The organism is Holophagaceae bacterium, from assembly GCA_016720465.1.
In the GTDB taxonomy this organism is placed as follows: Bacteria; Acidobacteriota; Holophagae; order Holophagales; family Holophagaceae; genus JANXPB01.
Map to the genome: position 1 here is coordinate 1201478 of JADKKO010000004.1, position 57671 is coordinate 1259148.

Here is a 57671-nt window from a genome sequence, read left to right on the forward strand (position 1 = left end):
CCAGAAAATGATGCGCTGGGTGCGGACCCTGCGAAGGTGGACTTTCATGGGGACAGTATGGGCCATGGGCTGCGGGTCCAGAGGCATGAGTCGAAGGCCGGGAGCGGCGCCCCCGAGGCCGGGTTGGCCACCTCGCGCCCTGCCGCCTCGCGCCTTGGCAGTTCCAGCGGGTAGCGTCATGCTGATAGGCCATGGACCCCAACCCGATCCCGAGCCCGAAGACGGGAACTCCGCCGAGCGCAGCGCCCAAGGGCGAGGGCGGGCTCGTGGCCAGCGGCGGCCAGAAGGCGGGACCGGCGGCTTCAGAAGCCAAAGTGGAGGCCTCGGGCAAGGTGCTCGCGGAGCTGGTCCAGGCCCAGCGCCAGTTGAGCCAGGTGACCCTGGAACTGAGCGATCTGAAGAGCAGCCTCGGCCGGCGCGGCCACCAGATGTCCGTCCTGCAGCACGTGGCGGAGATCCTGGCGGCCACCACCAAGGTGACCCAGGTGGCGGATGTGGTGCTGGACGTCATGGTCCAGGAATTCGGCTCCAAGCGCTGCCTGGTCTGGGTTCTGGAAGACGGCGGCACCGCCTTCCAGCCCCGTAGCGGATTCGGGATATCCAAGGCGGAATGGACGGAATTCCGCCTGCCTGCGCCCAACCCCTTTCCCGATTCGCCCATCGTCCTCTACCAGTGCCAGTGGCTGGAAAACCAACTGGACGGCCCAGTGGTGGAACAGCTCAAGGTGGATTCCAACACCCGGATCTTCTTCGTGCCCTTCGAGAACCAGCTGCTGGTCATGGGGTTCGCTCTCCTGGCCCTGCCCGCGGGGCATGACTGGGAGGAGGAGGACCTCGACGCCCTGTCCATCCTCCAGCAGCTGGCGGCGGTGAGCATCTACAACGCCTGGCTGTTCAGGGACTTGTCGGAGCAACGCGACGCCTTGCAGAGCCAGACCCTTGCGCTGGAAAAGGCCAATACCGCGCTCAGGGACTCAGACCGCATCAAGAGCGAATTCCTGGCCCTCACCAGCCATGAACTGCGGACCCCGCTGACGGGAATCCTGGGCTTCACCCGCCTCGTGATGGACGGCCTCTACACCTCCGAAGCCGACATGAAGCAGATGCTGCAATCGAGCTATTCCAGCGGGAAACACCTGCTTGAGCTGCTGAACGACATCCTGGACCTGGCCAAGATCGAGAGCGGCAAGCTGGAGGTCCGGTCCGAGCCCGTCAGCCTTTATGTGGTCGTGGAGGAAGTCCGTCCCATCGTGGAAGCCTATCCCCGCCACAAGGGCGTGGAGCTGATCTTCCCGGCCAACCTTAAGGAAATTCCCGAGGTGATGGTGGATCCCGGCCGTCTGCAGCAGGTGCTGCTCAACTTGCTCTCCAATGCTTTGAAATTCACGAAGGATGGGAGCGTGGAAATCCGCGTGGAGCGCGGGCCCGGCGTGGCCATGCTGCATGTGGTGGACACGGGCATCGGCGTCAGCCCGGATGCCCAGGAGCGATTGTTCCAGAAATTCGTCCAGGCCGATGGCGGCCATGCGCGGGAATACGGCGGCACAGGCCTGGGGCTCGTCATTTGCCGGCGCCTCATGGAAATGATGGGCGGGAGCATTTCGCTTTCTAGCGAAGGCCAGGGCAAAGGCACTACCATGACCTTGACCATGCAGATAGCCTAGGGTCCGCCGCAGATTCACCAGAGGTCTTCCAGCTCTCCTGTTGCGGCCCCGCCCGTCGGACTAAGGACGACACAGGGCTACGAGCCAGGCCGCCGAAAGCACCCAGTTCCGATGTCCACCACCCAGCCCATGCCCTTGCAGCAGGATCCCGACAAAGGACGGGCCCGTTCGTCCGGGGATTTCGATTCGGCGGTGGAAGCCTGGCGCGTGGTGCTGCAGGCGGACAACAAGCTGGACCAGATGACCGAGACCGTGAATGGCCTCATGAGCCAGCTCTGGCAGCGCAGCCGGCAGATGATGCGGATCCGCGCCTTGGCGGAGCACCTCTCCATCTCCGGCCGGCCGAAGGATCTCGGAGACCACCTCCTGGGGGCCCTTTACGGCGAGCTGGGCTGCGTGCATGGCGTGATCTGGCGGCTGGCTGCGACCGGCTTCGATGCCGTGGCCTCCCTGCGCCTGGACGACCTGAATCTGGAAAACCACATACTGCCCGCACCCAATCCGCTCCCGGATTCGGCCGTCCTACCTTTCCAGGCCCAGTGGCTCGACCTGAAATCGCTCCCCAAGGCGATCCAGATGCTGCGTGTGGACCCCCGTTCCGAGCTCTACTACCTCCCCTTCGAATTCCAGCTCAACCTGACCGGTTTCGCCATCCTGGCCTTGCCGAGGGACCGCGTCTTTTCCGAATCCGAGCAGGAATTCCTGAGCGTCATCCAGCGGATGACGGCGCTGGTCCTGGACAATACCTGGCTCTACCGCAAGCTGGTGGACCGGGAGGAGAAGCTGGAGACCCTGGCCCTCCACCTCCACTCGCAGAGGGAGGAACTGGCCCAGTCCAACCGGGCGCTGCGGGATGTGGACGCCAGCCGCCTGGCCTTCATCTCCTTCGCGGGGGAGGCCCTGAGAAAGCAGCTCGCCAGCCAGCTCGGCTACCTCCGCCTGCTGATGAGCGGCGCCGGAGAGGAAGACGAGCGCGCGGCCTTCCTGAAGGGCAGCAGCACCCTCGGCTCCCAGATGCTGGAGGTGCTGAACGATCTGGTGGAATGGACCAAACTGGCGGGCGGCGTGCCCATGGAAGAGCCGTATGCCCTGGCGCTGGGCCCCGTGATCGACGAGTTGAAGATGGTGTTCGGCACCTTCCCGCCGAAAAAACACGTCCTCATCGATTGGCCCTTCACGGAAGGCGTGCCCGACATCGTGACCGATCCGGAAAGGCTGAAACAGGTGCTCCTGAACCTGCTGCTGCGGGCCCAGCACGATCTGGACCACGGCTTCATCCCCTTCTGGATCGAACGGGCACCCCTGAGCCTGAATCTGAGCCTCCGGTTGCGCATGGCCAACCTCGACCCGGCCCTGGCCCGGGCGGCCCTCGCGCCCCACAGTTTCGACGGCGATTCGAATTTCGCGCAAGGGCAGGTGGGCGCCGGCCTCGGGCTTGTGATGGGCCAGCGCCTGATGAAAGCTGTCGGGGGCAACCTGCGGGTGGAACCCTCGGATGAAGGCGGCAGCATCATCAGCGTGGATGTGCCGTTGGCCTGAAGCCGGTTGCGGGCAGCGAGCTGCGGGCCATGGGCCCGGCAGCCCACTCAAAGCTGGTTGGCGCCTCCAACGGCGCCCGGTAGCCTGGAGCCTGGAGCCCGCCATGCCCTATGCCCGCCGCGAGACATTCCTGCCCTTCACCCGGCCCATGATTGGACAGGCCGAGATCGACGAGCTGATCGATTCCATCCACAGCGGCTGGATCACCACGGGGCCGAAAAGCGCGAAATTCGAAGAAGAACTTGAACGCTACAACGGCGTCCCCTATTGCCGGGTCATGAACAGCGCCACCACCGCCCAGGAAATCACGATGCAGGTGCTCGGCCTGCAACCGGGCGACGAGGTCATCACCACGTCCCTGACGTGGGTGAGCACGCTTTCGACCGTGGTGCTGCAAGGCGGCGTTCCGGTGCTGGTGGATATCGATCCGGTGACGCTCAACATGGATCCATCGAAGCTCGAGGCGGCCATCACGCCCCGCACCAAGGGCATCATCCCCGTGCACCTCACGGGGCTGCCCTGCAGCATGGATGAAATCTGGACCATCGCCGAAAAGCATGGCCTCTGGGTGGTGGAGGACGCGGCGCAGGCCATGGGGGCGACCTACAGGGGCGCCAAGATCGGCGGTGATCCCCGCTCGGTGATGAGCGTCTACAGCTTCCACCCGAACAAGAACATGACCACCGGCGAAGGCGGCGCCATCGCCTTCTTCGATGAGGCCTACCTGCCGCGGATCCAGCGCCTGCGGTTCCATGGCATCGAGCGGGACGCGTGGAAGCGCCAGAGCAAGGAGGGCAGCGTCCACATCGACGTGGTGGAGCCCGCCCGCAAGGCCAACTTCATGGATCTGCAAGCGGCCCTGGGGCTCCATCAATTGGCGCAATTGGATGGCTTCAACACCCGCCGGGCCACGCTCTTCCATCGCTACCTGGAACTGCTGGGGGACATGGACGAGGTGAGGCTGCCGACGGCTGGCGACGCGGTCCATGGCCACTGCCACCACCTCTTCGTGCTCCGCATCCTGCCTGAAAAAGCGGGGCTCAGCCGGGATGGATTCGTCCAGGCCCTGAAAGAAGAAAACATCGGCACCGGCATCCACTACCGCCCCGCCCACGTCCATTCCTTCTACCGGGACTACTACGCGGAGCATGCCCACGCCATGCCCAAGGACGGCCTGCCCCACGCGGAATGGAGCGGTGAGCGGCTCCTGAGCCTGCCGCTATGGCCGGGGCTCACCGAAGCCGATCAGGACCAGGTGGTGGCCACCATCAAGCAGGTGATCGCCGGGGCAAAGGCGAGGATCGCGGTGTAGAGGAGCTGCCGAGCTTCATCCCCACGGCTCCGCCTTCGGACCCATTTATTTTTTCGGGGCCCGTCCCTGGCACCAATCCGTCCACATGGTTCTGAAGGCGCTTTCCAGGTCGCGGGTGAAGGTGGCTTCATTCCGCAACGGCGAAGCCGCCATCCGTGCCCGCAGGCCTGCGCGGAGCGCAGCGAGGCCGTCCAGGTCCGAGGCCAGCGCGATGGCCTTGGCGATGCAGGCGTCCGGATCCGCCGTGGCGAATTCTCTCAATCCGACAGCGTTCAGCAGGCTTCCGCTGACCCGGCTGGCATGGCGGTCCCCGGTCACGCTCAGCACCGGGACGCCCATCCACAGGGCTTCACAAGTCGTGGTGGTGCCCGCATAGGGGAAGGGATCCAGCGCGATGTCGATCTGGTTGTAGTGCCCGAGGTGGGCGGCGGTGTCAGGCATGAAGGGCAGCAACTGGATGCGTTCCTTTTCAATGCCATGGGCCGCGAAACGGCCGTGGCAATGTTCAGCCACGCCCGGATCCACCAGGCTTTGGGACTTGAGCATGAGCCGGCTGCCGGGTATCTGCCGCAGGATCGAAGACCAGGCGGCCACCGCGGGAAGCGTCAGTTTCGCCAGGTTGTTGAAACAGCCGAAGGTGATGTGGCCATTGGCGGCCGCAGGCAGCGGCCCCACTTCGGGCGATTCCGCTGGCGGCCGCCAGCAGTGGAAGGACCTGGGCAGGCGGAACGGAATTTCGGTGCCGCGCGATTTCCCATCTTCGGGATCATTCCAAACATCCGTGATGCGGTAGTCCATCTCCGGCAGCCCGGTGGTGGTGGGGTAGCCCAGCCAGGCCACCTGGACAGGCGCGGGGCGGCGGCCGAAAACGCCCAGACGGGCCGTGCGCGTGTGCCCGCCCAGGTCCACAAGCACATCAACCGCATCATGTTCAATGCGGGCGGCCGCATCGGCGTCTGAAAGCGCATCGATGGGCACCCATTTCGCGAGACCTTTGAACCGGGTGGAGACCTCATCCATTTGGGCCTGGTTCGCATAGAGGATGGGTTCGAAGGCTTCCCGGTCATGGGCCGCCAGAACCGGCTCGAAAAAGGCCGCCACCGCGTGCGCGCGGAAATCGCCGCCCACATAGCCGACCCGCAGGCGGCGGTCGGGTTTGCGCAGGTTGGGCCAGGCCTGCCGGGCTCCGGAGGATCGGCCCGGCATGGCGGTTCCCCAGACGCTGTGCGCTTTCAGGATCGAGTCCTCGCTGAGGCCCGCATCGTAGCTGAGCGTGCCCAGCAGGCTGGATTGCAGCGCCAGGTAGTTCGGTTCGAAGGACAAGGCCTTCTGATAGGCGTTCCGGGCTTCCCCGGCTTCGCCGAAGCCGATGAAGGCGTCGCCGATGGCTCCCCAGGCATCGGCATTGCCGGGCTCCTCCGCGACGGCCCGCTGCAAGGCATTCACGGCCTGGGCCGGAAGCCCTTTTCCGATGAGCGCGATGCCTTCCCGCATGGCCGGGCTGAAGCTCAAGGGGCGGGGCGGGGCATCGCGGTAGAGGCTCAAGCGCCAAAGCGCCTGCCGGCTTTCCTGGTGGGTGGGATCGGAAATCAGCGTGTCGATGTACCCATGCAGAGCATCGATCAAGCGTCCGGTGGCCTCCAGCGTGCGGGCCCGGTTGAAATGGATGGAGGTCGCCGTGGGGATCAGCGCCAGGGCCCTGTCGAAGTAGGGGACGGCCTCGGCCGGGCGGCCGTCCTGGGCGATGGCGATGCCCAGGAGATGCAGGGCGTTCGGCTCCTCGGGGGCATCGGCCAGGACCATCCGGAAGGCCAGGGCCGCATCAAGGTACTCGCCCTTCTCCAGGAGGTCGAGGCCGTGTTGGAGGGAAGGATGCAGTTCGTTCATTCCTCCATTGAACCGGACCGCGGTGGAATGGACAACTGAGCGGGCGCCTGGCTACTTCCAGACCACCACCGTGATGCTCATGGGCGGCAGGGTCAGGGTGAAGGCATTCACCTTGGTGATGGGAATGTCGCTCAGGTGGCTGGGCACCACGGAATTCCCCTGGACCGGAGAATTGGCCGTGATCTGGTAGACCTGCGCGGTGCCGAAGGCCTGGGTATGCGTCAGGGCCAGGCCGGCGCTGTGTCCCGCCGTGTCCTTGTTGAGCAGCACCGTCACCACGCGGTTGGGGAGGCCCGCATCCAGGCTGGAATAGACCGAAGCCTTGGCGATATCCGACCCCGTGGCTTCGAAACTGGTGTCGCCGAACGCGGCGCCGGCGCCGTCATAATTCCTGAAAATCCGGAAGGCGCCGTAGAGGAAGGTCTGGGTGCTCTGCATGGGCCAGAAATTGGCCGCGAAGACGCCATCCCGCCCGAAGATGCCCAGGCAGTCGGCTTCCGCGATGGCGCCGGAAATATGGTTCTCCCCGCCGTGGTTGTACTCGCTGAAGGCGAGCTTGGTGCCCGGATATTGGGCGGTGATCTTGGCGGCCATGCGGGGGATGAGCTGGATCGGCCCATTGGTGGAGTACTGCGTGATCCAGCTGGTTTCGGTGTAGGCCGCATCCCAGAGCGAGCGGGGCGCCTGGACCCGCGCGGCGGCCACGGCCGCTGAATTGTCCTGGTTGACGACGCGCACGCCGCCGCCCTGGGCCTCGGAATACCAGTGCAGGTCGAGGACGTCCAGCAGGCGCCGGCCCTGGTTCTGGCCGGCGGTCCGCATCTGGGACAGGTAGTAGTCCAGGAAGTCGCCGTGGGCCCCGGCGTCCGGCGCGTTCTGCAGATTCACGAAACCGTTCCAGCCATAGCTCACGGGTCCGAAGACGAGGGCCTGCGGGATCTGGTCCTTCACGGACCCGGCGGAAGCGATGCTCAGGGGCAGGAACTGGTCGTAGCGCAGGGCGGCGCGCTGGATTTCAAGGTGCGTGCTGTTCCACAGGTCCGGCTCGTTGTCGAGCATGTAGAAGATGGGTTTGTCGGGATCGGTCTTGGCGGTGGGGAATTTCGTGTCGAGCCAGTGGACAAATTCATCCTGGTAGACCTTTCCATCCGTGGTGTCGGGGGTGGTGGCAAGGGCGGCGGGCTTTTTCGGCAGGTTCGGGAAGAACCTCGAACTCACCGGCGCATTCACGTCCACATTGCCGTTCTTGTCCGCGGCCACCCAACCCTGGATGGGGACCGTGACGATGATCGCCGCGTTGGCCCCCTGCGCATTGGCCACGGAAGGCCGCACGGCTTCGCCAGGGACCGAGCTGGAGCTGAGGTAGCCGTCGCTGCTGTAGGGGCCCCAATCCGAGCCTGCGTTGCTGGCATTGGTCTCCCAGTTGTAGGCGGTCCACCGGTTGCCGCCGAGGCGGCCCAGGGTCGTGCCATTGGGCATGGTGGACCAGTCGCCGCCGTTGAAGCCATAGATCCATTTCGATATGGGGCGGACATTGTGGCCCGAGTGCAGCACGAACTGGAGGTCCGCGGGGCCGGGATTGTCAGGGGTGATGAAGCCCCCGCTGCTGACCGTGACGGTCGCCACTGCGGTGGTGTTGCCGGCCGGGTTGGCGGCGGTCAGCGTGTAGGTCGTGGTGGCGGTGGGGCTCACGTTCACGTAAGTGCCTGTGACCGAGCCGATGGCCGGCGCGATGGTCAGGCTATCCGCGCCGCTCACGGTCCAGGCGAGCGTGCTGGACTGCCCGGATTGGATGGTCGATGGCGAGGCGGAAAAGGCGCTGATGACCGGCGGCTGGGGCACCGTGACCGTGACGGTCACGGTCTTCGTGGCGCGGCCGAAGGGACCGGTGGCGGTGAGTGTATAGATGGTGGTGACGGTGGGATTCACCACGAGGGTGGTGCCCCGCACCAGGCCGATGGGTGGGCCTGTATCCGGCGTGAGGATCACGGTGCTGGCGTCGGTGGCGGCCCAGCTCAGTGTGCTGCTTTGACCCGATGAGATCGTCGCAGGGGAGGCGCCGAAGGTGATGGTTGGCGCTGGCCCCGTGGGATCGGCGGTATGGATCGTGCCCATCTGGACGACTTCCAGATCCGAGCCCTTGATGCCGTTCAGGGATTGCAGATCATTGTTGTCCCAGCCTGCGTTGGGCGCCCCGCTCATGAACCAGGTGCTGCCGTTATCCGCCAGGATCATGCCGTAGGTCTTCAATGCCTGGAGGATCACTCTTGATTGAGCTGGATACCCGTTGATGTTTACGCTGGCCTTCAACCGCACCCGCATCCCCATGGGCGGCGCCGAGGCGCTGGTGTTGCTGGACGCCCAATGGCTGGCGGGCGCCACGTAGGCCCGGCGGGACGTGGGCACCGTGAAGCGCAGCGCATGGGTGATGGCGCCCGCGGCGACTTCGTCATAGCGCGCCAGGCCGGGGAAGACCGGCAGGCCAGCCGCATCTGCGCTGGTCCAGCCGTAAGGCCGCACGGTGTTGGCTCTCAGGTCCCAGATGGCTCCGCTGTCCGCGTTCCAGCTTCCATTGGCCTGGAGCTGGGAACCGTAAAGCTCGTAGAGGATGCAATTGTCGCGGTCCAACAACAGCACGTGGCGGTCGCCGCCGGTGGCAGTCGGATTGTCTCCTTCGATGGGCGCGGGGTTGGGCACGGGCATGGGACCCGGGTCGCTCTCATCGCCGTAGGCCTGGTAATTGATGGCCACCTTGGCCTGGCTTCCGCTCACCACGCCGTAGGGGATGCCGATGTTGGAACCTTGCCACAGGCCTGATCCGAAATCGGCCTTCAGGCCGCTGGCGGCGCCGATGAAATTGATGATCGCCGCGCTGTTGGGATCCACCGGCAGCGCTGAGACATCCTGGTTCCAGGCGCTGGTTCCAGGGAAGGCGCGGTAGCCGTGGAGATTGGAATTGATGCCCAGGTCGAGGGTGCCGCAGCCCGATCCGGACGGTGGCGCCACGGTCACGGTGGCGCTGGCCGTGGCACTCCCTGCGGAGTTGGTGGCGGTGAGCGTGTAGGTCGTGGTGGCGCTGGGGCTCACGACCCTGCTGGCGCCCGTGACCGTGCCGACCCCGCTGTCGATGCTCAGCGATGTGGCCCCGCTGACAGTCCAGCTCAGGGTGCTGCTGTCTCCCGCAGTAATGGCCGAGGGCGTGGCGATGAAGCTGGAAATCGTGGGCGGCTGCGGCGCGGGGTTCACGGTGACCGTGGCCGTGGCCGTGACGCTGCCCGCAGCATTGGTGGCCGTGAGCGTGTAGGTGGTAGTGGCGCCGGGGCTCACGACTTGGCTGGCGCCCGTGACCGCGCCCACGCCGTGGTCGATGCTGAGCGACGCGGCCCCACTGACGCTCCAGTTGAGGGTGCTGCTCTGGCCCGCGGTGATGGTGGCGGGTGTGGCAGTGAAACTGGCGATGGAAGGCAGCTGAGTCCCGCCCGCATCCGTGAAGGTGAGCAGGCCCGTCCCGTCGGCGGTGTGGGCGCTGCCCGCCCGGAGGGTGAGGGTCGTTGCGGAGGCGCTCCGCACGATGTCCACATCGAAGCTGCCCGAAAGATTGGCGAGGATGTGCGTGTGGGTCGCGGTGTCCGGCAGGGTGTAGGTCAACGGCAGGCTGGGGGCCGTACCTTGGGGCAGGTCGCTGAACAGCACCACGGTGCCGTTCCAGAGCAGGCCTCTCATGGAACCTGCATTGACGAGCTGGGCGGCCGATGTGGGGGCGCTGACCGAAGCCACCTGGACCATGTGGAGGAAACGCGAGGCCGCGCCGGTGGCGTTCACCGCCACGCGGCTGGACGTGGTGCCGGCCTCCAGGTCCGTGTCCGGGACCACGGCGGCGCTGCCTCCCACCAAGGTCTGAAGCGCGATGCCGGCGCCATTCCGGGTGAGCAGGTAGCGGGAGCCGCTCGCGGTGGGCGCCTCGGGGAAATGCATCAGCCACTGGTAGCCGACCCCGGCGGGTTTCGCATCCACCCGGTCGAAGACCACCAGGGTGTCCGGGCGCAGGTAGATGAACTCACGGGTGTGTTCATTGAGCAGCGTTTCATATTGGTTGTTGGAATCCAGCCGCTTATAGAGGTTGGTGGCATCCACCTGGGCATAAAAGAAGGCACCCTTGTCGGCCTTGCGCCGAAGCCCTGGCGTCGGGCTTTCGTCGAAATGCATCACCACGCCGGGCACCTTCAGGAGGTTCTGGCCCTGGGGCTCCCAGAGCAGCCCGCTGTGGCTGTAGGTGCTAGCGTCCGCGGCCAGCCAATCCTGCTTCCACATGACGAAGTGACCCGTATCCTGGTGCTGGTGGCTCTGCAGGATCCGGGGCGCGCCGCTGATGCTCAAGGAGGTGGCGCCGGCATCCCATCCGGACCGGGCGTTCAGCCATTCCGTGCCAACGGCGTGGTAGGACAAGGGCTCGGAATCCGGCGACGTTTCCGCGAGGTCGAGGCGGAAGGCCACATCCAACCACAGGCCAGTCCGGTAGCCGAATGAACGGGAGCTGTCCAAGTAAGTGGGCACCGCGTGGGTGAGATACCACTGGCCCAGCCGGCGATCGGGGCCGTCCGCCAACCAGAACACCGTGGGCTGGAGGTAGGCGCGGGTGTAGGGCGAGACGCCCATGGAGGACTCCCGGGCCAAGTCTCCGCCGGGGTAGAGGAAATTCCATCCGGGCTGGGTGGCGTACACCGCGTAGCGCACCGAACCCGCAAAGAAGGCGCGGCCGAAATGGTTGGTCCCAGAACCTGCCAGCACACTGAGGCAGATGGACAGATGGGCCTTGGAACCTTCCCCGTAGTTGGCGCCCTCTTCCCAATCTCCCCCCGGAATCCGGTCGAGGTAGGCGAAGACGCCATTGGGCCGGGTGAGCTTGTCATTGACCAGATCCAGCCAGGCCTGGCCCCGGGCATCCCCGGAAGCCTTGAGCGCGGTGCCTGCGAAGGCGGTCCCGGCCAGGAAAGAGAGATGGTAGTTGTTGGCGGGATCATCAAGGCCCCAGCCACTGCCCTGGTTGTGGTACCAGAGCTCATCGCAGCTGGCATGAAGGTAGTTTTTCAGCGTCTGGATCTGGGCGGCGCTCAGGGCCGGCTGGCAGTAGTTCAGCGTCATGGCCACCGGCCGGACCATGGACTGGAAGTAGTAGTAGCTATCCGCCCGCAGGGTTCCGGCCATGGCCTGCTGCGCCCACCAGTAGGCGCGCGCGGCGTAGCGGACATCTCCGTTCACCAGGTAGGCCATGGCCATGTTCTCGGCGCCCGTGTCGTACTGATCGGTGCTGGATAGGCTGGCTTCCACGTTGGCGTGGAGGTTGGTCCAGGCCACTTTGTTGGCCACGGCGTCGGCCCGGATCTGGTCGAGCCGGCTGGCGGTCAACAATAGGTATCCGCTCGGGGGCGGGGGCGCCGAGTTCACGGTGACTGTCGTGGTGGCCGAGCTGCTCCCGGCGGCGTTGGTGGCGGTGAGCTTGTAGGTCGTGGTGGCTCCGGGGCTCACGACCTTGCTGGTGCCTGTGACCGCGCCGACGCCGTTGTCGATGCTGAGCGAGGTGGCCCCGCTGACGGCCCAGCTGAGCGTGCTGCTCTGGCCCGCGGTGATGGTTGGTGGCGTGGCGGCGAAGTTGGAGATGGTGGGCGGCTGCGGCGCGGGGTTGACCGTGACCGTGGTGGTGGCGGTGACGCTTCCGGCGGCGTTGGTGGCGGTGAGCTTGTAGGTCGTGGTGGAGCCTGGGTTCACGGCCTTGCTGGTGCCCGTGACCGCGCCGATGCCGTGGTCGATGCTGAGCGAGGTGGCTCCGCTGACGGCCCAGCTGAGGGTGCTGCTCTGGCCCGCGGTGATGGTCGAAGGCGCGGCTGTGAAGCTGGAGATGGACGGCGGCTGCGACGCGGGAGTGACCGTGACCGTGGCGGTGGCGGTGACGCTGCCAGCGGCATTGGAGGCGGTGAGGGTGTAGGTCGTGGTGGCGCCGGGGCTCACGACCTTGCTGGTGCCGGTGACCGCGCCCACGCCGTTGTCGATGCTGAGGGAGGTGGCTCCGCTGACGGCCCATCCCAAAGTGCTGTTCTGGCCCGCGGTGATGGTCGGTGGCGTGGCGGTGAAGCTGGAGATTGTGGGCGGCTGCGGCGCGGGATTGACCGTGATCGTGGCGGTGGCGGTGGCGCTGCCGGCGGCATTGGTGGCGGTGAGGGTGTAGGTCGTGGTGGCGCCGGGATTCACGACCTTGCTGGTGCCCGTGACGGCGCCCACACCGTGATCGATGCTGAGTGAGGTGGCACCGTTGACGGTCCAGCTCAAGGTGCTGCTCTGGCCCGCAGTGATGGTGGGCGGAACCGCCATGAAGCTGCTGATGGCCGGAGGCGCCGGCTGCCCGGTGATGGTGACGGCGGCTTCGCCGAAGCGGGTGGAATCAGCGACGCTCGTGGCCCGCACGGTGGCGGCGCCCGGTGCTGAGGGCGCGGTATACACGCCCGAGGACGTGATGCTGCCTGCGGTGGCGCTCCAGGTCACGGCGCGGTTGGCCGTGCCCGTCACCTGGGCATGGAAGGATCTGCTTCCGTTCGCCTGCAGCGTCGCGCTGGAGGGCAGCACGGCCACGGAGACCTGTCCTCGGCGGCGCACGGTGATCTTGGCGCGGGCGTGCAGGGTGGAATCCAGGGCGCTGGTGAGGGACGCGTGGAAGACGCCGGCCTCGGCCGGGGCCTGGTATCTAGCGAGCGCGAATCCGGCGAGGGAGCCTTGAGGCGTGAGGCTCCCGGCCATGGAACCTTCGTCGAGGGCCCAGCGCAGGTCCGCGGGATCCCCGCCGAACCCGAGCAGCATCGCCGACTGACCGGTCTGGAGCGTCATGGAGCTGGGCCAGATGCCCGAGGACGAGGTCGCCGGGCCGGCCTGGCCGGAGGCGGCCCCGTCGTCATCCACCAGGACCTGGATCTCGGCCGTCGAAGCGGGATTCGCCACGCTAGAGGCCTGGATGGTCAGGGGGCCCTTGGCGGCGGGTGCCGTGAACATGCCCGCCTGCGTCACCTGGCCTGCCGTGCTGGACCAGGTCACGGCCTGATTCGGGCTGCCTTCCACCGAGGAAAGCAGACTCGCCTGGCCGCCGGAGGGGAGCACGAAAGCTTCGGGGCTCGCCTGCACGGCAATGGCAACGGGAGGTGGGGGTGGCGTTGGGTTCCCGGTGCTTCCGGCGGAGCCGCCCCCGCATCCAAGAAGGACCGGAATCATGGCGCAGAAGAGGAGTCGGACGGGTGAATTCATGGCGTGCCCCGGGTGGATGGATGACGTGTCCACAACGCAAAGGTCGCCCCGGGCTGGCATCCGGGCGGCTCCCAGGCCCCCCGGCGGGGGGAACACCTGTCCGAACCGCCCGATCAACTTGATGAACGGGCCTTTGATTCCCTCCCCGCCCGCTGGGGCCCGTTCCCATCCACCCGGGTGATTGGAGGCCGTTAATCACCCATGGATTTCCCGCGGCGGGGGGGAGGAAGGACATCTTGTTTCCCCGGAGGAGGATCCTCGAATGTCCCATCACCATGATTGGTCAAGGCACCGGGTAAAGGCTGCCCGCCTGGCAAGGGCACCTGCGGGAGGGCTGTTCTCCTGGGCGAGCGGGCGCTGCGGATGGGCGAAGGAGAATCTGCCTTGAGCCATGAGCTTTGAACGCATGGCTCACAGCCTTCTACAATCCCAGTTTTTCCTTCAGGTGGTGCGCGGCGTTACGGCTGGCTTCCAGTTCGACGCCATCCGGCAACAGCACGGCTTTCCGCCCTGTGGGGAGGGTGCGCAGGCCGAGCACGGCCTCGGGGCGCAGCATGATGTTCCGTTGGATGCGCAGGAAGGCCACGCCGGGGAATACGGATTCCACATCGCTGAGGCTGGTCCAGGCGCAGCGGAATTTCTTCCCTCCGGCCCAGGCCCAGACCACCTGGTCGATCACTTCGAAGTAGGCCACGCGCTTCAATTCCAGGAGCAGCTTGCCGTCGCCAGCCTTCACGGGAAAACGCGTGGACCCTGCGGCGGCCGCAGGCTGAGGGGTGTCGGCCTTGCGGGCGTCGAAGCCTTCCAGGCGGGCCAGGGTGTTGGCCAGGCGGTCCGCGGTGACGGGCTTCACCAGATAATCCGAGGCCCGGTGCTCGAAAGCGGCCACGGCGTGTTCCGCGTTGGAGGTCACAAAGATCACCGGCGGGCCATCGCGCAATTCCGCGAGCAACTCCATGCCCGAAGGTCCCGGCAGGGCGATGTCGAGAAAGAGGGCATCGGGCTTGTGGCCGTCCCGCAGCCAGGCCAGCAGTTGGCGCCCATCTTCAAATTCCGCAAGCACCTCACAGCCCGCTTCCCGCAGAAGCCGGCCCAGCCGCATGCGGGCCACGGGTTCATCGTCAACCAGCGCGATTCGGAGAGCCATGCACCTAGAATGCTTGGTTCGGGCAGCGTACTCAACCCCTCGGGCTGCGGGGAAGGGTAGAATCGCTCCGGCCAGACTTCTTGGGTTTGTGTTATCCATGTTCATGTCCATGCGGGAAAGTGGGTCGTGGTTCCGCGGTCTGGCCGCCGCCGCGGCGCTTTGCCTGGGCGCGGCCGCTCCGGCGCAAGGCCCCGGCACTGTGGCTTTCCATGCCTACGGGGCGGAGCAGGGCCTTACGAATTTCGCGGTGTCCGCCCTGGAGCAGGACGACCGCGGTTTCCTGTGGGTGGGCACTGAGGATGGCGCCTTCCGGTTCGGCGGCGCCCGCTTCGAGCGGTTCGGCATCGAGCAGGGCCTGGAGCGCCCCTGGGTCACCCATCTCGTGAAGGACGGCGCCGGGGGGCTGTGCGCGGGCACAGATCGCGGCCTGTTCTATTTCGATGGCGATGCCAATACGAATGCCTTCCGCCGCATCCAGCTCCCGGGCTCTCCGGGCGCGCCCGTCCGGGCCATCACCGCAGCCGGTGGCAGCGTATGGGTAGCCACGTCCGATGGCTTTTTCGCCGGATCCCCAGCCAAGGGATTCCAGGCTGCGCACGGCTGGTCGGCCTCGCCCCCCACGGTGCTGTCGGTGGGCGCTGCGGGTCTTTTGGCCGTGGCGGATGGCGCATTGTGGATCCAGGATGGGGATCGCTGGCGGGCCGCCGCGGCCCTGCCGGAGCTGCGCGGCGAACGGGCTTTTTCGGTCCTGAAGGATGCAGAGGGCCGCATCTGGGTCCGCAGCCGGGGCCACCTGCTGAGGGGCCGCGAAGGCCAGGCCTTCGAAGATCTGGCGCCCCGGATCGCAGGCACCGCCTCCAGCGAAGGCCACCTGCGCATGGATTCCAAGGGCCGGGTCTGGATTCCCACGGTCGCGGGACTGGTCATGGCGGAGCGGGATGCGCTGGTTCCGCTGCACCTGGATCCGGGCCTGAGTTTCGGATATTGCCGGCAGGTCTTCGTGGACCGCGAGGACAGCCTGTGGGTGGCGGGCGAACAACTCTTCCGCGCCCTGGGCCAGGGCGCCTGGAGTTCCTACCGGAGCCGCGAAGGACTGCCTTCCAACCAGGTCTGGTCCCTGCTCCGGGACCGCCAGGGGACCCTCTGGGCCGCCACCAACCGCGGCGTGGCCCAGGGCGTCGAAAACGGCTTCAAATCGCTCCAGGCCCGCCTCCCCGTAGGGCCCTTCACCCTGGCGATCGGACCCGACGGCCGCATCTGGGCCGGAGGACGGGATGGCGCCTCGCTCTATGCGTGGGATGCTTCGGGCAACGGGTTCACGGCCATGCGCATCAAGGATCTCGGCGATGATGACACCATCGTGCGGGATCTCCTGTTCGACCGGTCCGGCAACCTGTGGGCGGCCACCAGCAACGGCGGTCTGCGCCTGATCCGATCCGGCGCTTCGGGGCTGGTGGAAGCGGAACCCGTGGCCTTGCCTGGCGGTTCCCCCAAGGAAAACATCTGGGCCGTCGCCGAGGACGCGCAGGGGCGAATCTGGGTCGGCGGATCCGAGGGCCTCGCGGTCCTGGAGGATGGCCGCTGGCGGCGCTTCACCGCCGCTAATGGATTGGCGGACACCGAGGTGCGCTGCATCGCGCCCACGCCTGGTGGCGCCGTCTGGATCGCCTACGGCCGGTCCTTAGGCGCCGCGAAAGTATCCCTCAGCGACGCATCCCTGAAGATCATGGAGCGCGTGAGCGAAGGCCGGGGCCTGGGCAAAGTCCAGATCAATGCCCTAGCCTGCGACGCGCGCGGCGTGCTGTGGCTCGGCACGGCCATGGGCCTGGCCCGCTGGGACGGCAAGCTGCTGGACACCTTCGGGAAACTCGAAGGGCTGCCCGGCGACGATTGCATTTTCGGCGCGCTGTTTTGCGACGGGAATGATGTCTGGGTCGGCACCACCGCCGGGCTGGGGCATTTCCATGCGGAAGGCGAAGGCAATGTTCTCCCGAGCCCCGTGACGATCCTCACCTCGGCCCGGTTCGGCCCCACGGATGCCAACACCGCCACGCGCTTTGATCAGGTGCTGAAGATCCCCCATGATCTGCGCTCCTTGGAGATCCGCTTTTCGGCGATGTCATTCCTGAATCCCGCCAAGGTGCGCCACCAGGTCCGCCTCCTGGATTTCCAGAACGATTGGAGGGACATCGCATCGCCCCAGGTGAACTATGCGGGCCTCCCGCCAGGGGTCTACCGCTTCGAGGTGCGCAGCCGCGCAGGCGCCTCGCCCTGGGGGCCATCGGCCAAGATGTACTTCCGCATGGTGGGGCCCTGGTGGAGCCGCGGCTGGGCTCTGGCGCTTTACGCGGCGGCGGCCCTGGCCCTCATCTACATCGCCTTCCGGTTGAGAACCCGCGTGCTGCGGTTCAAGAACCAGGCCCTGGGCGACCTCGTCCACGCGCAGACCGAAGAAATCCAGACCGCGCTCGACCAGGCCGAGCGCGCCAACACCGCCAAAAGCGAGTTCCTGGCGGTGATGAGCCACGAATTGCGAACGCCCATGCACTCCATCCTGGGCATGACGGACCTGCTGCTGGATTCCTCCCTCAGCCGGGAGCAGCGGGACAGCGCCCAGACCATCCGCCGCGCCGGCCAAGCCCTGCTGTCGATCCTCAACGACATCCTGGACTTCTCGAAGATCGAGGCTGAAAAGGTCGCCCTGCGCGAAGTCCCCGTGGACCTGCGGAGCCTCTGCGAGGACCTGATGGACCTCCTCAGCGTCAGCGCCCAGGAGAAGGGGCTGGAGCTGGTGCTGCGCTTCGAGCCGGAAGGCAGCCCCGAGTACCTGGGCGATCCCGAGCGCATCCGCCAGGTGCTGTTGAACCTGCTGGGCAACGCCATCAAGTTCACCGAGACAGGCTTCGTGCAGCTCTCGGTGCGGGTCACGGACCAGCAGGAGGACCGCCACGCGCTGATGCTCTCCGTGGTGGACAGCGGCCCCAGCATTCCGCTCGACAAGCAGGCCAAGCTCTTTGAAAAATTCAGCCAGGCCGACACCAGCATCACGAGGCGCTTCGGCGGCACGGGGCTCGGCCTCGCCATCAGCAAGCGGCTGGTGGAGGCCATGGGCGGCGTCATCGGCCTGGACAGCGAGCAGGGGCGCGGCACCACCTTCTGGTTCACCCTGAGCCTGAAACCCGTCGAAAAAGCGGAAAGCGGAGAAACCGCCGCCGCGAAGTTCCCTGGCGACTTCCGCGTCCTGGTGGCGGACGATTTGCCGGAAAGCGCCAACGCATTGTTCGACCAGCTCTGGCGCTGGGGCCTGGAGGCGAGCCTTTCATCCACCGGTCCCGAGGCCCTGGAAGACATCCTGGTGTCCGCGAAGAACGGCAAGCCCTACCACCTGGTGGTGTTGGACGAGGACCTTCCGGGCATGGGCGGCTGGGAGCTGGCCAAGACCTTGCGCGCCGAACATCCCGAGGTTTCACCGATGCTGGTGCTGCTCTGCCCCATGCACCAGCCCCGCGAAGTGTGGGCGCTGAAAGCCGCCGGGTTCAATGCGATGCTCCGGAAGCCGGTCTTTGCTTTCGAATTGAGGGAACTGCTGGAGGAAGCCTCCAAGCGGCCGGATGGCGGCGCCGCCGGATGGTTCGGTTCCGACGCGGAATCCACCAGCGACGAGGCGCCCGTGGGCGCAGCCGCCCAGGCCTTGGCGGGGCGCCGGATCCTCATCGCCGAGGACAACCCGCTCAACCAGCACGTGGCCCTGCGCCTGCTGAAGTCCATGGGGGCCGTGGTGACCCTGTGTTCCACGGGCCTCGAAGCCGTGGAGCAGGCCGGACGGGGCGGATTCGACCTCATCCTCATGGACGGCCAGATGCCCGGCATGGACGGCCTGGAGGCTGCGCGGGCCATCCGCGCCTCAGGCGGCAGGCTGCCCATCCTGGCCATGACCGCCCATGCGCTCCAGGGGGACCGCGAACGCTTCCTCAAATCCGGCATGAACGATCTGCTCACCAAGCCCTTCAGCCGGGATGAGCTGAGGGATGCCATCCTGCGGCAGCTGGAACCAGCCTCGAACCTGGCCTCCGAGGCCACCTTGATCATTCCCATGCCCGGCTTCGCGCCGGAGGAAGAAGCCCCTGAAGCGGCTCTCGCGCCCGATGGCGGACTGCTGGAAGAAGATGCCGGCGACACCATGCAGATGCCTATCCAGATCCCGGCCACGGATTTCCGGCACCCCATCGATACAGTGTCCCTGCTGCACTCCATCCACGCCGAGGACCGCGACGAGCTGCGGGAACTGCTGGTGATGTTCCGCGCCCATGCGCCCGACCGCATGGCGGACATCAGGACGGCGCTGCAGGAGAAGGATTCAAAGGCCCTGAAGGCCGCCGCCCACGCGCTCTGCGGCAGCGCCGCCTACGTCTACGCTCGCCCGGTCACGGACATCGCGAAGCGCATGGAGGAACTGGCGGCCGAAAACCGCATCCTCGAAGCCGCAGTCTACCTGCCGGAACTGGAATCAGCCTTCGCCGCCGCCGAAACCGCCCTGAAGGAACTGGAGACGCGGCTGGCGCGGTGAAGCAGCCGCATCCGATCGAAGAAAAGAATTCGCCGCAAAACAAACACAGGCAAGGGATAGTGCGCAAATTCCGTTGGACGGGAAATTGATTTTGATCTTGTGGCAGATGGCCTGGCCCGCAATAGCTGGCCTCACACCCGCTCATGCGGCAGCGCCAGGGCGGGGGCGTAGACGGTGCTGTTGGGATCGACCATGTATAGGTTGCTGATCTTGCCGGTGTAGGCGCCGGCGTACTGCTGGATCTGGTCGCCCAGGCGGGTCTGCTCGTCGCCCTCCCGGAAGAGCGGTCCCCACACGGGGTTGAAGGAATGCTCCACCTGGCGGTTCAGCTCATGCACCCTTTCCCTCTGGGCCTCGGTGCGCTGCCGGACTTCCGCCAATTCAGCGTGCAACTGGGCAGCCTCGTGGTCCATGGCGTGGAGGGCTTCGGACGAGATGCGCGGCGCCAGGACCCGGCGATGCTCATGATTGCGGGCTAGCTGGTCGCTGAGTATGTTCACCCGCCGCTGGCCGCGCCGCCGCTGGGTTTCCACCCGCACCAGCTCGCGCATGTCATCGGCGTGCAGTTCCAGGTGCTCCAGCTCGGCTTCCAGTTCCGGGATGAGCATGAGGGTGTGCCAGGACAGGCTTTTCTTGGACTTCAGGATGTCGCCGTAGATGTGGTCGCCCACATAGAGCACCTGTTCGCCGTTGGCGTCGAGCCTTGCCTCCAGCCAGTCCGCGTTGCCGCCGGTGAACACGTTCGCATGGTCCGGCATGGGCACCGCCTCATGGCCCTCGGCGAAAAAGGCGGGTTTCCCGGAGCTCACGACGACCGTATGGAAATAGTCCGTCCAATGGGGCCGCGCCGCGCCCTTGTCATCCAGCAGGTGGCCCAGCACGCCGTTCGTGAAGGTCCACTCGCTGTTGGTGAGCAGGAAGAGTTTTTTCCCGGCGCGGATCCAGCGGTCGAAGGTGGCGGGCAGTGCAGGGTCCTTGGGAATGAAGAAATCCTTGTGGGCCAGGATTTCGGCCTTCATGTCGCCGTACCGGTGGACGGTGTCGATGGCCCACCGCACGTCCTTGAACAGGCGGATGTAGTCCTTGCCGGGAAGCTTTCCCTGATCCAGGCGATCCACGAGCAGGGCGTACAGGTGGCTTTCCGGGATCTCGAACATGGTGTCGATGCTGCGGAATCCCTTGGCCGTAGTGGACAGGCGGCGGTGGCCGTAGCAGGCTTCGATCGCCCCGCGGTCCATGGGCTGGGTGCCGTGGGTCGCGCGCACCACCCCGCGCTCGCGGCTCACCTTCAGCAGGTTGCCCCGCACGCCATCGAGCACCAGGCCCCGGATGGAAAATTCGGGATCGAATTCCGAATCCAGAAGGGAGGCCGGATAGCCTTTCTCGCGCACCAGCAGGCGGAGCGATTTGGTGAAGGCCAGCTCGTCGATTTCCGGCGAGCGGTAGCGCGCAAGCGTGTAATCCATGTCGAAGCCCACGGCCTTGATGGTGGGCAGAGGAAGGGTCTGCAAAACGTAGAGCTTCTGCGCCGGCGGGAGCCGGGCTTCATCTTCCTGGTCCCAGGTCGGGGGCACCGGCAGAAGGCTTGGGTTCCATGGGATCGGGGCCATGGCATGAGGATACAGTCCGTTCGAACCCGTGGGCGAGCCCGTTATCCTTCGGTACCGGCTTGGTCCGGGGGTGGAGGGGAGGACCGGGAATGGAGGAGCCTGTTGATGGCATGGGCCGAAGCCGCGCGCCCAAAGCCTCCCGGGTCACGCTGCCGAAGCTGAACCCGGCGCCAGCGGGCGTGCTGGCCTTCCTGCGGGACCGGTTTCCCTTTATTTCGGATTGGGAATCCCGCCTGGTGCGGGGCCTGGTGGAAGAGGACGGGGCTGGGGCCGCTGGCCGTGGACGCGCCCTACCGCGCGGGCATGAGGATCCTGTACTTTCGGGAGGTGGATTCGGAGCCGGAAATTCCCTTTGAAGCCAAAATCCTGTTCCGGGATGCGCACCTGCTGGTGGCGGACAAGCCGCATTTCCTGCCGGTGACGCCGGCGGGACCGTATGTCCGGGCTTCGCTGCTGGCGCGGCTTCAGGAGCAGACCGGCCTTGCTGATTTGGCGCCGCTGCACCGGCTCGATCGCGAAACCGCGGGCCTGGTGCTTTTCTCGGTCGATCCGGAAAACCGTGCGGCCTACAGCGGGCTTTTCCAGAAGGGCCGCCTCACCAAGATCTATCACGCGGTCGCTCCCGTGGAGGCCGGCCGGTCTCCGCACGAATGGCGCGTAGAGAACCGCATCCAGAAGGGCGATCCCTTCTTCCGCATGACCTGCGTAGAAGGCCCGGTGAACGCCCGGAGCAGCATCCGGCTGCTCGCGGAAAGCCATGGCTACGGCCTCTTCGAGATCCGTCCGGAGACGGGCAAGAAACACCAGGTCCGCCTCCACATGGCCGCCATCGGCTGCCCGATCCTCTACGACCGGCTCTATCCGGAACTCCAGCCCGAAAGCGAACCGGCATTCGACCGGCCTTTGCAACTGCTGGCCAGGCGGTTGGAATTCATGGATTCCCTCACTGGGGATTTGCGGATTTTCGAATCGGAGCTGGAGCTCGCCTGGAATCCGCTTCTTGCGGAACCGCGCTGATCCCAGCTCAGCCCTCCTCCACCCCGATCCCGTGCGTGACGCTCTGGTGTCCGAACCGCTCCCAGGCGGTGATGCGGAAGGCTTCGGTGTGGCCCCAGTCCTTGGCGCCGTCCTTCCACAGCTTGTAGTGGATCAGCTCGTGTTCCAGGATGCGCTGGAGGATGCTCTCCGGATCGCGGCAGTTGACGCCGCAGGCCACCTGGGGCCAGGGCCAGTCCCGCCGCCGCAGCAGCGGGATGGACAGGCGGATCTCCGGACGCCAGATGTCCCGGGCGTCCTTTTCGATGACGAACAGCCCTGCGCAGCGGGTCATGCGGGAGGACCAAACCACCGGAAGCGGGGGGAGTTCCCAGCCCGCCGAACGCAGGATGGATTCAGCGCGGTGCCGCAGCGTGATCATTCAAAATCGAAGCTCGGCCCGCCCAGGTTGCTGGTTTCCACGCGCACGATTTCGCCGTCCAGGGTGAGGGTGCTGGCGCTGTGGGGTTTGGCGCTATGGCTGAGGGTCTGCAGGGCGTGGAAGGGGGCCTGCAGTTCCGCGGGGACGCTCTCGAAGAACATCACGCCGGCGCGGTAGGTCTGGGGCGCAGCGTGCGCGGTGGTGGCGATGTGCAGCTCTTTCAACTGGCGCGCATCCACTTCGCTGGGGGCATCGGTCATCAGGCAGCGGGCCTGGGCGGTCTTGGGGAAGGCGATGACCTCCCGGATGCTGGTCTCGCCCACCAGCAGCATCACCAGGCGGTCCAGACCCAGCGCCAATCCGCCCATGGGCGGGGCGCCGAAGGCCAGGGCGTCCAGCAGGAAGCCGAACTTCGAGCGGGCTTCTTCCTCGTCGATGCCCAGGGCACGGAACATCCGGCTTTGTGTTTCAGCGTCATGGATGCGGATGGAACCGCCGCCGATCTCATACCCGTTGAGCACCAGATCGTAGGCCACGGCGCGGCAGGCGCCGGGATCGGATTCCAACAGATCCATGTCATCGGGATGGGGGCTTGTGAAGGGATGGTGGCAGGCCACGAACCGGGCATTCTCCTCGCTCCACTCCAGGAGCGGAAAATCCACCACCCACAGGAAAGCGAACCGCGATTCGTCCAGCTGGCCGAAGCTCCGCGCCAGCCGGAGGCGCAATTCGCCGAGGACTTTGGAAGTCTGCGCATCGGTGCCTACGGCGAAGACCGCCAGCCCCTCGCCCTCGACCTTCAACGCAGCCTTGAGCGCGGCTTCCAGCTCCGGATTGATGAATTTCTTGAAGCTCGAAGCGAGGCCATCCTTGCCCCACTTCGCGTAGGGCAGGCCCCCGGCGCCGAGATGCTTGGCGGTCTCCTGCAGTTCATCCAGCTGTTTGCGGGACATGGCCCCGGCCTGTTCGCCCGCGAAATAAAGGGCGCGGACCCGGCGCTGGCCCTGGCTTTCGGCGGCGGCGCGGAACAGGTTGAAATCGCTCGTTGCGAACACGCCGGTCGCATCCTGGATCTTCACATCGCAGCGCACATCGGGCTTGTCGGAGCCATACCATTCCATGGCGTCCGCATAGGCCAGGCTCTGGAAGGGAGCCTGCGCCTCCTTGCCCACGAGCTTGGCGAGCTTCACCATCAACGGCTCCAGGACGTCTTGGACATCCTTCTCCCGGACAAAGCTCATTTCCACGTCCACTTGCGTGAATTCCGGCTGCCGATCCGCGCGCAGGTCCTCGTCCCGGAAGCAGCGGCAGATCTGGATGTAGCGCTCGAAGCCCGACACCTGGAGCAGTTGCTTGAAGAGCTGCGGCGACTGGGGCAGCGCGAAGAATTCGCCGGGGTGGACTCGTGATGGGACTAGGTAATCCCTGGCGCCTTCGGGCGTGGATTTCGTGAGGATGGGCGTTTCGAACTCGATGAAATCCAGTTCCCGGAAATGGTTGCGGATGATGGAGGAAACCTCGCTGCGCAGGATCATGCTGCGCTGCAGGCTGGGGCGCCGCAGATCCAGGAAGCGGTATTTCAGCCGCAGGTCCTCGCCGGCGTCCGCGCCGCCTTCCACCACGTCCTCCACCGGAATGGGCGGGGTGTTGGCGGTATTGAAGATCTTCAGGCCCGTGAGCTTCACCTCCACGTCGCCCGTGGGAAGGTTCGGATTCTTGGACTGCCGCTCGATGACGATGCCTTCGACACCCAGCACGAATTCGCTGCGTACCGCCTTCAGCTTGGCGAGCAGCTCTGGATCGATCTCCGTCTCATCGGCCTTGATCTGCACCACGCCCCAGCGGTCCCGCAGATCCAGGAAGACCAGCGAGCCCATGTTGCGGGAGCGCTTGCACCAGCCCAGCAGCCGCACAGTCTGCCCCACATGGTCCATGCGCAGCTCGCCGTTGCGGTGGCTGCGGGAAAAATTGCCCAAGGGATCCAGACGCATTCATAACTCCAGGACCTTTTAGAATACGGGCTCTGGGCTTTGGGCTCCAGGGAGAAGGCAGGGTTTCGGCATCCGGCAGCACGAGAAAAGCGACTACGCAGAGGGTAGCGGAGGAGCGCAGGGAAGCTGAGGATTACCGGTGCTCTTGGACCCGTTCAAGGTCAGTACCACCAAGTCTGCAGCTCAAAAAAGCGTGAGGACAAGGCCATCTTGACCACGTTTTTTTTCTCCGCTTCCCTCCGCTCCTCCGCTCCCGCCTATCGCGCGTGTACGCGCTCCTGCTCGCTTCACTCGCAGAGGCGGGAACCCTCCTCCGCGTGGTTTATTTTTTCGCTCCCCGCCCCGCTGCGATGTCGAAGAATTTGTCCCAGGTCAGGAAGGGCGCCAGGTCGTGGATGTCGCTCCAGGCCTTATGGTCAAAGCTCGCGTCCAGTTCCTTGCCGGTCTTGGCGGGGTTGGCCTCGATGTGCTTCTGCACGGCCTTCAGGAAATCCCGGGACCGCGCCACGTCCTTTTTTCCACCCACGGGACCATGGCCCGGGATGACCTTCGAATCCTCGGGAAGGAAGGACAGGACCGCGTCCAGGTTGGCGATCATGCCGGCCAGGCTGCCGCCGCCGGTCTGGTCGATGAAGGGCGTGCTTCCGTTGAAGAAAATGTCCCCCATGTGCATCACATGGACGCCGGGAATGCCGATGATCACGTCGCCGTCGGTGTGGCCGGGCCCGAAATGGGCCAGGTGGATTTCGACGCCGTCGAGGTTGATGGCGAGAACGGACCGCACCTTCGGGTCCGCATCGCCGAAGGTGATCTCCGGCAGCCCGCCCCGCTTGGCGGCTTCCAGTTTGGCCTGCGCCACCTCCATCCGTTGGCGCACGTTGGTGTGGGCCACGATGACCTGCACCTGTTTTTCCAGGGCGATGTTTCCGCCCACATGATCGCCGTGGTGGTGGGTGTTGATCAGGTACTTGATGGGCTTGTCCGTGACGGACTTCACGGCCTTGAGCAAGCCCGGCACGAGTCGCTCGAACTGGTCGTCGATGAGGATCGCATTTTTCCCGGTGACGATGAGGCCGATGTTCCCGCCCTCGCCGAAGATGCAATAGACGTTGTCAGCGACCTTTTCGATCCTGTGGGGATCGGGTTTGGGCGCGGCCTCTTGGTGCACATGCCCTGGCGCTGCGGCCAGCAGCGGCGGTCCCGAGAGGGAAACCAGCACCAACGGGAAAGCGGCGAAGGGAAGGGCGCGCATGGAACCTCCGGGATTGGAAGGCGATCCTATCGCGCTTCCATCCCGGGTTCCATCAGGAAAGATGTTTGAACACTCTTAATCGTTGGGGCGTCCGATTCCGCTAGAGGCCTGTGAAAGCCAAGGGCAGGCTTACTTACCGCGAGTGCTGGGACGGTTGTGATGGGCACCGTCGTGACGTCCCGAGGATGCGGGACGGCCAGCGCCGCCGGGGCGTCCGCCGCCGGACCTTCCACCGCCACCACCACCGCCGGTGCGACGGCCGGTCTCAATGGGTTCGGCCCGGATGGCCGGATCCGGCGCGAAGCCGGGGATCACGACCTTCGGGATGTCGAGCTTGAGGAGTTTCTCGATGTCCCGCAACAGCCGCGATTCATCCACGCAGACCAGGCTCAGGGCCTGGCCCTCCACGCCCGCGCGGCCGGTGCGGCCGATGCGGTGGATGTAGTCTTCGGGCACCTGGGGCAGTTCGTAGTTCACCACGTGCGGCAAGTGGTCGATGTCGAGCCCGCGGGCGGCGATATCGGTGGCCACCAGCACGCGCACCTTGCCGCCCTTGAAGTCCTGGAGGGCGCGGATGCGCTGGGGTTGGCTCTTGTTGCCGTGGATGGCGGCGGAGGTGATGCCGTCCTTCTCCAATTGGTCGCTCAAGCGGTTGGCGCCGTGCTTGGTGCGGGTGAACACCAGCACCTGTTCCAGGCGGCCTTCGCGGATGATGTCGCTGAGCAGCTCGCGTTTGCGCTCGCGGTCCACGGGATGGACGATCTGCTCCACGAGCTCGATGGCGGAATTCCGCGGGGCCACGTCCACGCTGACGGGATCCTTCAGGAATCCGGACGCGAGGCCCCGGATCTCGTCGCTGAAAGTCGCGCTGAAGAGCAGGCTCTGCCGTTTGGTGGGCAGCAGCGCGAGGATCTTCTTGATGTCGCGGATGAAACCCATGTCCAGCATGCGGTCGGCTTCATCCAGCACCAGGAATTCCACATGGCGGAGGTTCACGGTGCCCTGGCCCTGGTGGTCCAGCAGGCGTCCCGGCGTCGCCACCAGGATGTCCACGCCGCCCTGGAGGATGCGGATTTGGGGATTGATGTTCACGCCGCCAAACACGGTGGTGGAGCGCACGGGAAGATGCTTGCCGTAGGTGCGCACGCTTTCCTCGACCTGCATGGCGAGTTCGCGGGTGGGGGTGAGGACCAAGACCCGGATCGGGTGGCGGGCTGGGCTGGTGCTGCTGGAAAGCTCGGGCGTGAGCATCTGCAGGATGGGCAGCACGAAGCCGGCGGTCTTGCCGGTTCCGGTCTGCGCGGCGGCCAGCAGATCACGGCCCGACAGCACGACGGGGATGGCTTTGGATTGGATGGGCGTGGGGGTTTCGTAACCCTGGTCTTTGACCGCACGCAACAGCTCGGCGCTGAGGCCGAGGGTATCGAAGGAAGACATGTATAGCTCCTGGAAGGCCCGCCAGCGCTTGGTTCGCGCAGGCCCGGTCAGGGCTGGAAAAAGTGGTTCGGGTTGAGAAAGGAGCGCAGACCGGCAGGGCTCCATCAAGCACGATTGATCAGAATAGCCTGGAATGGCTGGAATAGCGAGGGGAAGTGGTGAAGAGGCCCCCGCCGGGGACGGGATCCCCCCTCCGCGAAGAGATCAGGTCTTCCAGTGCTTCGAATAGACAGCGAGCACGGCGGTTTTCACCACACCCGCGCCCGTGGCCGCATCCTGGATGACGACGGCGTGCTCGTTCGGACTGGGCGCGTTCTGCCGCCACAGCCATCCAGCGCAGCCGACGCCTGCGGCTCACCCTTCGAACAATCCGGCATACTGGCGGTCCTCTTTGAGGATGTGGCCGATCACCAGATCGTTGGCGAGGAATTGCAGCCAGTCCCCAAGGCCCACCTCGCCGGTGCCGATCTTCTGCCGCAATGCCTCCGCGCGCGCCACCAACTTCCGATGAAGGTCGGCGTGGTCCTGGAGGCGGGAATAGCCTTTGGCCGCGAGCACGGATTCCTCGCTGGAGAAGTGTTGGCGCACGTGCTGTATCAATTCATCGGCCGAGGCCAGGAATGCCTGCGGCTGCGTGTCCGTGGCCAAGCCCGTGCGGAGCAGGTTGTTGACGAGGTTGAAGAGCTCGTGGTGCTCCGCATCGATGGTGGGGTTGCCGATCTGGTAAGCGCGCCGCCAATGGAAAATGATGAGGCCCAGGCTCGAAGGGACCTGGGCTGCGCTGGAAATCCGTTCAGCCAGGTTCAGCTCGGCGACGACGACCCTGTTGCGGCCTCTTGCCTTGGCGAGGTACATCGCGTCGTCGCAGGCTTTCAACAGTTCACGCTGGCTGGTTCCATGATCGGGATATGAGCACACGCCGATGCTCGACGTGATGCTCAGCCACTTGCCCGGCTTCAAATGGAAAGGTTCCGCGAGGGCGCTGCGGATTTTCTCCCCGACCAGCGTGGCCTGTTCGATGTCCTCGACGGAGGACAACAGGACCACGAATTCATCTCCGCCGACCCGCGCGACCGTATCGGAGGCCCGGACGCATCCGAGCATCCGTTTGGCGGCCTCGCACAACAGCCAGTCGCCGGCCTCGTGTCCGAACTTGTCGTTGATCGGCTTGAACTCATCGAGGTCCACGAACATCAGCGAAAAATCGAATTCCCTGCGTCTGGCCAAGGCGATGGTCTGCTCAAGCCGGTCCGTCAAAGCGCGGCGATTGAGGAGCGTGGTCAACGGGTCGTGCATCGCAAGATCCTTGGCCAGCAGATAGGCCTGCTTGTGGCCGCGAACGTACTGGGCGATCGCCAGCGCGAGGATGACCGCCTCCGCGAGCACGCCAAGCTCCACGCTGTGGTAGGTGATCCTGTTGAACGGAACCCAACCCCAGACGGCCAGGGTGGTTGTCAGCCCGCCCAGGATCCCGAACAGCGCGGCCAAAAGAAAAATGGCCCCGGATGGCTGTTTAGACCGCACCGCCAGGATCCCGAGCAGGACCATTCCAATAGTGAAAATGGTTTCAAAGCTGAATGCCGCCAAGGCTGCGGCGCGCTGATCGCCCAGCGCCACGGATGCCGTGATCAGGGCCGCCCCCGCCCACATGAAAAGGCGGACCCCGCGGGCCACCCGGGGCGCAATTTCCCGGAGGGTCAGGAACCGGTTGGCGAACATCAACCCGCAGCAGCCGTAGACCACCATCAGGACCAGGATCACGTAGCGCTGGAACAGCGGATGGCCTGGCCAGACCCAAGCTAGGCCGTGTCCCGTGTAGGCCAAGCTGAGCAGGATAAAGGAAAACAGGTACAGCGAATACAACAGGTTCTGGCTTTCGCGCAGCCCAGCGTACAGCAGCAGGTTGTAGGCGAGGAGCATCAGCAGCCCGCCATAGAGGAAGCCATAGCCGTAATGGGACAATTGCTCCCGCTCGACTGCCTGTCCAGCCGGCCGGAGCTCGATCGGCAGGACCATCGGGTCCATCGTTTCAGCCCGCAGGAACAGCTCGCTCTTTCCCGTCGGGAAAACCAGGTCGAAGTCGTACCCGATCCCAGGCACCACCCCCGGCGATGTCGGCACGGCGTCGCCGGTCCGCCAGTCGGCAAGCACCTGGCCACCCTGCACCAGGTAGACATCCACATGGTCGATCCAGGTTGTTCCGGCCGAGAGGCGGAAAGGCAGGGAATGGCCGGTAGGATTGGTCAGGTCAAGCCGCAGCCAAACGGGCCTGGACCCGATGCCGAAGGTTGGCACCGGGCGCATACCCGGCTGGAAGGCCCCTTCACGCTGCCGGGAACGCGCTTCATTGAGGCTCAGGCGCGGCCCCGTTTCCACCATCACCCAGGCATGGGTTCCCAAGGACTCGGCAGGAATCTCCGTCAGAGGCAATTCCCCGGCCAACACCAAGCCAGCCGTCAGGGATAAAATAGAAATGATCAGAGTCCTTAACATTCAACGATTATCCAAGGTCGGGGAAACCCTTCGCAAATCAATCGTCAAAGAAGCCATCGGGTCCGCGCCTGCGGAGCGACCCGGGCGGAGCGGATCCAGTATCAGGCCTGAAGGAGATGGTGAATCCCTGCGAAGACGGAAATATCGTCGACTACGTCGATCTGCATTTCCGCTAGAGGCGCGTTCCCTCGCTCCGCAGCTTCAAGGAGACGCCCTCCAGGGGCCACTCCTCCTGTTCGCCCGTGTCCAGGTGCTTGACGGCCACGGTGCCTTTTTCAAGTTCGCCATCGCCTAGAATCAGCGCGAGCTTCACGCCCATGCGGTTGGCGGACTGGAGCGACTTCTTCAGGGGGCAGCCGCGGGTTTCCAGTTGCACATGGAGGCCTGCGGCCCACCATTGGCGGGCCAGCCGAAGCGCTTTGGCCGAGGCGGCCTCGCCCAGCGGGATGAGTAGGGGGGCGGGCTCGAAAGGCGCTTCGCCCTGAAGCTGTTTCAGCACCATGGCCAGGCGGTCCAGGCCGATGGCCCAGCCGAAGGCGGGCGTGTCGGGGCCGCCGAGCATCTTCACCAGGCCGTCGTAGCGGCCGCCCCCCAGCAGCGCCGATTGCGCGCCGAGATCAGAACTGAGCACCTCGAAGGCGGTGCGCGTGTAGTAGTCCAGGCCCCGCACCAGGCGCGGATTTTCGATGAATGGAATATCGAGGGCCGTCAGCAGTTCCTTGAGCCGCGCGTGGTGGGCCTTGGATGCGTCATCCAGGAATTCCACGAGGGTGGGATGGCCTTCCAGGGCCGCCTGACAGCCGGGATTCTTGCAGTCCAGGATGCGCATGGGATTGGTCTCGATGCGGCGGTGGCAGTCCCCGCAGAAACGGTCTGCGCGGGCATCAAAGAAGGCTCGGAAGGCTGCGTTGAAGGCGGGGCGCGATTCCGGCGTGCCCACGGAATTCAGGGAGAGCGACAGGGATTTAAGGCCCAGGCCTTGAAGGAAATCGAAGAGCATCGCCAGGGATTCCGCTTCGGATTCCGGGGTGGCCACGCCGAAACTCTCCGCGCCTATTTGCCAGAACTGGCGGTAGCGGCCAGCCTGCATGCGCTCATAGCGGAACATGGGCCCTGTGTAATAGAAAAGCTGCGGGTCATTGTTCACCAGGAGCTTGTGGTCCACCATGGCGCGGACCACGCCGGCGGTATTCTCCGGGCGCATGGTCACCGAACGGCCGCCCTTGTCCAGGAATTCGTACATTTCCTTGTTCACGATGTCAGAGCTGTCTCCGACGCTGCGCTTGAAGACTTCGGTGTATTCCAGGATGGGCGTGCGGATCTCGCGGTAGCCGTGGGCGCCGAACACCCGGTGCACGGCTTCCTCGATGCGCTGGAACCAGCGCAGCTCGTCCCCCCAAAGATCCCGCATTCCCTTTACACTGGACGACATCCCATGCTCCCGCGAATCCTGCTCATTCCTTTTCTTAGCCTACTGGCTTGGGGACAAAGTCCCCAAACGCCGCCGCCTGCGCCGCGCCTGAAAATCGCCCTGGATGCGGGCCACGGCGGCGAGGACACCGGGGCCAAGGGCTCCAAAGGGCTGCTCGAAAAGGATGCAGCCCTGGCCATCGTGAAGGAACTGAAGGCCAGCCTGGGCGAGGCGGGCTTCGATGTGGTCCTGGTGCGCGGCGACGATACATTCATCCCCCTGTGGGACCGCGCAAGGCTCGCCAACGAGGCCGGGGCCGACCTCTTCATCAGCATCCACCTGAATGCCGCCCGGGCCCGGGCCGCCAAGGGCTCGGAGGTCTACTTCCTGTCGCTGGACCGCGGGGACGAGGACGCGGCGGCCGTGGCGGCCCTGGAAAACGCTGGCGCCGAGGCCAGGCCGGCCGCGGACGCCAATGCGGTGGTGGCGGGCATCCTGGAGGACATGGCGCAGAAGGCCTACCTGCAGGACTCCGAGCGGCTGGCGGTGGCCGTGCAGCTCCAGCTCAACCGGCTCGGCGGCATCAAGGAACGCGGCGTCAAGCAGGCGCCCTTCGTGGTGCTGCGGGGCGCGGCCATGCCTGCCGTGCTGGTGGAAAGCGCCTTCATCTCCAACGGGAAAGAAGAAGCTCGGCTGAAGGATAAAATCTTCCTCAAGAAGCTAGCCGCCACGCTCACCAGCGGCATCCGCCGCTACTTCGCCGGCGCAGCGGGAACCGCCAGGCGCAGGGCCATCGCCACATCGAAGTGAACCCTTGTTGCATCCTCCCAGGGAAAAGCGTCATCATGAATCCCTTGAGCACCCGTAGCTCAGTTGGATAGAGCGCTGCCCTCCGAAGGCAGAGGTCGCTGGTTCGACCCCAGTCGGGTGTACCAATCAACACAGGAGCGCGACCCAAGGGTGGTGCTTCTGTGCTTGCTGGTACCGGGGTCGAACCAGCGAGCCCGTCGTCCGAGACAGGACTAGATGTCCTGTCGAATCGGCGGGGTTGGGCGAAGCCCAACGGTTCGACCCCAGTCGGGTGTACCAATCAACACAGGAGCGCGACCCAAGGGTGGTGCTTCTGTGCTTGCTGGTACCGGGGTCGAACCAGCGAGCCCGTCGTCCGAGACAGGACTAGATGTCCTGTCGAATCGGCGGGGTTGGGCGAAGCTCAACGGTTCGACCCCAGTCGGGTGTACCAATCAACACAGGAGCGCGACCCAAGGGTGGTGCTTCTGTGCTTGCTGGTACCGGGGTCGAACCAGCGAGCCCGTCGTCCGAGACAGGACTAGATGTCCTGTCGAATCGGCGGGGAGGGGCCCATCTCCGTGAGCCAGAGGCGAGCGGGAGAACAGCGCCCAAAGCGCTGTCCGATAGATGGGGGCGAAGCTCAACGGTTCGACCCCAGTCGGGTGTACCAATCAACACAGGAGCGCGACCCAAGGGTGGTGCTTCTGTGTTTGCTGGTTCAGGGGTCGAACCAGCGAGCCCGTCGTCCGAGACAGGACTAGATGTCCTGTCGAATCGGCGGGGAGGGGCCCATCTCCGTGAGCCAGAGGCGAGCGGGAGGACAGCGCCCAAAGCGCTGTTCGATAGATGGGGGCGAAGCCCAACGGTTCGACCCCAGTCGGGTGTACCAATCAACACCGGAGCACGACCCAAGGGTGGTGCTTCTGTGTTTGCTGGTTCAGGGGTCGAACCAGCGAGCCCGTCGTCCGAGACGGAATTCTGCCAATCGGGCCTTCCCGCTGCCTGCCCGCCTTTGGCAATTCGAGCGCTGTCCTTTCGTGTTCGCATGGTTAACTGGAGGGCCAGGGAAGGCCCATGAAGCAGAAGATCCCCCTCACGGTCGTCAGTGTTTCCTTTGTGCTGCTGCACCTTGCCTGCCTGGCGGTGTTCTTCGTGGCCTTCAGCTGGTGGGCGGTGCTCATCGGCGTGGCGCTCTACCTGGTGCGCATGTTCGCGGTGACGGCGGGCTACCACCGCTATTTCGCGCACCGCACCTACCGGTTGAACCGGTTCAACCAGTTCGCCATGGCCTTTGTGGCCCAGACCTCGGCCCAGAAGGGCGTGCTGTGGTGGGCGGCCCACCACCGGGACCACCACCGGTTCTCGGACACAGAACAAGACATCCATTCCCCCATCGCGCGAAGCTTCTGGTGGTCCCATGTGGGTTGGGTCCTCTCGGATAAATTCGACGACTACAACCAGCACAACATCCGCGATTTCGGGAAATATCCCGAGCTCCGGTTCATCAGCGCCTACCACTGGATCTGCCCCTGGCTCCTGGGCACCGCGGTCTTCGCATTGGGCCACTTCACAGGCATCGGCGGGTGGAGCGCGTTGGTCTGGGGCTTCGTGCTGAGCACGGTGCTGCTCTTCCACGGGACCTTCAGCATCAACAGCTTGAGCCACCTCTGGGGCACGCGCCGCTTCAACACTGGCGACCACAGCCGCAACAATTTCATGCTGGCCCTGATCACCCTCGGCGAGGGCTGGCACAACAACCACCACCACTTCATGAACGCCTGCCGCCAGGGCATCAAGTGGTGGGAGATCGATCTGACCTTCTACTTCCTGAAGATGATGAGCTGGGTGCGGATCGTCCAGGACATCCGCCCGTATCCCGAATCCGCCCAGGTGGCGACGGAGCTGTAGTTGCCAGAGCTGTTGTCAAGAAGCGGCATCGCAAAGGTCGCGGTCATCGGCGGGGGCATTTCCGGCCTTTCTGCGGCCTACCTCCTGAGCAGGCGCTTCCGCGTGGCGCTCTTCGAAAAAAGGGACCGGCTGGGCGGCCATACGCTCACGGTGCCGGTTGAAGTGGCCGATGCGCCGGGCGGCGTTTCGGTGGACATGGGGTTCGCCGTCCACAACCGGGCGACCTATCCTAATTTCTGCCGCCTGATGGCGGAGCTGAAAGTGGAGAGCTGCGATAGCGAATTGTCCTTCGCGCTGCATGGCGGTCCGAAGGGACTCACCTGGAGCTCCCGGGGATGGAATGGCCTTTTCGCCCAGCGGAGCACTATCTGGAACCCGCGCTGCTACCGCCTTTGGCGCGAAATCAGGCGCTTCAACAGGCTCGGGAACCAATTGATCGAAGATGGCGCCAGCCAGGATGTGTCGTTGGGTGAATTCCTGGACGAGCACCGTTTCAGCTTGGCTTTCCGGGAGAACTACCTCTACCCCGTGGCCGGCGCCGTGTGGTCAGCGAGCCTCGAGCAGATGGACGGCTTTCCAGCCTTCATGCTGCTCATCTTCTTCCGCAACCAGGGATTCCTGGGTCTCACGACCCACCAGCGCTGGCGCGCCATCCAGGGCGGCGCCTCACGCTACCTCGAACCGTTGACGAAGCCCTACGCGGACGGCATCGTGCTGGGCGCCAAGATCTCAGAAATCAGGCGCAATCTCGAGGGGGCGGACCTGCGCATGGAGGGAGGCGAAACCTTGCGTTTCGATCACGTGGTCTTCGCCTGCCCTGGCGACCAGGCGCTGCCCCTGCTGGGGGATGCCACCAAGGCCGAACGCGAAGTCCTATCCGGTTTCCGCACCAATCGGAACCCCGCGGTCCTGCACACGGATCCCACCCTCCTCGACAAGCGTCGGCGGGCCTGGGCCGCGTGGAACGTGCGCGCCATGGCCGATCGCAGCCGCCTGTTCCTGAACTGCCATTTGAACCGGCTGCAACCGCTCGAAACGAAGACGGATCTTTTTATGAGCCTCAATGCCGAAGAGCTCCTGGATTCCAAGCGCATCCTGCGCCGGGAGGTGTTCCACCACCCGCGCTATGATCTGGCCACCCTCCAGGCCCAGGGACGGTGGGAGGAGATCAGCGGACGCTACAGCGCCTTCGGCCGCACCCATTACTGCGGCGCCCACTGGGGCTTCGGCTTTCATGAAGACGGACTTAACTCGGCGATCAAGGTTGCAGAGAGCCTGGGTATCCCCTGGTGAACGACTGAACCAACAGAGGAGGCCTCGCGTATCCGCGAAGCGGATACCGAGAAGACGGACTTAACTCGGCGATCAAGGTTGCAGAGAGCCTGGGTATCCCCTGGTGAACGACTGAACCAACGGAGGAGGCCTCGCGTATCCGCGAGGCACACATAAAACAGCTTTGCCCGGCTCGGCGAGCGCACTTCTGACCGGATCCTCAGAGGTGCCGTGTCGGCTCGCCCCTGGAACCTGCGCCTTCGCCGATGGGTTCCCGTGCTTCACCTAGACATGCATTGAATTCAAGGACCCAGCCGTTAATCTGTTGGTTTGACATTTTTTGGAGGGCCCATGGCCGATGCCCAGGCGAACAAGAAATCCGTCATCCGCCGCCGCTTCCCCTGGGGATGGCTGGTTTTGGGTCTTATCGGCGTCCTGGCGGCGGTCGGGTTCATGGCCCAGAAGAACGCGCCGGTTTCCGTGAGCACGGTGCCCCCGACGGTGTTCAAGGCCGGCGAGCGCAACCCATTGGTGACGGCGTCGGGCTACATCGTGGCCAGGACCCGCGCGACCCTCTCCAGCAAAGTGCTGGGGCGCATCTCCTGGCTGGGCGTGCAGGAAGGCAGCCATGTCCAGGCCGGGCAGGTGATCGCCAAGCTGGAAGCGCCGGACCTCATGGCTTCGCGCAACGCGGTGGCCTCGCAGTTGGCGCAGACCGAATTGGACCTGGGGCGCTCCCAGAAACTGGTGAAGGACGGCATCCTGGACCAGGCCAGCCTGGACCGCCTGGTGAATCTGGCGAAGCAGCAGGCCGAACAGCTCAAGTACCAGGACGCCCTGCTGGAAAGCATGTCGCTTCGGGCGCCCTTCAGCGGCGTGGTGACCCAGAAGCTTTCGGAAGTCGGCGAGACGGTCGCGCCGGGCAGCGCCGGCGGCGCAAATGCCATCAACGCCATCGCGGTGCTGGTGGATTTCAATTCGCTCGAAGTGGAAGTCGAAGTCAACGAGGGATCCATCGCCAAGCTGAAAAAAGGCATGCCCGCGGAAATCCGCGTGGATGCGCTGGAAGGGCGGAAGCAAGGCGCCAAGATGCTGAAGGGCCAGCTCCGGGAGATCTATCCCAGCTCCAACCGCCAGAAAGCCGTGATCATCGTGCGGGTGGCCTTCGTGGAAAAGGATCCATTGCTGGTTCCGGACATGGGCGCCAAGGTGACCTTTCTGGGCGACACCTACGCGCAGGATGTGGTCGTGCTGGGCCGGGAGCAGGTGGTCAAGCGGAACGGCCAAAGCTTCACCTGGGCCGCTGAGAAAGGAGCTGCCGTCCTGAAACCCGTCCTGGTGACCGCTGAAAACCCCGTCGGAATGGAAGTCACCGGCATCAGCGCCGACACGCAGCTCATCGTCGCGCCACCGGAGAACCTAAAGGCCGGCGCGAAGGTTTCCGTGAAGGCGAAATGAAGTGGACGGCACCCTGAACGGCCTAGGAAACGGCGACGCCATCATCAAGCTGCGCGACATCGCGAAGAGCTACTGGCGGGAGACCCTTGAGATCCCGGTGCTGCAGGGCATCGACTTCGACCTCCCCAAAGGCGGCTACTACGCGCTGATGGGGCCTTCGGGGTCCGGAAAGACCACGCTGCTGAACCTCATCGCGGGCATCGACCGGCCCACGGCCGGCAGCCTGGAAGTCTGCGGCTACGAGCTGAACGATCTCGATGACGATGAACTGGCGGCTTGGCGGAACTACCATGTGGGCTTCATCTTCCAGAATTACAACCTGATCCCGGTGCTCACCGCCTTCGAGAACGTGGAATTGCCCCTGCTGCTCACGCCGATGTCGCGGCGGGAGCGGCGGGAGCGGGTGGAGGAGGTCCTCTCGCTGGTGAACCTGCAGGACCGGATGCTCAACTATCCGCGCCAGCTCAGCGGCGGACAGGAACAGCGGGTGGCCATCGCCCGGGCCATCGTGGGCGATCCGACTTGCTGGTGGCGGACGAGCCCACCGGCGCCCTGGACCACCAGAACGCCGAAGAGATCCTGAACCTCATGGAGCGGCTCAATTCGGACATGGGCAAGACCATCCTGATCGTGACCCACGATCCCAAGGCGGCGCACCACGCCAAGGTCCAGATCCATCTGGACAAGGGCGTCTTCGACCGGACCGTCGAGGTGAACCGGTGAAGTACATCCGCTTCATCCTCAAGTCCCTGATGCGCTCCAAGCGGCGCACGCTGCTGATCCTTTCCACCATCACGCTGTCGGTGTTCCTGGTGACGGTGCTGCAGTCGCTGCTCACCACGCTGGATGCGGTTTCCAATAATCCGACCTCCAGCAACCGCATCGTGGTCCGGCACAAAAGCGGCCTCGCCCAGGTGCTGCCCATGAGCTACCTGGCTTACCTGAAGGCCCAGCCGGAGGTTGAATCCGCCACCTACCTGCAATGGTTCGGCGGGCAGTACAAGGACCCGAGCAATTTCTTCGCGAATTTCGCATCGGACGAAACCACGCTGTTCCAGGTGTTCAAGGAGGAATTCGGCGCTTCGGGGGTGACCGAGGACCAGATCCAGGACTTCATGCGGGATGGCAGCGGCTGCATCGTGGGCCGGGCCTTGGCGGATAAATTCGGCTGGAAGGTGGGCGATGTGATCCCGCTCCAGGGCACGATCTTCCCCATCAGCCCGCGGCTCACGGTCCGGGTGATCTTCAAGGGCACGAAACCCAGCCAGGAAAATGTACTGCATTTCCACTACAAGCTGCTGGAGGAAAGCGTGCCCCGCATGAAAGGCAGGGTGGGGACTTTCTTCCTGCGGGTCCACAACGCCGATGAGATTCCCCGGCTGAGCGCGCGCATCGACAATCACTACGCCAATTCCGCGTTTGAAACGCTATCCGAGACCGAGAACGCCTTCAATCTGAGCTTCGTGAAGATGCTCGGCAATATTTCCGCCATGATCCAGGGCATCACAGCCGCGGTGCTTGTGGCCATCCTCATCGTCACGGCCGGCACCATGAGCATCGCCATCCGCGAGCGCACCACCGAGATCGCGGTGCTCAGGGCCATGGGCTTCCGCACGGGATTGGTCCTGAGCCTGCTGCTGGGCGAGGGCATGCTGCTGGTGGGCGCGGGCGGGCTCTTCGGGGTGGGCCTCGCGGGCCTCGCAGCAGGCGGAATCCGAAAAGGATTGGGGGCTTCGGTGCCCTTCCTGGAGGACTTCAGCCTCTTGCCTTCCACCATGCTGCTCTGCCTGGGCATTACCTTCGTGGTCGGCCTGCTCTCGACCTTCATTCCGGCCTACCAGGCCATGCGGCGCCCCATCACTGAGGGGTTGAGGTCCATCGGATGATCATCCTGGGGTTCATGGGCGCGGTCTTCCTGGGCTACCTGGCCTGGCTCACATGGGCGGCCCTCGCCTATCCGATCCCCCTCAGCTACAACCTCCGGAGCTTGTGGCAGCGCAAGGTGGCGACCATCAGCACCGCTGGCGCCATCGCCTTGGTGGTGGGCATCTTCGTGGTGGTGCTGTCCCTGGCCCAGGGCCTCTCGAAGGCCTTCGTGAGCTCAGGCCGCGCGGACCAGGCCATCGTCATGCGCAGCAATGCCCAGTTCGAACTGAACTCCAGCATCGATCGGGGGCAGGCGCGCATCCTGGAGGTGCACCCCCTGGTGGCCAGGGATGCCGCCGGCCCCTTGGTGAGCGCCGAAGTGGTGGTGATCAAGATTTTCCAGAAATCCGACGGGGCCGATACCAATGTGACCGTGCGGGGCCTTGAGCCCACGGGCATCCGCCTGAGGTCCCAGGTGAAGTTGGTGGAGGGTCGGTGGTTCCGGCCGGGCCTTTCCGAAGTCGTGGTGCCCCGCAAGATGCAGGGGCGTTTCACGGGAATGGAGCTGGGCCGGATCCTGAAAATGGGCGGCCGCGATTGGGAGGTGGTGGGCGTCTTCGATGGCGGCGGGTCCTCCTTCGACTCCGAAATCTGGTCCGATGTGGTGGATGTCCAGCAGGCCTACAAGCGGGAGAGCTTCAGCTCCGTCCTGGCGCGCCTGGACACGCCGGAGCGGTTCAAGGCCTTCAAGGAGAGCGTGGAGGAAGACAAGCGCCTGAAGCTCGACACCATCAGCGAGAAGGCCTATTTCACCGAACTCACCAAATCCGGAGACCCCATCCGGATCCTGGGCAACCTCATCACCCTGATCCTCACCGCGGGCGCGATTTTCGCGGCCATGAACACCATGTACGCCTCGGTCTCGGGCCGCGCCAAGGAAATCGGGACCCTCCGGGCCATCGGCTTCCGGCGCCGGGAGATCCTGGCCAGCTTTCAATGGGAAAGCATCCTGCTGTGCGGACTGGGGGGCGTCGTCGGAGCTTTTCTGGCGCTGTTCGCCAATGGAATCCAGACCGGCACGACCAGTTTCCAGACCTTCAGCGATGTGACCTTCGCCTTTACCATCACGCCGGTGCTGATGCTGGAAGGCGTCGCTTTCAGCCTGGTGATGGGGCTGCTGGGGGGATTCTTCCCGGCCTGGAAAGCTTCCCGGATTCCCGTGGCCGAAGCCATGAAGGGTTGATGGAAGCCCTTGAACAACGCCAAATCCCGCCGTGCTTCCCTCTTGCCCCCATCGCCTTGCGAGGTAGACTGAAGACTAAACCGGGAGATCTCATGGACCGTGAACTGCTCAAGGGAAGCACACCCATTCTATTGCTCTCGCTTTTGACCGAAGGGCCCATGTACGGCTATCAGATCATCGAGACAGTCCTGGAACGCACCGACGGCGCCTATACGCTGAAGGAAGGCGCGCTCTATCCGGCGCTCCATAAGCTCGAAGCCGCCGAATTCATTTCGTCCTACTGGCAGACCCAGGCGAACGGCCGGGACCGGCGCTATTATGCGATTCTTCCCGCAGGGGCCACCTTTCTTGAAGCCAAGAAGAAGCAGTGGAGCCTGTTCGTGAACATGGTGGAGGGTTTTGTGACGCCTGGCGGGTCGGCGGGTCCGAAGGGATGAACAGGGCACTGGCCGCCTACCTCGACGAGGTGGAGCGCGGCCTCCAGGCCATGCCGGTGCGCCGGCGCCGGCTGGTGCTGCGGGAACTGAAGGCGCATCTCCTGGACGAGGCCGAAGCCCATGGCATCACCGAGGATGGGCCCATGTCGCGGCTGTTGGATGCCAAGGAAAGTCCGCGGGAGCTGGCCCTGGAACTCTCCGATGGAGAGGTGAAGAATCTCAGCCACCGGCACGTGACCTCTTTGCTGGCCGGGGCTCTCATCGGCGCCGCCACCGGTGGCCATCTTTTCGCCCAGGGCTGGCTTTGGTACATCAGCCTGGCGTTCGGCGTGGTCCACGGCCTGGCGGTGGGCGCGGGATTCTTCTGGGTGCGCCGACATTGGCAGCGGCTGGGGGACGGCTGGCGCCTCGTGATGGCCGTCAGCTTCACGGCCCTGCTTTCCATTCCCTTGGGGTTCACCAGCACCCGGGGCTTCATCATCACCCGGACCTTCTACGGGGCCTACACGGGCTTCCTGCTGGAGCGGCACGCCCAGAAGCGGCCCATCTGGCAGTGGGCCCTGGAGACGCTGGCGTTCACGGCCTTCATCTTCTTCATGGAAGTCGTCGTGCTCCAGCGCGTCCATTTCCATTGGAACAACCGCGGCCTCTTCATGGTGCTGGGGGAGTTGAGTTTCAACCTGGCCATCCAATTGGGGGTGATCGCCGCCCTGCGGCTCCAGCGGATGCTGGCTGGGCGCTGGGTTCTTAGGCCCCAGAACTTGTAGGAGCCTGTTTCAAAATGAAGGCTTTTAGGCTCCCGGGTCTTTTGCTAAACTATTCCTCTTGCATGGACAAGCCGCGTGCCGCATACGTGCATCCGGTCGGTCATAGGAGGCAGACATGAAAACCAGCATTCATCCCGAACTGCACGATGTGAAGGTTCACTGCCAGTGCGGCAACGAGTTCATGACCCGTTCGACCAAGAAGGAGATGCGCGTGGAAATCTGCTCCGCCTGCCACCCCTTCTACACGGGCAAGCAGAAGAACATGGACACCGCCGGCCGCGTGGAACGCTTCAACCGCAAGTACGCCAAGAAGGCCGAAGCCCCGGCTGCTGTGGAGGCTTCCGAAGGTGCCGCCGCTCCCTCTGAAAATTAGCTACTCATCTCCGAAAAACGGGCCGAGCTTTCGGCCCGTTTTTTTATGCCTTCACAGGAGATCTAGCCTATGAAAAACCGACTCGAATCCCTGGAATCCAAATTCTTGGAAGTGGAGGCGCAGCTCCAGGACCCCGCATTCGTTTCGGATGCCAAGAAATTGCGGGAATTGGCGAAGCTGCGCGCCGAGCTGGAGCCGGTGGTCGGAGCCTGGAGGGCCCAGGCCAGCCACCAGAGACAACTGGAGCAGGCGGAGGCCATCGTCAATGACAAGGCGATGGATCCGGAGCTGCGCGAGATGGCCGCCATGGAGATCACGGAGCTGAAGGACTCCCTGGAGCAAGGTGAATCGGTATTGCGGAAGCTCTTGATTCCCAAAGATCCCAAGGATGAGAAGAACGTGATCCTCGAAGTCCGCGCAGGCACCGGCGGCGAGGAAGCGGCGCTCTTCGCGGCGGAAATCTTCCGCATGTACACCCGCTTCGCGGAGCGCCGGGGATTCAAAGTCACGGTGATGGACCAGAGCGAGGCGGATGCGGGGGGGCTCAAGGAGGCCATCGCCGAGATCCAGGGGGAAGGCGCCTACTCCCTGTTCCGTTTCGAGAGCGGCGTCCACAGGGTCCAGCGCGTGCCCAAGACCGAAACCCAGGGGCGGATCCACACGTCGGCCTGCACGGTCGCGGTGATGCCCGAGGCCGAAGACGTGGAAATCGAAATCCACCAAAAAGACCTGCGCATCGATACATTCTGCTCGGGCGGAAAAGGGGGCCAGAGCGTGAACACCACTTACTCCGCAGTGCGCCTCACGCACCTTCCGACCAATACGGTAGTGCAATGCCAGGATGAGCGCAGCCAGATCAAGAACATGGCCAAGGCCATGACGGTGCTGCGCTCGAGGCTGCTCCAGAAAGCCCAGGATGAAGCCGACGCCGCCAACTCAGCCATGCGGAAGAGCCAGGTCGGAGGTGGCGACCGCAGCGAAAAAATCCGCACCTACAACTTCCCCCAGGGCCGTGTGACCGACCATCGCATCGGCCTCACCCTGCATCAGCTCGACGCCTTCATGCAGGGCCAGATCGAACCCGTCATCGAGCCCCTCCGCTCCGCGTTTGAAGCGGAACGCCTCCAGCAGCTCGGGGTCTGAGCGCCGCTATTTCTTGACCGTCACCTTTTCCGCTGTGGAAAGGGTGAAGACCACCGGCGTGGCGGCCTTCATGCGGACCACCGTATCCGCCGTGGCCGCGGCGGCGGCGGTTCCGGCGGCGGCGCCGATGGCGGCCCCGCCCAGGGCATGGTCATTCTTGTTCTTCTTGTCCGAGAGGATGCCGATCAGCGCCCCGAGCGCGGCGCCGCCCCCGATGATCTTGGCGTTGCGCTCGCCGCGCTTGTCCCCGACCACCAGGTGCGTGTCTGAATCCACATCGTTCGAGCCCACTTCCGTGAGGCGGATCGCCAGGCCGCCTTTCCCGCTGGCCAGGCGGCCGAGCGGGGCGCTCTGGGTCACCACGCCATGCACCGGCGTGCCCGCCTTCCAGGCGGCGCTGCCGCCCACCACCACGTCGCTCGCGAGGGTGCCCGACCAGGCATCCCCCGCCTGCTGCTTGTCGGTGCCAAGATCCTGGTCGAGCTTCACTTCGACGGTGGTTCCGATCGGTACTTCCAGGACGATGGTCTTTGGAGCCTCCGCCTTGGGCGCGGGCGCTGCGGCCAACTGCTCGGCTTCCCGCTTCTTCGCCTCGGCCTTTTTCTTGGCGGATTGCAATTGGCGCTCGATGGCCTTCTGCTCGCCCTTGGCAACGCTGTCCAAGGTCCCTTGGTCCGCCTCCTTGGGGGCATGCTTCCCAGCCTTCAGATCCGCCAATTGCTGTTCGAGCCGCGCCACCCGATCATCGGCCGCTTTGGTCGCTTCCTGGGCGGCGATGGCTTCCTGGCTGAGTTTCTTTTCACATGAGATCCCGGTCAGGGCCAGGACCGCGAGAATGGCCATGGATGCCGCACTTCGAGTGTTCATAAAGCCTCCCTGAAAAGTATGACCTATAGTGGAGACATCCTTAGGCAGGTTCCAGGCACTGGCCGGGACGCCTGACAAATGGCTTGGCGGATCCCTTGAACGGCCCATTAGACCCCCGCAGCGAATCGGTGCTGAAAACCCTCATCGAGACTTACCTGTTGGAGGGTGAGCCGGTGGGGTCCCGGCTGCTGTCGAAACGCTATCCGGAACATCTGTCCTCGGCCACGATCCGCAATGTCCTCTCGGATCTGGAAGAGGACGCCATGGTGGCTCAGCCTCATACCTCCGCAGGGCGGATCCCCACGGAAAGGGCTTACCGGTACTACGTGAACCGGTGGCTGCGGCTCCGGGAGCCCGACGATGCCATGGGAGCGCAGTTGCGGACCGCATTGGAGGGCATCGAGCAGGACCCGGAGTCCTGGCTGCGCCATGCCAGCCGGGTTCTGTCGGAAGTGATGGGCGGAGTCTGCATCGCCCTGCCGCAGCGCCTTTCCTCCACCCGGTTGGTGCGCATGGAATTCGTGCCGCTGGACCGGCACCGGCTGGTGGGCGTCTGGGTGGGAAGCCTTGGCGAAGTGGAGCATCAGATCCTGGAGAATAAATGGGGGTTTGATGCCGCCACCCTGGTGGAGCTGGCGAATTTTGCCTCCGAGCATTTCAAGGGGTGCACTCTGGCGGAAATGCGCCAGAAGCTGCTGTCGGCCTTGCAGGAAGGCGCAGGAGAAGCCAAGGCGATGTGGGAGCGGCTTTCCAATCTGGCCTCCCGGTGGCCGGACCCGGCTGCGGCGAGCGATCCCCCGGTGGTGGTGTCCGGCCTGGGGCAGATGGGCCAACTGCCCGAATTCGAAGACTTGGACCGCTTCCGCTCCCTGGTGGCGGCCTTCGAGGAACACCAGAGACTGGCCCTGCTGCTGAACGCATTCGGCCAATCCGCGGCCATGGAGGTCCAACTGCTCCTGGGTTCCGAAAACCCGTTCCTGGAATCCATGCCTCTTGCCACGATGGTGCGCAGCGTGCCGCTGGGGGGGCAGACCTGGGCCACTTTCGCGCTCATGGCCCCGCTTCGCATGGATTATGGCCGGATTCTGGGGGGCCTGGCCTGGTGGTCCCAGGCGGTGCAGCGGCGGACCAATAGCCTGGATTGATTTTCGCCGGCAAGCGAGAAGTTGGAGCATGGCGCAGAGTTTGCCTACAATGGGTTCATGGTTCCTGAGCCGAACGCCTCACCCGACAAATCCCCGACTTACGATCTCATCAGCGATGCGAACGATGCGGCTGATCTCCGAGACGCGAGCACGGTGGAACTGAACCTGGATGACGCGGACGCCATTGATTTGCAGGCCCTGGCGGATGAAGCGGCCAATGCCACGCCCGAGTTCATGGCTGCCGGAGACGACGGGGAGGACGACGAGAACGCGGCGATCGATTCCATACTCCTGGACCCTGAAATGCCCGCCGCGACCGCCACGGCCGAAGACTACGAACGCCAATTGGCCCGGTTGCACATTCAGGTAGGCGAGTTGGAAAATCGTGAAACCGATGTGCTAGATCACTATAAACGTCTGAAAGCGGAATATTTGAATTACCGCGACCGATCCGCCCGGGACACCCAGGTGGCCCTGAACCAGGCGGACCGCAAGGTGCTCATGGAAATTCTTCCGGTCCTGGACAACTTTGAACGCAGCCTAGGTGCTTCTTACCCAGACATGGATGCCTTCCGGATCGGCGTGGAGCTCATCCACAAACAATTCGTGGACGCGCTGCGCCGCATAGGGGCGGAACCCGTCACTCTCAATGTGGGCGATCCCTTCGACGCCCTCCATTCCGAGGCCCTGACGACCATCTCCAATGTGAACCTCCCGGATGGGGCCATCGCGGCGATCTACGAACGGGGTTATATGCTGCGGGACCAGTTGCTGAGGCCCGCCCGGGTGGTGGTCAACCATAATCCCGATGCAGAGACGAACCCTGGTGACGACGCCGGCCGGGTGCCCTGAATCCCGTTCACGAAACCGGTCCAGCGCACGGCAGATTTGGGCGCTTGCCAAAGAAAGTCCACGCGGCGCCCGATGATTTACTGGGCGTCGACGATCTGGACAATTCCATCGGAAATGCACTGGTTATTCATACCGGCTATTAAGAAGCCAATGGAACAAACCGCACTATTCCAGTAGTATTCGAGCCGAGCTCAAGCGGAGAAACACCTATGGCCGGAAAGTTGATTGGCATTGACTTGGGAACCACCAACAGTTGTGCCTGCGTCATGGAATCGGGGGATGCGCGGGTGATCCCCAACCGCGAAGGCAGCCGCACCACGCCCTCTGTGGTGGCGTTCACGGATAAAGGGGATTCCCTCGTCGGCCACATCGCCAAGCGCCAGTCCGTGACCAACCCTCAGCGCACCCTGTTCGCGATGAAGCGGCTCCTCGGCCAGCGGTTCAGGTCGCCGCGGGTCCAGGAGGCCGCGTCCCGCCTGCCCTTCACCATCGTGGAAGCGCAGAATGGCGATGCCTGGGTGAAGATCGGCGACCGGGAATACGCTCCCCCGGAGATCAGCGCCATCGTTTTGCGCTCCCTCAAGCAGAGCGCCGAGGCCTTCCTCCACGAGGAAGTGACGGACGCGGTCATCACGGTCCCCGCCTATTTCGACGATGCCCAGCGGCAGGCCACCAAGGATGCGGGCCGCATCGCGGGGCTCAATGTGCTCCGCATCATCAACGAGCCCACCTCCGCGGCGCTCGCCTACGGCATCGACAAGAAAGGCAGGAACCAGCTCCTGGCGATCTACGATCTCGGCGGCGGCACCTTCGATTTCACGCTGATGGAAATGAATGACGGCGTTTTCGAAGTGCTCGCCACAAGCGGTGACACCTTCCTGGGCGGCGAGGACTTCGACAACAACATCATGCTTTGGCTGGCGGAGCAGTTTAAGGAAAAGACCGGCATTGATCTCAATGGCGACCGCATGGCCCTGCAACGGCTCAAGGAGGCCAGCGAGAAGGCCAAGTGCGAACTCAGCACGCTCGACAAAGTGGAGATCCGGCTGCCGTTCATCGCCCAGGGCCCCAGCGGCCCGCAGCACATGGAAGCTACGCTCACGCGCGAAATCCTGGAGGACATGGTCCGCGGCCTGGTGCAGCGGACCCTCGATCCGATCCGGGACGCCATGGAAAGCGCGCGGAAGCAGCCGAAAGATGTGGACGAGATCATCCTCGTGGGCGGCCAGACCCGCATGCCGCTCGTGCAACAAGCGGTGCAGGACTTCTTCGGGAAAGAGCCCAACCGCAATATCAATCCCGACGAAGTGGTGGCGACCGGCGCATCCATCCAAGGCGCGGTCATGCGCGGCGAGGTGAAGGACCTGGTGCTGCTGGACGTGACGCCCCTCTCCCTCGGCATCCAGACCCAGGGCGGGGGATTCGTGAAGATCATCCAGCGCAATACCACGATCCCCTGCAAGGATTCCCGCACCTTCACCACCGTCACGGACAACCAGAGCCGGGTGGAAGTGCATGTGCTCCAGGGCGAGCGGGAATTGTCGGAGCACAACAAGAGCCTGGGACGCTTCGACCTCATCAACCTGCCTCCGCTTCCCAAGGGCGTGCCGCAGATCGAGGTTTCCTTCAATATCGATTCCAACGGCATCGTGAAGGTCAGCGCCAAGGACATGATGACCAACCTCGAACAGACCATGAGCATCCGGCCCACTTCGGGCCTTTCGGAGCTGGAAATCCAGCGCATGGTCCGGGAAGGCACCACCAATGCGGAAGACGACCTCAAGCGGCGCGACGAGCTGAAGTACCTGGCCTCCGCCGAAGGCCTGCTGTTCTCCTGCGACAAGAGCTTCATCGACTGCGGCAAATACCTGGCCGCGGAAAAGCAGGAATTCGTGCGGGAGATCCTGAACAAGGTGCGTTCGGGGGTCGCCGATAAGGACGTGGACCTGCTGCGGAGCACCGAAGGGGACCTCCTTGAAGCCCAGAAACTCCTCACGGACGCGGTGCTCGCCGCCAGCGAGGCCATGATGTCGGCCCTGGACGGCGAGGGCGGAAATGCAGGGAATTAAGCGTGGCAGCGGTTCCTCCGGCGCCGGGGATGGGTTAATCTGAATCCATGAAACGGGACTATTACGAGGTGCTGGGCCTTGAGCGCTCCGCCTCCCTGGACGAGATAAAAAAGGCCTACCGCAAGCTGGCCATGCAGCACCACCCGGACCAGAATCCGGGGGACAAGGCGTCCGAGGAGAAATTCAAGGAGGCCGCGGAGGCCTATGGCGTGCTTTCCGACGCCGAGAAGCGCAAGACCTATGATCAGTTCGGCCATGCGGGCCTGGGCGGCAATGGCGGGGGGCAGTCCTTCCAGTTCGATCCCCGGCAGTTCGCGGGCTTCGAGGACATCCTCGGAAGCTTCTTCGGGGGCGGCCTGTTCGGCGATGCCTTCGGCGGCGGGCAGCGGCGCCGGTCAGGGCAGGGGGAACCCGGTTCGGACCTGCAATACACCCTCCGGATTCCATTCCGGGACGCGGTGTTCGGATTGGAGAACCAGCAGATCGAGGTGCCCCGCCTGGAGAGTTGCGACACCTGCGGCGGCAATGGCTGCGCGCCGGGCACCAATCCCCAATCCTGCCCCCAATGTCGAGGCACCGGCCAGGTGGCCATGCGCCAGGGCTTCTTCCAGATGGCGATGCCTTGTCCGCGCTGCGAGGGCCGCGGCAAAATCATTCCGAACCCTTGCGCCACCTGCCGGGGCCAAGGCCGCATCCAGCGGCGCAGCACCGTGACCTTCCGCGTGCCCGCGGGCGTGGACCGGGGAATGCGCCTGCGGCTGGTCGGGCAGGGCGAGGCGGGCACCTCCGGCGCCCCGCGGGGCGACCTTTACATCGTCTGCGATGTCCAGGAGGATCCGCTCTATCAGCGCGACGGCGTCGATCTCCATGCCAAGCAGGAGGTGCCGTGGCCCCTGCTGGCGTTGGGAGGCAAGCTCAAGATCGAAACCCTCTACGGCGAGGACCACATCAAGATCGAGGCCGGCACGCCCTCGGACACCGTGGTGAAGCTTGTGAATGCAGGCGTGCCGCGGACTCGAGGTAGCGGACGTGGCGACTTGTACCTGCATATCCGCGCGGCGGTGCCCAAAAAGCTGACCGGCGACCAGGAAGCGCTGGCGCGGCAGCTACTGGACGCCCTGCAAGGCGAGGACGCGGACCCCGCGGCTGAAGCCGAAGAAGGGCTGCTGGCCAAGGTCTTCGGCAGCCACTCGAAGAAAGGCAAGAAGAACCGCAATTGAGGATCGCCGCAGCTGGCCGCACCGGCTCGGTCAGGTCCCATCGAAAATGACGACCCGGCCCTTGCCCAGGGACTTGGCCTTCAATAGCGCCTTGTCGGATCGCTCGATGAGGGTGTCGGCGCCATCCGCATGGTTGGGAAAGGCGGCGATGCCCACGCTCAGTGAAATGGGCACCAGGTTCTCGCCCACTTCCAGGTGGCTCACAGCTAGGGCCTCGATGAGGCGTTCCCCGAGGATCGCCGCCCCTTTCGCGTTGGTGCTGCGCATGAGAATGCAGAATTCATCGCCCCCGTACCGGTACAGCCGGTCCTGGGCGCGCATGAGCTGCCTGGCCTCGAGGGCCACGGCCTCCAGCACCCGGCTGCCGGTGGGATGCCCGTACTGGCTGTTGAGCATCCTCAGGTTGTCCACATCCAGGAACAGGAGGGCCACCGATTCCGATTTGCCGGCAGCCTCGCGGATCACCTCGGGCAGTTCCGCCTCCAGGCAGCGCCGGTTCTGGGCCACCGTGAGGTCGTCCTTGAAGGACAGCTCCCGGCTGTGCTCGAGATTCCAGGCGTTGAGCAGCAGCGGTTCCAATTCCCGCAGCCAATCCAACGTCCCGCCGGTGCCTTTCTCCGCATTCCGCAGCCGGAGCAGACCGATGTTTTCAGGCGGGCAGATCGCGATGGCCTCTCCGGACTCCACCAGCCGGTTCGCCTCCGCCCGGCTCAGCGGGGCCTCGGCGAAACCAGCCCCCGCGCGCTGGTAGTAGGCTTCTTCTTTCCTCAGCCAGATGGCTCCGGCACTGGCGGCGGAGAGTCTGAGGCACTGCACCAGCACGGGTCTTAAAAGCTCATCGAGCGTGGCCAGGTGCAGCAGCTGCTTCAGCCAGCCATCCGTGTCCATGATGCGCCCCTCAAGGTAGAGCAGGGCGTCCCGGACTTCACTGAGGGGCGCGGATTGCCGGACGACCCATCCGGCCCGTTGGGACAGGACGGCGCTGGTCTGCTCCGGGGTCCCCTCCTTCACCCACCACAGCACGGCCGTAGCCTTTTCGGGGATCCAGCGCGGATCCGGTTTATCGGCCACCACGAACAGGGTCGAGCCCTCGAGCCTGTTTGTCTGCGAGAACCCCCATTGCGAGAGGGAGGTTTTCAATTCCTCGGTCCCTGAAGCTGGATGCACCTCAAGCCAGTGGATGTAGGTCATGGGGCATCAGTTCAGCGCAGCGTCGAGCCGCATCGATAGGTGTTGAAGGTGGGAACCCAACATCCGCAGGGATGGCGTGGAAACCTTCGCGCCGCGCTCGGTCCGCACCCACCGCTTGAGCAGCGCGAGGGCCTGGGGATCCCGCACGCCGAGCCGCTTGGTGGTCTGGATGAGTTTGTGGACGAGGCGCATGCGGTCCGGGCTTTCCTTGGGTTCGGAATCAACCTGCTCGCATAGTTTGAGGGCTTCACGGGAGATGGTCAGATCATGGCGGATGAGGGGGACCCTGGCATTGATGCGGAGTAGGAACTGCTCCAGGAAGCGGAGCATTTCGCTTGCGAGCTCGGTCGCATCCTGGAGGGACCGCTCCATGTTTTCCGGGTCGTCCAGGCTGCGGTACATGGCGGCGGAGATCCGCTCGAACTCGTGGCGGTCCGGCGTCCGGATCAGCAGGAATTCCGGGCTCCGCCGGAAGGAGGCAACCTGGTATTGGGTCTGGGACAGCACCAGGGCCAACCGGGGCCAATCCCTCAATTCCAGGTTCAGTTCCAGCTTGTTCAGCATGGGATCCAGGTATTCCCATAGCCGGTGCAGTCGTTGGCGGAGCCGGTCGCCTTCCTCCGTGAGCGAGGGCGAATCCGGGAACAGGCGCTGGCGGAGTTCCGCTGAGAAAAGGCCCACCAGGTCGCCCATGAGCTGGCGCTGGTGGTTCAGGAGGAGGGCTTTCAGGTTGTCGAAAACCTGTGCCAGCTGGTCTACGTCGTTCTGGGCGAGCGTCTGCTGGAGCAGCCCGCGGATGGTGCTCTGGTCCTGCAAAAGACTCAACACAGCCTGGCGGAGGAATGCGCCGAGCAGCAACTGCTCCTCGCTCCCCTTCGGCAGCAGCTCCGCCGACCGCGGGTGGTAGACCCGTTCCGCAAGGCGGCCCAGCTCGGCTTCCATCACGTAGTAGATCGGGACCATCGCATACCGTTCCGTCACCGTCGCATTCGCTGCGGGTTCCATGGATTCCACGAGGCTCGAGAGCGCGAGATGGCTGGCCAGGGCCCGGGCCACCACCAGGAAGGCGGCTGGGTGGTCCTTTTTCATCTGCTTCAGCAGGCGCCGGACGTCCGGCGGCAAGGATTTCTCGAGGAGTCCTTCCTCGACCCTAGGCAGGGTCCAGCCCAGGTGGTTCCAGAGCCATTGGAGGCTCCCGCGCACCTGCTCCAGGGCCGGCCAATAAAAGCCCCGGTCCAGAGGACGGAGCAGGGTCATCCGCAGGCTGGCGATCACATGCTGGACGAGCTGCAAGGGCTCGATGCGTTCCCGGGTCGCCTCGGGCACTGCGCTCTCAAGGATCTCCGCGAGTTTCCGGAGGGCTTCGGTGGGCCTGCCGCCTTCGCCCTGGAGCGAGCGGTTCAGGACTTTCATCTGGGCATTGAGGCGGTTGACCAGCTCGGGGCCGGCCTCGGCGGAGCCCAGGGCGCCGAACAGTTCCTTGAAGTGGTCCTTCCGCTCCGCCAGGAAGGCCGCCCAATGTTCGCGGAGCTGCGGCTGGCCGTCCGCGCCCATGAAAGTGGACATGGTCCTCAGGGAGGCCGAGAGGCCCAGCAGATGGGCGATCCATTCGGGCTCCTCGTTCACCATGAGCAATTCTTCATGGGCGGCCTCGGCCAGGTAGCCCAGCCTGGCCAGGGTGTGGGTCAGCACCAGGCCCATGGCGGGACGGATCTCGCCAAGATTCTTGTCCGAAAACCGATTCAGAAAGGCGAGGAAAAGCCCAAAAGAACGCCTTAGCTTGGCCAGGTTCGCGAGTTCCCGGGAAACGGCCGGAACAGCGGTGGGGCTGGATTCGATCAGGGGGGACAGGTCCCCGGAGCCCGCGCGGAAAATATCATCGAGCAGGGCGAGATCCTGCCGCGAAAGGCCCTTATCCCGGATCAGGGCCTTGACTTCCTGGAGGCGCTGACTTGGTGTCTTTTCCTGGGACATGGAACTAGGATAGCGGGGCAGCCCAAACTTTAGGAGCCGTTACAGCGTGGCCAGCGCTTTTCTGGCCGGGCGGTTACGGCTCCTTATGTCGGCCAGAGGCCGGCGCGTTGGCTGCTTCTCCACGGTAAGTCGAAGGCGGTTACGGCTCCTTAGGCCGGATGCCAATCGTAATGACAGAGTCATTTTGATAGCGACGGCTGCCAGTGCGCCTGATCTTGTTAATCCCAGCAGTGCTACACTCGGCAAACCCATCTGGAGGAGTTCCGTGGCCACCAAGCTCGGCGACATGTTGGTCAAATCCCAGCTCATCACACCGGAACAACTGGAAGAAGCCATTCGGTTCCAGCGCAGGGACGGGGGAAAGCTTGGCAGCATCGTCGTCCGCCAGGGGTATTGCTCGGATCAGGACATCGTCAGTTTCCTGGGCATGCAGTACGGGGTCCCGGCCGCGGATCTGGATCAATGGCCGGCCATCGATCCAGGGGTGATCGCCCTGGTGCCCTCGGAACTGGCCCACAAGCACAAGGTGCTGCCGCTGCAGCGCTCCGGGAACGTGCTTACGTTGGCCATGTCGGATCCCACCGACATCTTCGCGATGGACGATGTCCGATTCCACACCGGCTACAACGTGGACCCGGTGGTTTCGTCCGAGATCGGGCTGGCCAGGGCCATCGAACGCTACTACGGCGGTTCCAGCGGCTTGAAGCTGCGCGAGGACAGCCCCTCCACCAGCCGCGGCATGAGCGCGCCTGCCGCGCAGCAGGCGCCGGCCGCCTCACCGTTCAATTTCGACGAAGCGCCGGACGACGCCCTGGATCTGAAGTCCTTCGAAGAGGACATGGACACCGACACGCAGTACGACACCTTGGATGAGGACGAAGGCGACAACATCAATGTCGCCGCCCTCAGCAAGCAGAGCGAGGATGCCCCGGTGGTGCGCCTCGCGAACATGGTGCTCATCGATGCCATCCGCAAGGGCGCCTCCGACATCCACATCGAGCCCTATGAGAAGAGCTACCGCATCCGGTTCCGCATCGACGGCCTGCTCATGGAGGTGATGCGCCCGAATTTAAAGCTGAAGGACCCGCTCACCTCGCGCATCAAGATCCTGGCGAAACTCAACATCGCCGAAAAGCGGCTGCCCCAGGACGGCCGCATCAAGCTGCGCGTCAATCTCCAGGGCCGCCAGAAGACCATTGATTACCGAGTCTCGATCCTCCCCTGCCTGTTCGGCGAGAAGATCGTGATGCGGCTGCTCGACAATGATTCGCTCATGCTCGACCTCACCAAACTGGGCTTCGAGCCGGAGAGCCTGGAGGTGTGGAACCGCCAGATCGACAAGCCCTACGGGATGGTGCTGGTGACGGGCCCCACGGGCTCCGGCAAGACCAATACCCTGTACTCCTCCATCGCGAAACTGAACGAGCCGCACGTGAACATCATGACGGCCGAAGATCCGGTGGAATTCAATTTCGCCGGCATCAACCAGGTCCAGATGAAGGAGCAGATCGGCCTCAATTTCGCGGCTGCGCTCAGGTCCTTCCTCCGCCAGGATCCCAACATCATCCTGGTCGGAGAGATCCGGGACTTTGAAACGGCGGAAATATCCATCAAGGCCAGCCTCACGGGCCACCTGGTGCTGTCCACGCTCCACACCAATGATGCGGCCAGCACCATCAGCCGCCTGATGAACATGGGCGTGGAACCGTTCCTGGTGGCGACATCCGTGAACGTCATCTGCGCCCAGCGGCTTGTGCGGAGAATCTGCTCCAACTGCAAGGCGCTGGATCCGACGGTCCCTCCGGCCGAGGCGCTGAAGAAAGTCGGGTTCACCGAAGAGGAGATCGGGCGGCTGAAAATCATGCATGGTCAGGGCTGCGAGATCTGCCACAAGAAGGGCTACAAGGGCCGCGTCGGGCTCTATGAAGTGCTGGAGATGTCCGAAACCCTGAAGGACATGGTGCTGACCGGAGCATCGGCCATCGAACTCCGCGAGCAGGCCATCAAAGAGGGGATGATCACCCTGCGGCGGAGCGGCTGCCGCAAGGTATTGGATGGGGTCACCACCATCGAGGAAATCATCCGGGAAACTGTCGTCTAACATTCACTTCCACCCTGACCCGTAAGCTCAGATGCGAGGACTGAAATGGCCGATGTCAATTACGTTGTTCCCCTCCAGCAGCTCCTGAAGACCATGGTCGAATATGGTGGAACGGACCTCCACATCACCACCGAGTCGGCGCCTCAGATCCGCATCGATGGCCGCATGGTCCCATTGAAACTGCCGCCGTTGGACGCGACCCAGACCCGATGGCTCTGCTACGGCGTCATGACCGACCAGCAGAAGCACCGCCTTGAAGAAGATCTCGAGGTGGACTTCTCCTTCGGGCTCCAGGGCATCGCGAGGTTTCGCGCCAATGTGTTCAATCAGCGGGGCGCCACCGCCGGGGTCTTCCGCACCATCCCTGAAAACATCCGATCCTTCGAGCAATTGGGGCTTCCCCCGGCCATCCAGAGCCTCTGCGACAAGCCCCGGGGGCTGGTGCTGGTGACCGGGGTGACCGGATCCGGCAAGTCCACCACGCTGGCCGCCATGGTGGACAAGATCAACACAGATGAGCCGCTGCACATCCTCACCATCGAAGACCCGGTGGAGTACGTCCACAAACACAAGCGCAGCCTCGTGAACCAGCGGGAGATCCACGCGGACACCCACAGCTTCAAAAAAGCCCTCCGCTCGGCTCTCCGCCAAGACCCTGATGTGGTGCTGGTCGGCGAAATGCGGGACCTGGAAACCATCGAGTCGGCGCTCACCATCGCCGAGACGGGCCACCTGACTTTTGGAACGCTCCACACGAATTCCGCGACGCAGACCATCAACCGCATCATCGACGTCTTCCCCAGCCACCAGCAGAGCCAGGTGCGGGCCCAGCTCTCCCTGGTGCTCGAAGGGGTCGTCTGCCAAAGCCTCATCCCCAAGGCGAGCGGAAAAGGCCGGGCCCTGGCCCTGGAAGTGATGATTCCCAATTCGGCGATCCGGAATCTGATTCGGGAGGACAAAGTCCACCAGATCTACAGTTCCATGCAGACGGGTCAAATCAAGTTCGGCATGCAGACCTTCAACCAGAGCCTTGCGGAACTGGTGATCAAGGGGGAGATAGCGCAGGACGTGGCCACCGAGTTCTCCAGCAACCATGATGAGCTGCGGGAACTGATCAACCGCGGGGTGGGAACGGTGAACATGGCCCCCCAGGCTCCTCAGCCCAAGCCTGGCGGTCTCGGCGGTCTGCTTGGAGGCAGAAATCCCAACATCAAGTACACCTAGCGATTCCAGGTGATGGCCAGGTGATTTTTGCCCAACCCTTTCCAATATCAATGCTTCACCCTATGCTGATCCAAGCAATGTCCAGCCACCTATAAACGAGGTTTCCGATGCCTGCATTCGCATGGAAAGGCAAGAATCGATTGGGCGAGGTCCAAGAGGGCCTCATCGTGTCCGACTCCAAGGACGCGGCCTCTGTCACCCTGAAGCGCAACGGCATCCAGATAATATCCATCAGAGCCCAGCAATCCACCGGCACCAAGAGCCTGGGCAAGGTCAATGCAAAAGACCTGGCCATCTTCACCCGCCAGTTCAGTGTGATGATCGATGCTGGCCTTCCCTTGGTCCAATGTCTAGAAATCCTTGGCGCCCAGCAGGAAGACAAGGGATTCCAGAAAATAATCGCCGCCGTGCGCCAGGATGTGGAGCAGGGCGCGACCCTCCAGACCGCCCTTTCGAAGCACCCCAAGGCTTTCAACGACCTGTACGTGAACATGGTCGGGGCCGGCGAGGCAGGCGGCATCCTCGACGTGATTCTGCAGCGGCTTTCCGGCTATATCGAAAAAGCCGTCAAACTTACGGCCAAAGTCAAGAGCGCCATGATTTATCCCATCGCGGTCATCAGCATCGCTCTCATCGTGGTGGTGATCATCATGGTGAAGGTCATCCCGGTGTTCAGCGCCATGTACGAAGGATTGGGATCGACCTTGCCGCTGCCGACCCGCATCTGCATCGGGATGTCGAACGTCCTGATCCGCTATTCCTACATCGTGGTGGCCTTCGCCTTGCTGATCTATTTCGGCATTCGGCAGTACTACAAGACCGTCCCCGGGAAATTGCAGATCGACAAACTGATGCTCAAGCTGCCGGTGCTCGGCGACATCCTTCTGAAAGTCGCCGTGGCCCGCTTCTGCCGGACCCTGGGAACGCTGATCAGCTCCGGCGTCCCCATCCTGGAAGGCATGGACATCACGGCCCGGACCTCCGGCAACCAGGTCTGCCAGAACGCGATCCTCAGAGCCAAGGAAGCAGTGGAACAGGGCCGGAATATTGCAACCCCCCTCGCCGAGACCAAGGTGTTCCCGCCCATGGTCGTCCAGATGGTGGGCGTCGGTGAGGCCACGGGCGCCCTGGATGCGATGCTCTCCAAGGTCGCGGATTTTTACGAGGATGAAGTCGACAACGCGGTGGCCGGCCTGACCAGCCTGATGGAACCCGTCATGATCGCCATGCTCGGCGGCATCATCGGCTTCATCGTCGTGGCCATGTACATGCCGATCTTCCAGCTCGCCAACGTGGTCGGAAAAGATTGACGATCTGCCGGGTTGAAGACCCGCATCGTTCTTGCATAGAATGCACAGTTCACAGGGTCATTCCTGCCATGGAGGCGAATGATGAAGATGGCCACCACCCAAACACCAGCCGCGCAGCGGGGTTTCAGCCTGATCGAGCTGCTCCTGGTCCTGGCGATCATCGGGATCATTTCCGCGATCGCGATTCCTTCGTTCCTGGGCCAGCGGCGCCGGGCCCGGGTCATCGGCGACGCCAAGGCCAACGCCGAAGTGCTGCGCATGGCCCTCGAAACCCGCAAGGCGGAAATCGGAATCTATGCCCCGGTCGCATCCTATAGCTGGACCGCCGCAGGTGGCGCCCCCTCCGCAAGCGTCAACCCGGCTCCCGGGTTTGTGGTGAAGGGGGCCAGCAAGATGGATTTCAAGGTGGTGGTCGCCAATGGCGGACTTTCCTACCTGTTGAACGTGACCGACCCGGGCATGGGCAATGCAGTCGTCATCCAACGGGACCAGGCGGGCCGCCAGTTGGATGGGACCGGCGCGGTTGGGCTCACGACCTACGAGAAAAACTGATAAAGCCAGATTGAGGCTATTTTTCTTGCATTAACATGGATTCGATCTTGCGTTTTTCTTCCTGGAAGCGCTTTTCATCGATGTCGAGGATCGAGATTTCCTCGTAGCCGCGGTAGTGGAAGGCTTTCGCCCCACCCCCGACCAGAGGTTTGAAGATGTGGAGGTCCGGCCCCTGGGCGTACGCCAGGCTCGCGTCCTTGGCCCGTTCCTCGACACTCTTGTCGTACTTGGTGAACCAGATGCCTCCGGGGCCGATATAAGTGCTGACCGCCAAGTTCTGTTCGGGCTCCGCCCGGAATTTTACGGGGTCTTCACCAAAGGCGGAAGTCGCCAGCGTGTGATAGCGCATGGGGGCCGTGGGTTCGCAGGCCTCGAAAAAGGCCGCATCGAAGGGGCCCCGGCCCGCGAGGAGGCGCCGGACGCCATCCCTGAACCCCAGGAGACTCGTGGTCCCCTCCCGCGGACTGGGTTCGACCTTATCTGAAAAACCAGGCCCAGCCATGAGCAGAGCCACACGGCATTCCCAGGGGTCGAGGTTGAATCCATGGACACCCTGGAGTTGGAAGCCGTTGGCGACATTATGGAACCGTTCCCCGTGATCGGAGAACAGGGCTCTCGTGGCCCCTTTATAGTGAGGGTCTTGGTCCAGTGAATTCCAGATGGGCTCCCAGGCCTTCAGGATGCTGGCCATGCGGATCTCGTAGCCCTTGAACGGGTTCGTTCTCGGATCCGCCTGGAGGATGTTCTTTTCGGTGACCAGGCCGATGTGGACCACGGGTTCGTAGTCCCGGGGAGCCAGGGTCCACCAGCGGCCCGTGTCCTTCAATTCCTGGCGTGTCAGGAAGATGGGCTGGTGTGCCAGGCAGGTGTGGAACATGACCCAGCCGCTGCCG

The 57671-nt window shown here is 64.2% G+C and carries 37 protein-coding genes, 1 tRNA gene and 2 pseudogenes (2 of these 40 running past the window's edge); 25 read left to right on the forward strand and 15 right to left on the reverse strand.

Going from position 1 to position 57671, the window contains the following annotated elements; genetic code table 11:
* Positions 1-66 carry the beginning of a HAMP domain-containing histidine kinase gene (locus IPQ13_12715; GenBank protein ID MBL0211752.1) on the reverse strand. Its footprint begins 1176 nt before the window's first position, so the window shows 66 of its 1242 coding nt (coding positions 1-66); its start codon is at positions 64-66; its stop codon lies beyond the left edge, outside the window.
* A gap of 125 nt (positions 67-191) precedes the next feature.
* Between IPQ13_12715 and IPQ13_12720 the strand changes: the two genes are divergently transcribed.
* The 3 genes from IPQ13_12720 to IPQ13_12730 all read left to right on the forward strand — a co-directional run bounded on the left by IPQ13_12720 (position 192) and on the right by IPQ13_12730 (position 4515).
* The gene (locus IPQ13_12720; GenBank protein ID MBL0211753.1) at positions 192-1664 is read left to right on the forward strand and encodes a GAF domain-containing sensor histidine kinase; all 1473 of its coding nucleotides are present in this window, start codon (positions 192-194) and stop codon (positions 1662-1664) included.
* 111 nt (positions 1665-1775) lie between these two features.
* On the forward strand, positions 1776-3203 hold the full coding sequence (locus tag IPQ13_12725; protein MBL0211754.1) for a hypothetical protein: 1428 nt from the start codon (positions 1776-1778) through the stop codon (positions 3201-3203).
* A 103-nt stretch (positions 3204-3306) separates the two neighbouring features.
* Positions 3307-4515, forward strand: coding sequence for a DegT/DnrJ/EryC1/StrS aminotransferase family protein (locus IPQ13_12730; GenBank protein MBL0211755.1), 1209 nt, complete (start codon positions 3307-3309; stop codon positions 4513-4515).
* A 45-nt stretch (positions 4516-4560) separates the two neighbouring features.
* Here the strand turns inward: IPQ13_12730 and IPQ13_12735 are convergent, their stop codons facing one another.
* From IPQ13_12735 to IPQ13_12745, 3 genes are all read right to left on the reverse strand, one after another.
* A complete protein-coding gene (locus IPQ13_12735; GenBank protein MBL0211756.1) occupies positions 4561-6402 on the reverse strand; it encodes a tetratricopeptide repeat protein in 1842 nt (613 codons plus the stop codon).
* 51 nt (positions 6403-6453) lie between these two features.
* A complete protein-coding gene (locus IPQ13_12740; protein MBL0211757.1) occupies positions 6454-13689 on the reverse strand; it encodes a heparinase II/III family protein in 7236 nt (2411 codons plus the stop codon).
* A gap of 421 nt (positions 13690-14110) precedes the next feature.
* The gene (locus IPQ13_12745) at positions 14111-14836 is read right to left on the reverse strand and encodes a response regulator transcription factor (GenBank protein MBL0211758.1); all 726 of its coding nucleotides are present in this window, start codon (positions 14834-14836) and stop codon (positions 14111-14113) included.
* Positions 14837-14933: 97 nt separating this feature from the next.
* Here IPQ13_12745 and IPQ13_12750 point away from each other — a divergent pair, with 97 nt between their 5' ends.
* On the forward strand, positions 14934-19403 hold the full coding sequence (locus IPQ13_12750; GenBank protein MBL0211759.1) for a response regulator: 4470 nt from the start codon (positions 14934-14936) through the stop codon (positions 19401-19403).
* 131 nt (positions 19404-19534) lie between these two features.
* On the opposite strand, the gene IPQ13_12755 is transcribed toward IPQ13_12750, so the two are convergent.
* Complete coding sequence (locus tag IPQ13_12755; protein MBL0211760.1) at positions 19535-21013, reverse strand: HAD-IG family 5'-nucleotidase; 1479 nt, start codon at positions 21011-21013, stop codon at positions 19535-19537.
* A gap of 110 nt (positions 21014-21123) precedes the next feature.
* Here IPQ13_12755 and IPQ13_12760 point away from each other — a divergent pair.
* Positions 21124-22030 (forward strand): annotated as a pseudogene (locus IPQ13_12760) (pseudouridine synthase).
* Between the two features lie 7 nt (positions 22031-22037).
* Here the strand turns inward: IPQ13_12760 and IPQ13_12765 are convergent.
* From IPQ13_12765 to IPQ13_12790, 6 genes are all read right to left on the reverse strand, one after another.
* A complete protein-coding gene (locus tag IPQ13_12765; GenBank protein MBL0211761.1) occupies positions 22038-22430 on the reverse strand; it encodes a hypothetical protein in 393 nt (130 codons plus the stop codon).
* The gene (gene aspS / locus IPQ13_12770; GenBank protein MBL0211762.1) at positions 22427-24421 is read right to left on the reverse strand and encodes an aspartate--tRNA ligase; all 1995 of its coding nucleotides are present in this window, start codon (positions 24419-24421) and stop codon (positions 22427-22429) included. Before aspS ends, IPQ13_12765 begins: the two co-directional genes overlap by 4 nt.
* A gap of 322 nt (positions 24422-24743) precedes the next feature.
* Entirely contained in the window at positions 24744-25673 is a 930-nt protein-coding gene (locus tag IPQ13_12775) for an MBL fold metallo-hydrolase (GenBank protein MBL0211763.1), read from the reverse strand.
* 129 nt (positions 25674-25802) lie between these two features.
* Positions 25803-27110, reverse strand: coding sequence for a DEAD/DEAH box helicase (locus IPQ13_12780; GenBank protein ID MBL0211764.1), 1308 nt, complete (start codon positions 27108-27110; stop codon positions 25803-25805).
* Between the two features lie 354 nt (positions 27111-27464).
* Positions 27465-29603, reverse strand: coding sequence for a diguanylate cyclase (locus IPQ13_12785; GenBank protein ID MBL0211765.1), 2139 nt, complete (start codon positions 29601-29603; stop codon positions 27465-27467).
* Between the two features lie 172 nt (positions 29604-29775).
* Positions 29776-31035, reverse strand: a complete 1260-nt coding sequence (locus IPQ13_12790; GenBank protein ID MBL0211766.1) for a histidine--tRNA ligase — start codon at positions 31033-31035, stop codon at positions 29776-29778.
* 3 nt (positions 31036-31038) lie between these two features.
* Here IPQ13_12790 and IPQ13_12795 point away from each other — a divergent pair, with 3 nt between their 5' ends.
* The 12 genes and pseudogenes from IPQ13_12795 to prfA all read left to right on the forward strand — a co-directional run bounded on the left by IPQ13_12795 (position 31039) and on the right by prfA (position 42273).
* Positions 31039-31824, forward strand: coding sequence for an N-acetylmuramoyl-L-alanine amidase (locus IPQ13_12795; protein ID MBL0211767.1), 786 nt, complete (start codon positions 31039-31041; stop codon positions 31822-31824).
* A 48-nt stretch (positions 31825-31872) separates the two neighbouring features.
* A tRNA-Arg gene (locus IPQ13_12800) sits at positions 31873-31949 on the forward strand.
* A 931-nt stretch (positions 31950-32880) separates the two neighbouring features.
* Positions 32881-33714 (forward strand): fatty acid desaturase, encoded by an 834-nt coding sequence (locus IPQ13_12805; GenBank protein MBL0211768.1) that lies wholly within the window; start codon positions 32881-32883, stop codon positions 33712-33714.
* Positions 33715-35007, forward strand: a complete 1293-nt coding sequence (locus IPQ13_12810) for an FAD-dependent oxidoreductase (protein MBL0211769.1) — start codon at positions 33715-33717, stop codon at positions 35005-35007.
* A gap of 330 nt (positions 35008-35337) precedes the next feature.
* Positions 35338-36444, forward strand: coding sequence for an efflux RND transporter periplasmic adaptor subunit (locus IPQ13_12815; GenBank protein ID MBL0211770.1), 1107 nt, complete (start codon positions 35338-35340; stop codon positions 36442-36444).
* A gap of 40 nt (positions 36445-36484) precedes the next feature.
* Positions 36485-37167: pseudogene (locus IPQ13_12820) on the forward strand (ABC transporter ATP-binding protein).
* A complete protein-coding gene (locus IPQ13_12825) occupies positions 37164-38330 on the forward strand; it encodes an ABC transporter permease (protein ID MBL0211771.1) in 1167 nt (388 codons plus the stop codon). The pseudogene IPQ13_12820 and the gene IPQ13_12825 overlap by 4 nt, the downstream one beginning before the upstream one ends.
* Positions 38327-39553, forward strand: a complete 1227-nt coding sequence (locus tag IPQ13_12830) for an ABC transporter permease (GenBank protein MBL0211772.1) — start codon at positions 38327-38329, stop codon at positions 39551-39553. The genes IPQ13_12825 and IPQ13_12830 overlap by 4 nt, the downstream gene beginning before the upstream one ends.
* 92 nt (positions 39554-39645) lie before the next feature.
* A complete protein-coding gene (locus IPQ13_12835; GenBank protein ID MBL0211773.1) occupies positions 39646-39990 on the forward strand; it encodes a PadR family transcriptional regulator in 345 nt (114 codons plus the stop codon).
* Positions 39987-40757 carry a hypothetical protein gene (locus IPQ13_12840; protein MBL0211774.1) on the forward strand — a complete coding sequence of 257 codons (771 nt, stop codon included), beginning with the start codon at positions 39987-39989 and terminating at the stop codon, positions 40755-40757. The genes IPQ13_12835 and IPQ13_12840 overlap by 4 nt, the downstream gene beginning before the upstream one ends.
* 115 nt (positions 40758-40872) lie before the next feature.
* Positions 40873-41130: a 50S ribosomal protein L31 gene (rpmE, locus tag IPQ13_12845; protein ID MBL0211775.1), complete on the forward strand. Its 258-nt coding sequence runs from the start codon at positions 40873-40875 to the stop codon at positions 41128-41130.
* 69 nt (positions 41131-41199) lie between these two features.
* Entirely contained in the window at positions 41200-42273 is a 1074-nt protein-coding gene (gene prfA / locus IPQ13_12850) for a peptide chain release factor 1 (GenBank protein ID MBL0211776.1), read from the forward strand.
* A 6-nt stretch (positions 42274-42279) separates the two neighbouring features.
* On the opposite strand, the gene IPQ13_12855 is transcribed toward prfA, so the two are convergent.
* The gene (locus IPQ13_12855; GenBank protein MBL0211777.1) at positions 42280-43140 is read right to left on the reverse strand and encodes a hypothetical protein; all 861 of its coding nucleotides are present in this window, start codon (positions 43138-43140) and stop codon (positions 42280-42282) included.
* A gap of 95 nt (positions 43141-43235) precedes the next feature.
* Here IPQ13_12855 and hrcA point away from each other — a divergent pair, with 95 nt between their 5' ends.
* The 4 genes from hrcA to dnaJ all read left to right on the forward strand — a co-directional run bounded on the left by hrcA (position 43236) and on the right by dnaJ (position 48426).
* Positions 43236-44285 (forward strand): heat-inducible transcription repressor HrcA, encoded by a 1050-nt coding sequence (hrcA, locus tag IPQ13_12860; protein ID MBL0211778.1) that lies wholly within the window; start codon positions 43236-43238, stop codon positions 44283-44285.
* A gap of 57 nt (positions 44286-44342) precedes the next feature.
* A complete protein-coding gene (locus IPQ13_12865; protein ID MBL0211779.1) occupies positions 44343-45137 on the forward strand; it encodes a nucleotide exchange factor GrpE in 795 nt (264 codons plus the stop codon).
* Between the two features lie 209 nt (positions 45138-45346).
* The gene (gene dnaK, locus IPQ13_12870) at positions 45347-47206 is read left to right on the forward strand and encodes a molecular chaperone DnaK (protein MBL0211780.1); all 1860 of its coding nucleotides are present in this window, start codon (positions 45347-45349) and stop codon (positions 47204-47206) included.
* A gap of 47 nt (positions 47207-47253) precedes the next feature.
* Positions 47254-48426: a molecular chaperone DnaJ gene (gene dnaJ, locus IPQ13_12875; GenBank protein MBL0211781.1), complete on the forward strand. Its 1173-nt coding sequence runs from the start codon at positions 47254-47256 to the stop codon at positions 48424-48426.
* A 30-nt stretch (positions 48427-48456) separates the two neighbouring features.
* Here dnaJ and IPQ13_12880 read toward each other — a convergent pair whose 3' ends face one another.
* Positions 48457-49617 carry a GGDEF domain-containing protein gene (locus tag IPQ13_12880; protein ID MBL0211782.1) on the reverse strand — a complete coding sequence of 387 codons (1161 nt, stop codon included), beginning with the start codon at positions 49615-49617 and terminating at the stop codon, positions 48457-48459.
* A 6-nt stretch (positions 49618-49623) separates the two neighbouring features.
* A complete protein-coding gene (locus IPQ13_12885; GenBank protein ID MBL0211783.1) occupies positions 49624-51591 on the reverse strand; it encodes a hypothetical protein in 1968 nt (655 codons plus the stop codon).
* Positions 51592-51856: 265 nt separating this feature from the next.
* On the opposite strand from IPQ13_12885, the gene pilB reads away from it, so the two are divergent.
* The 4 genes from pilB to IPQ13_12905 all read left to right on the forward strand — a co-directional run bounded on the left by pilB (position 51857) and on the right by IPQ13_12905 (position 56778).
* A complete protein-coding gene (pilB, locus tag IPQ13_12890; GenBank protein MBL0211784.1) occupies positions 51857-53692 on the forward strand; it encodes a type IV-A pilus assembly ATPase PilB in 1836 nt (611 codons plus the stop codon).
* A 45-nt stretch (positions 53693-53737) separates the two neighbouring features.
* Positions 53738-54916, forward strand: a complete 1179-nt coding sequence (locus IPQ13_12895; GenBank protein ID MBL0211785.1) for a type IV pilus twitching motility protein PilT — start codon at positions 53738-53740, stop codon at positions 54914-54916.
* A 107-nt stretch (positions 54917-55023) separates the two neighbouring features.
* Positions 55024-56226, forward strand: a complete 1203-nt coding sequence (locus tag IPQ13_12900; protein ID MBL0211786.1) for a type II secretion system F family protein — start codon at positions 55024-55026, stop codon at positions 56224-56226.
* Positions 56227-56313: 87 nt separating this feature from the next.
* Positions 56314-56778, forward strand: coding sequence for a type II secretion system protein (locus IPQ13_12905; GenBank protein MBL0211787.1), 465 nt, complete (start codon positions 56314-56316; stop codon positions 56776-56778).
* A gap of 16 nt (positions 56779-56794) precedes the next feature.
* Here IPQ13_12905 and IPQ13_12910 read toward each other — a convergent pair whose 3' ends face one another.
* Positions 56795-57671 carry the final stretch of a hypothetical protein gene (locus tag IPQ13_12910; GenBank protein ID MBL0211788.1) on the reverse strand. The gene runs 1070 nt beyond the window's last position, so only the last 877 of its 1947 coding nucleotides appear in the window; the start codon falls outside the window, past its right edge; the stop codon is at positions 56795-56797.

Coding starts and splice junctions, on each gene's coding strand:
- IPQ13_12885 (MBL0211783.1), bottom strand. CDS start 51,591: ATGTCCCAGGAAAAGACACCAAGTCAGCGCCTCCAGGAAGTCAAGGCC.
- IPQ13_12745 (MBL0211758.1), bottom strand. CDS start 14,836: ATGGCTCTCCGAATCGCGCTGGTTGACGATGAACCCGTGGCCCGCATG.
- IPQ13_12775 (MBL0211763.1), bottom strand. CDS start 25,673: ATGCGCGCCCTTCCCTTCGCCGCTTTCCCGTTGGTGCTGGTTTCCCTC.
- IPQ13_12905 (MBL0211787.1), top strand. CDS start 56,314: ATGGCCACCACCCAAACACCAGCCGCGCAGCGGGGTTTCAGCCTGATC.
- IPQ13_12750 (MBL0211759.1), top strand. CDS start 14,934: ATGTTCATGTCCATGCGGGAAAGTGGGTCGTGGTTCCGCGGTCTGGCC.
- IPQ13_12880 (MBL0211782.1), bottom strand. CDS start 49,617: ATGACCTACATCCACTGGCTTGAGGTGCATCCAGCTTCAGGGACCGAG.
- IPQ13_12720 (MBL0211753.1), top strand. CDS start 192: ATGGACCCCAACCCGATCCCGAGCCCGAAGACGGGAACTCCGCCGAGC.
- IPQ13_12795 (MBL0211767.1), top strand. CDS start 31,039: ATGCTCCCGCGAATCCTGCTCATTCCTTTTCTTAGCCTACTGGCTTGG.
- IPQ13_12735 (MBL0211756.1), bottom strand. CDS start 6,402: ATGAACGAACTGCATCCTTCCCTCCAACACGGCCTCGACCTCCTGGAG.
- IPQ13_12830 (MBL0211772.1), top strand. CDS start 38,327: ATGATCATCCTGGGGTTCATGGGCGCGGTCTTCCTGGGCTACCTGGCC.
- IPQ13_12785 (MBL0211765.1), bottom strand. CDS start 29,603: ATGTTAAGGACTCTGATCATTTCTATTTTATCCCTGACGGCTGGCTTG.
- dnaK (MBL0211780.1), top strand. CDS start 45,347: ATGGCCGGAAAGTTGATTGGCATTGACTTGGGAACCACCAACAGTTGT.
- aspS (MBL0211762.1), bottom strand. CDS start 24,421: ATGCGTCTGGATCCCTTGGGCAATTTTTCCCGCAGCCACCGCAACGGC.
- IPQ13_12740 (MBL0211757.1), bottom strand. CDS start 13,689: ATGAATTCACCCGTCCGACTCCTCTTCTGCGCCATGATTCCGGTCCTT.
- IPQ13_12895 (MBL0211785.1), top strand. CDS start 53,738: ATGGCCGATGTCAATTACGTTGTTCCCCTCCAGCAGCTCCTGAAGACC.
- IPQ13_12835 (MBL0211773.1), top strand. CDS start 39,646: ATGGACCGTGAACTGCTCAAGGGAAGCACACCCATTCTATTGCTCTCG.
- dnaJ (MBL0211781.1), top strand. CDS start 47,254: ATGAAACGGGACTATTACGAGGTGCTGGGCCTTGAGCGCTCCGCCTCC.
- IPQ13_12815 (MBL0211770.1), top strand. CDS start 35,338: ATGGCCGATGCCCAGGCGAACAAGAAATCCGTCATCCGCCGCCGCTTC.
- IPQ13_12840 (MBL0211774.1), top strand. CDS start 39,987: ATGAACAGGGCACTGGCCGCCTACCTCGACGAGGTGGAGCGCGGCCTC.
- IPQ13_12855 (MBL0211777.1), bottom strand. CDS start 43,140: ATGAACACTCGAAGTGCGGCATCCATGGCCATTCTCGCGGTCCTGGCC.
- IPQ13_12790 (MBL0211766.1), bottom strand. CDS start 31,035: ATGTCGTCCAGTGTAAAGGGAATGCGGGATCTTTGGGGGGACGAGCTG.
- IPQ13_12765 (MBL0211761.1), bottom strand. CDS start 22,430: ATGATCACGCTGCGGCACCGCGCTGAATCCATCCTGCGTTCGGCGGGC.
- IPQ13_12805 (MBL0211768.1), top strand. CDS start 32,881: ATGAAGCAGAAGATCCCCCTCACGGTCGTCAGTGTTTCCTTTGTGCTG.
- IPQ13_12730 (MBL0211755.1), top strand. CDS start 3,307: ATGCCCTATGCCCGCCGCGAGACATTCCTGCCCTTCACCCGGCCCATG.
- IPQ13_12780 (MBL0211764.1), bottom strand. CDS start 27,110: ATGTCTTCCTTCGATACCCTCGGCCTCAGCGCCGAGCTGTTGCGTGCG.
- IPQ13_12755 (MBL0211760.1), bottom strand. CDS start 21,013: ATGGCCCCGATCCCATGGAACCCAAGCCTTCTGCCGGTGCCCCCGACC.
- prfA (MBL0211776.1), top strand. CDS start 41,200: ATGAAAAACCGACTCGAATCCCTGGAATCCAAATTCTTGGAAGTGGAG.
- IPQ13_12725 (MBL0211754.1), top strand. CDS start 1,776: ATGTCCACCACCCAGCCCATGCCCTTGCAGCAGGATCCCGACAAAGGA.
- IPQ13_12865 (MBL0211779.1), top strand. CDS start 44,343: ATGGTTCCTGAGCCGAACGCCTCACCCGACAAATCCCCGACTTACGAT.
- rpmE (MBL0211775.1), top strand. CDS start 40,873: ATGAAAACCAGCATTCATCCCGAACTGCACGATGTGAAGGTTCACTGC.
- IPQ13_12900 (MBL0211786.1), top strand. CDS start 55,024: ATGCCTGCATTCGCATGGAAAGGCAAGAATCGATTGGGCGAGGTCCAA.